The sequence below is a fragment of the Kribbella antibiotica genome (assembly GCF_004349055.1).
Lineage (GTDB): Bacteria > Actinomycetota > Actinomycetes > Propionibacteriales > Kribbellaceae > Kribbella > Kribbella antibiotica.
This window is the reverse complement of the sequence record NZ_SMKX01000064.1, coordinates 1-44,242: the sequence shown is the minus strand read 5'-3', so window position 1 is coordinate 44,242 and position 44,242 is coordinate 1. Positions and strand designations below refer to the sequence as shown.

The following is a 44,242-nucleotide window of genomic DNA, read 5'->3' as shown; positions in this document are numbered from 1 at the left end:
GCCCAACAAGATCTACACTTCTAGCTTCGTCGGCAGCGTCGATTTGTATAAGAGACAGGGCGGGGATCGACGAGCTGAACGTGTATCCGGTGCCGGATGGGGACACGGGGACGAATCTCTACCTGACGTGGGAGGCGGCTTGCGAGGCGCTGCCCAAGGGGGAGTTGACGTTCGCGGAGGCGGTGCAGGCGTTCGGGCGGGGTGCGCTGCTGGGTGCGCGCGGCAACTCGGGCGTGATCACTTCGCAGCTCGTCCGCGCGTGCGGGATGCGGCTGGCGGAGAATCTGCCGCGGGACCGCGACACTGACGGCGTACTGGCTGATCCGCGGATGAGTGAGGCGGCGGCCTTTGCCGACGCGCTCAAGTACGCCGCAGATGCCGCGTACGGCGCGGTCGCGGAACCGGTTGAGGGGACGATGCTCACCGTCGCGCGCCAGGCTGCCAACGGGGCAATGATCGCGGCCAACGACGGAAAGAGCCTGGCGGACGTGTGCCTGGCTGCTGTGGCGTCGGCGCGGCAGGCGCTCACCAAGACGACTGAGCAGCTCGACGTACTGCGGCGGGCCGGGGTGGTCGACGCCGGGGGAGCGGGCTTGGTGGTGATCCTCGGCGCGATGGAGTCCGTGCTCACCGGCCGTACGGTCACTATCGACGTACCAGCGAGGGTCGCGCCGCAAGAGGTGGCTGGGGGAGACCTGAGCCCCGAGGGTCCGGCATACGAGGTGATGTACCTGCTGGACGCCGCTGACGACGCCATAGGCGACTTCCGGCGGCAACTGGCGGACCTGGGTGACTCCGTCGTTGTTGTGGGCGGAGACGGGCTGTGGAACGTCCACGTGCATGCGGACGACGTCGGGGCCGCGATCGAGTACGGAATCGCCATCGGCCGGCCGCACCGGATTCGCGTGACGCACTTCAGTAAAAATCAGCAGAGCGCTGACCAACCGCACCACGAGCCCCCGCTGGGCCGCGCCGTGATCGCGGTCGTCGCCGGTGAAGGGCTGGCCGAACTGTTTGCGGATGCCGGCGCCAAGGTCGTGGTCGGCGGACCAGGCCGACGCTGTTCGACCGGTGAACTGCTGGCCGCGATCGACGAGTCGCAGGCGACCGAGATCGTGCTGCTGCCGAACGACAAGGACTCCATCGCAGTCGCCGAGGCCGCGGCCACCGCGGCTCGGCAGGACGGGATCCGGGTCGCCGTGATCCCGACCCGCGCGCAAGTCCAGGGGCTGGCGGCGATCGCCGTACATGATGCTGCGGCGAGTTTCGACGACGACGTCGTGCATCAATCGGCAGCGGCTGGGCAGACCCGGCATGGTGCTGTGACGATCGCGGTCAAGGACGCCTGGACGATGGCCGGCCGCTGTCGCGTGGGCGATGCGCTGGGCGTGATCGATGGTGATTTCGCCCTCATCACCGAAGACCTGCTCGAGGCAGCGACCGGCGTTGTCGATCGGCTGCTGGGCGGTGGCGGTGAGCTGCTGACCATCGTCACCGGCCGCGATGCGGACCCCGAATTGGCCGCGGCGATCGAGCGCCATGTGCGGAAGCAACGCAAAGATGTCGATGTCGTGGTGTACGACGGTGGGCAGGACAGGTACCCGTTGCTGATCGGGGTCGAATGAAGACTGATATGGATCGCAAGCTCCGCGATTTCGTCGGAGCGAAAACGGCCAAGCAATTCACTGACGTGCTCAACATCGAGACCGTCGGCGACCTGCTGCGCCACTACCCGCGGCGCTACCTGAAGAAGGGCGAGCTCACCCCCTTCAACGAGCTGGAGATCGGTGACCAGGCAACGGTCAACGGCCGGGTCAAGAAGGTCACCGTCCGCTCGCTCGACACCAAGGCCGAGATCCCGCTCGTCGAGGTGTCGAAGTGGAGCCGGCGCAAGACGCTGACCAAGGTCGTGGTCACCGACGGCGAGCACGACCTGGAGCTGGCGTTCTTCAACCAGCCCTGGCTGGCCACCAAACTCACCCCCGGTACGTCGGCTCTGTTCTGGGGCGAGGTGACGATGTTCCGCGACATCATGCAGCTCAAGGGTCCGGGCACCGAGATTCTCGACGACGAGGACCTGACCGAGGCCGAGATCGAGCGCCGGGCGCGGCCGTTCCGCCCGCTCTACTCGGCGACCGCGAAGTTGCCCACCGCAACGATCGAGCGCAGTGTCAAGATCGTTCTGGACAACCTCAGCGAGGAGCTCGAGGACCCGGTGCCGGAGCTGATCCGGCGCAAGGAGAAGCTGCTCGGCCTGGTCGAGGCGCTGCAGAAGGTGCATCTGCCGGACACCGAGAAGGACATCAGCGAGGCACAGAACCGCTTCCGGTTCGAGGAAGCGCTGGTGATGCAGACAATCCTGGCGCAGCGCCGCGCGGTCACCGACGCGCTCAAGGCCGTGCCGCGTCCGCGGACCGCCGGCGGTCTGCTCGACGAGTTCGACAAGCGGCTCCCGTTCTCGCTCACGGCCGGCCAGTCCGAGGTGGGCGACGAGATCTTCGCCGACCTGGAGCGGGCGCATCCGATGCACCGGTTGCTGCAGGGCGAGGTCGGTTCCGGCAAGACGGTGGTGGCGCTGCGGGCGATGTTGTCGGTGGTCGACAACGGCGGCCAGGCGGTCCTGCTGGCGCCGACCGAGGTGCTCGCAACCCAGCACCACAAGACATTGCAGAAGATGCTCGGTGACCTGGCCCTGCAGGGCATGCTCGGTGGCGCGGACCATGCCACGAAGGTCGGGCTGCTGACAGGTTCGCTGAACGCAGCAGGACGCCGTACGGCGATGCTGGACGCGGCAAGTGGAGCCGCCGGGATCGTCGTCGGCACGCACGCGTTGCTTGAGGACAAGGTGCAGTTCGCCGATCTCGGGCTCGTGGTGGTCGACGAGCAGCACCGGTTCGGGGTCGAGCAGCGGGCCGCGCTGAGCGCCAAGTCCGGCGAGAACACCCCGCACGTGCTGGTGATGACGGCGACCCCGATCCCGCGGACGGTCGCGATGACCGTGTTCGGCGATCTGTCGGTGTCGACGCTGACCGAGCTACCGGCCGGGCGTTCGCCGATCCAGTCGTCCGTCGTGCCGGCCAAGCAGAAGCCGGAGTGGCTGGATCGGGCCTGGGCGCGGGTTCGCGAGGAGGTCGGCAAGGGCCATCAGGCGTACGTCGTCTGTCCGCGGATCGGTGACGACGTCAAGAACGCGACCGACGAGGAAGGCGATCTGGCCGCCGGCGACGAGGAAGGCGACGGCAAGAAGCAGGCGCGGCCGCCGATCTCGGTGATGCAGGTGGCCGAGGCGCTCGGCGAAATTCTGTCCGACCTGCGGGTGGAGATCCTGCACGGCCGGTTGCCGGCCGAGGAGAAGGACGCGGTGATGACCCGGTTCGCGGCCGGCGAGGTCGACGTCCTGATCGCGACCACGGTGATCGAGGTCGGCGTCGACGTGCCGAACGCCTCGACGATGGTGATCATGGACGCCGACCGGTTCGGCATCTCGCAGCTGCATCAGCTGCGCGGCCGGGTCGGCCGGGGCAAGGTCCCGGGGCTGTGCCTGCTGGTCACCGACCTGTGGGACGGTTCGAAATCTTACGGCCGGTTGGCCGCGGTGGCGTCCACGACGGATGGGTTCGAGCTGTCCCGGATCGACCTGGAGACCCGCCGCGAAGGTGACGTGCTGGGTGTGGCGCAGTCCGGCAAGCGGAGCAGTCTGAAGCTGCTGAGCGTGCTGCGGGACGAGGAAATCATCTTCACCGCCCGGCACGTGGCACAGTCGCTGATCTCGGTCGACGCCGAACTGGCCGAATACCCGGCGCTGCGCTCGTTCGTGCAGAGCGCGCTGGAATCCGAGCAGACCGAATACCTGGAGAAAACATGACGAGGGTAATCGGGGGAGTGGCCGGTGGGCGGCGGATCGCCGTACCGGCTGGGGACGGGACGCGGCCGACGACGGACCGGACGCGGGAGGCGCTGTTCTCGTCCCTGGAGGCCGAGTTCAGCAGCTTCGACGGCGTCACCGTCCTCGACCTGTACGCCGGTTCTGGCGCGATCGGCCTGGAGGCGTTGTCGCGCGGGGCGGCGAAGGTGGTGCTCGTCGAGTCGGACCGCAAGGCGGCCGAGGTGATCGCGGCGAACGTCAAGGTGGTCGGGCTGCCCGGGGTCACAGTGCTCAACCGGCCGGTCGAGAAGCTCGCCACGGGTGCGGCTCCGGCGGAATTCGACCTGCTGTACGCCGATCCGCCGTACCGGCTGGAGATGGCTGAGTTGCAGGACGTGCTGGTCTCGCTGGCCGCCAACGGCTGGCTGACGGCCGATGCCTTCGTGGTGGTCGAGCGGGGTAAGCGGGAGCCGTGGGAGTGGCCAGAGGGGTTTGTGGCGCTGCGCGACCGCAAGTACGGCGAGGCCCGGCTTTGGTACGGTCACCGGCATGGCTAAGGCGGTGTTCCCCGGCTCGTTCGACCCGCCCACGATCGGGCATCTGGATGTCATCACCCGCGCGGCCGGCGCCTTCGAGGAGCTGATCGTCGCGGCCGGGGTGAACCAGTCGAAGAACCGGCTGTTCAGCGACGACGAGCGGGTCGAGATGCTGACCGAGCTCGCGGAGCCGTTCCCGAACGTCCGGATCGCCACCTTCTCCGGACTGGTCGTCGACTTCTGCACCGCGCAGGGTGCGAGTGTGCTCGTGAAGGGGCTGCGGACCGCGGCCGACTACGACTACGAGCTGCAGATGGCGCACCTGAACCGGCGGATGACCGGGGTCGACACAGTCTTCCTGCCGTCGGCGCCCGAGCACGGGTTCATCTCGTCGAGCTGGGTCAAGGAGATCTCCAAACTCGGCGGCGACGTCTCCACCTTCGTGACGCCGAGTGTTCACACACGGTTACTGGCGAAGTACGAATAGGCCCCGAATTGGGTGTCGGGCCGGGTAGTTGATAATGTGGTCTACCGGTCTCGTTGGGACCGAGAATTATGCCTGCCCACGCCTGAAAGGGATGTCCTGAGCGTCTTGGATCCGCGGTCCCCACTCGTGATCGAAACCCACGAGCTGTCACGCCGTGCCGGGTCCCAGCGCGAAGTCTCCTTCACGGCCGTGGCACCGGCTGATCTCGGTATCGATGTGATCGGCGTCCCCGAGGGCGACCCGATCCAGTTCGATCTACGGCTGGAAGCGGTGGTCGAAGGGGTGCTCGTCACCGGATCGGCCAGCGGCCGGCTGGTCGGGGAGTGCGCACGGTGCCTGGTCGATGTCGAGGACGAGTTCCTCGCCGACGTCCAGGAGCTGTACGTCTACCCGGAGAGTGAAGCCGAGCCTGATGAGGCCAGCCGGATGGAGGGCGATCTGATCGACCTCGAGCCGGCATTGCGGGATCAGGTGGTGCTCGCGCTACCGTTCCAGCCGTTGTGTTCGGACGACTGCCCCGGATTGTGCCCTGAGTGTGGGGTGCGCCTGGTGGAGGAGCCCGGTCACAAGCACGACGACGCGGTCGACGCGCGGTGGTCCGCCCTGGGCGGACTGCTGCAGAACGACTCGCAGGGCAAGAACGACAACTGAACACTGTAGTTAGTTTCAGACACACGCACACCAGCCGGCCGGGTCAACCAGCCCCCGGCCGAACCGAGGAGTCATAACCGTGGCCGTTCCGAAGCGGAAGATGTCGCGCAGCAACACCCGCAACCGCCGGGCTCAGTGGAAGACCACTGTCCCGTCGCTGGTGGTCTGCGTGAACCCCGCCTGCCGCGCCAAGCACCTGCAGCACACCGTTTGCCCCACCTGCGGCCAGTACGGCGCGAAGGGCGAGCGTCGCCAGGTCGTCGAGAGCTAAACGGCACCATCAGTGAATTCATCAGTCGACGCCGGGCCTGACCCGGCGCATGGGGGGCCCTACGCCGAGCTGAACGAACGGCTCGGCGTAGCGCTGGCTGACAATTTGCTGGAGCACGCCTTCACCCATCGTTCGTTTGCGTACGAGAACGGTGGGTTGCCGACCAACGAGCGGCTGGAGTTCCTGGGGGACTCGGTGCTCGGAGTCATCGTCACGGAGTCGCTGTTCCGCAACCATCCGGACCTCTCCGAGGGCCGGCTGGCCAAGCTGCGTGCCGCCGTGGTCAACATGCGCGCCCTCGCGGGTGTCGCCCGTGAACTCAAGCTGGGCAAGTACCTGCGGCTCGGCCGCGGGGAGGAAGCCACCGGCGGCCGTGACAAGTCGTCGATCCTGGCCGACTGCGTCGAGGCGCTGATCGGTGCCGTCTACCTGGACCGTGGGTTCGAGGTGGCCGGCATGGTCGTGCACCGTCTGTTCGACGATCTGATGGAGTCCTCGGCCCGCCTGGGCGCCGGCCTGGACTGGAAGACGTCGCTGCAGGAGCTGGTCGCCCAGCTCGGTGTCGGCGTCCCGGAGTACGTGATCGCCGAGTCCGGTCCCGACCACGCCAAGACGTTCGAGGCGCGGGTGCGGATCGGTGCGGACACTTACGGTCACGGCATCGGCCGCAGCAAGAAAGAAGCCGAGCAGCAGGCTGCCGAGACCGCCTGGAAGGCCCTGCGCGCAGCGCATCCCGACAGCACGGACCCGTCACAGCAGCCCTAAGTGCCCGAGCTTCCCGAGGTTGAGGTGGTCCGCCGAGGTCTGGCGGACTTCACCACCGGCCGCACCATCGACGCGGTCGAGGTCCTGCACCCCCGCCCGGTACGCCGCCATCTCGCCGGACCGGACGATTTCATCGCTCGGCTCAAGGGTCAGGTGTTCACCGCGCCGGCCCGGCGCGGAAAGTACCTCTGGTTGCCACTTGCCTCGGGTGACGCGGTTCTCACCCACCTCGGGATGAGCGGCCAGTTCCGGGTCCAGCCGGTCGGCGCGCCCGACGAGGCCCATCTCCGGGTCCGATTCCGCTTTGCGGACGACCTTGGAGAGGTCCGGTTTGTGGACCAGCGGATGTTCGGTGGTCTGTCCTACTCCGAGGGCGGCGCCGAGCTGCCCGGTGAGATCGCCCACATCGCCCGCGACCCGTTCGATCCGCTGTACGACGCGGAGGCCGCCGCAGCCGCGTTGCGCCGCCGCAAGACCGGTCTCAAGCGAGCGCTGCTTGACCAGACTGTGGTCAGCGGTATCGGGAATATCTATGCCGACGAAGCCTTGTGGCGCGCGAAGATGCACTACGCGAAAGCCACCGATTCGCTGAAACCCTTACAGGCAAGGGAAATTCTCCGGCACGCCCATGAGGTGATGGCCGAGGCGCTGGGGGTCGGCGGGACCAGCTTCGACGCCCTGTACGTCAACGTGAACGGCGAGTCCGGCTACTTCGAACGTGGCCTGAACGTCTATGGGCAAGAGGGTTCACCGTGTCCGCGGGACGGCCGGCCGATCCGCCGCGAGCCGTTCATGAACCGTTCGTCGTTCCGCTGCCCGAGATGTCAGCCGGTTCCGCGGCTCGCCCGCTGGTAGACGAGGTATCGTTAATAAACGTGGCCCAGGTTGACCGTCGGCCATCCCGGTGTCACTCTGAAAGACGGTACACATTTCGGCGCTCCCCACCGTGACTTGAGTCTGTGAGTCGATCGGGCCCCAGGGGCGCGCGCCCGGCGAGAACCCTTCCGGAGGACAGCACAATGGCCAAGGCTCTTTTAGGGCACCTTGGAGGCACTGACCCGCGCATGCTCGAGCAGGTTCGTCTGCTCAACCGGCGTGTCGCCGATCTGGAGGCGCATGTGATGCGCCTGCAGGCAGAGAACGATCATCTCGTCGCAGCGGTCCATGAGGGCCAATTGCTGACCATCGACGAGGCTCTGCGCACTCCTGCTTCGGTCTGAGGACCCTAGCTGCCTGCTTTTCGCAGTAGGTGCACGTTGACGGCGGTGGCCCCCGTCCGGGCCTCCGCCGGTTGTGCGTTGCGTTGTTGATGCTGATGTTGTGCACCGGTATGCCTGCACGGATTCCCGGCCGGCACTTTGTAGACTGTGCGTGGAACTACTTCCCCGGGTAGCGACAGCGTTACGAGTTGCGACGGTTCCTTCGGTATCGTCTGTCCTTTCACGGGTTGGAGAGCATCGCTTTGTATCTGAAGAGCATGACGCTCCGAGGCTTCAAGTCCTTCGCGTCGGCCACGACGATGAACTTCGAACCGGGGATCACCTGCATCGTCGGTCCGAACGGTTCCGGCAAGTCCAATGTCGTGGACGCCCTCGCCTGGGTGATGGGTGAGCAGGGCGCCAAGTCGCTGCGCGGCGGCAAGATGGAGGACGTCATCTTCGCCGGCACCTCCGGCCGCTCCCCGCTGGGCCGCGCCGAGGTCGTCCTCACCATCGACAACGCCGACGGCGCGCTCCCGATCGAGTACGCCGAGGTCACGATCAGCCGGACGATGTTCCGCAACGGCGGGTCCGACTACCAGATCAACGGCCAGAGCTGCCGCCTCCTGGACGTCCAGGAGCTGCTGAGCGACTCCGGTATCGGCCGCGAGATGCACGTCATCGTCGGCCAGGGCCAGCTCGACTCGATCCTGCGCGCGACCCCCGAAGGCCGCCGAGGCTTCGTCGAGGAGGCCGCCGGCGTTCTGAAGCACCGCAAGCGCAAGGAAAAGGCAGTCCGGAAGCTGGAGGCCACTGAAGGCAACCTGCACCGGCTCGGCGACCTGATCGCCGAGATCAGCCGCCAGCTCAAACCGCTCGGGCGCCAGGCGGAGGTGGCGCGCCGGGCCGTGACGATCCAGGCCGAGGTCCGCGACGGCCGCGCCCGGCTGCTCGCCGACGACATCGTCCAGGCCCAGTCCGCGCTCGAGGCGGAGCTGGCCGACGAAGCGCGGATGACAGAGCGCCGTACCGAGATCGAGGCGAAGCTGCGCGAGGCGCGTGACCTGGAGGCCGAGCTCGAGGAGGCGCTCCGCGAGGACGCGCCCGCGCTCCAGGCCGCGCAGGACACCTGGTACCAGCTGTCCGGGTTCGGCGAGAAGATCAAGGGCACCGCCCGGATCGCCGCCGACCGGATCCGCTCGCTGAACGACGAGGCCGACGACGGCCCGCGGTCGGGGCGCGACCCCGACGAGCTGGAGCTCGAGGCGGCCCGGGTCCGCGAGACCGAGGCGCAGATCGAGGCCGAGGTCGAGGCGCACTCCGAGCTGCTCGCCGAGTCCGTCGAGCGCCGGCAGGCGCTGGAGAACCAAGAGGCCGAGGAAGACCGCCGGCTCTCGGCGCTGATCCGGGCGGCCTCCGACCGTCGTGAGGGTCTGGCCCGGCTGACCGGTCAGGTGAACGCGCTGAAGAGCCGCGCGGGCGCTGCCGAGTCCGAGATCGGCCGCTTGGCGACGAACATGAACGAGGCCGAGGCTCGCGCAGCCAAGGCGCAGCACGACTTCACCGCGCTGGAGACCCAGGTCGCCGGGCTGGATGCCGGCGAGCGCGGTCTCGACGATCAGTACGAGGCGGCTCAGTCGGTCCTGGACGAGCTGGATGAGCGGCTGGCCAAGCTGCGGGCCGAGGAGCGCGACGCCGAGCGTGAGCGCACCGGTCTGAGTGCCCGCAAGGAGGCGCTGGAGCTCGGTCTGAACCGCAAGGACGGCGCCGGTGCGCTGCTGGCGGCCTCTGAGCAGATCGCTGGCCTGATGGGTTCGGTCGCGGCGCTGCTGAGCGTGCGGTCCGGCTACGAGACGGCCATCGCGGCCGCTCTCGGTGAGGCCGCTGACGCGGTCGCCGTGACTCACGCCGACGCCGCGCTGGCCGCGGTCGGCCACCTGAAGGAGCATGACCTCGGCCGCGCCGGGATGCTGCTGGGTGACGCCCCGTCCGACGATTACACGGCCTGGCCGAGCCTTCCGTACGGCGCGACGTACGCGGTGGACGTTGTCGAGTGCCCGCAGAATCTGCGCCCGGCGCTCCGGCGGCTCCTGCGCAAGGTCGCGGTGGTGGACGACGTACCGGCTGCCCAGTCGCTGGTCCGCAGCCTCCCCGACATCACCTGCTCGACGCGAGCAGGCGACGTACTGGGTGCACACTTCGCGTACGGCGGCTCTGACGCGGCCCCGAGCCTCATTGAGGTGCAATCGGCGGTCGACGAGGCCGCCGAGAAGCTGATCGAGGCGACGGCGCGCAGTGAGCGGCTGCGGTTCGAGCTGGCCGGGATGGAGGACGAGCGCTCCCGGCAGAAGGAGTCCGTCGAGATCACGCTGGCCCGGCTGCACGAGTCGGACGCCGCGATGGCGGCAGTGGCCGAGCAGCTCGCGCACTTCGGGTCGCTGGCCAAGGCGTCCCGCGGTGAGGCGCAGCGGATGGCCGAGGCGATCGCCGCGGCCGAGGCCGAGCGCGACAAGAACCTGACCGGTCTGGCCGAGCTCGAAGAGCGGCTGACCGACGCCGAGATGTTCGACGAGGACGGCGACGAGCCCGACACGTCCACGCGTGACCAGCTCGCCGAGGCGGCCAAGGCCGGCCGGGCCGCCGAGATGGAGGCGCGGCTCGCGCTGCGCACCACAGAGGAGCGGGCCCGGGCGCTGTCCGGCCGGGCCGACCAGCTGGAGCGTGCGGCGCGCCAGGAGCGCGAGGCGCGTGCCCGTGCGATCGCTCGTGCTGCCCGCCGGGCTCGCCAGTCGGAGGCCGCGCAGGCGGTGCATCTGGCGACCGGCCACGTGCTGGCTCGCCTGGAGACCTCCCTGCAGATGGCGGCCGCCGAGCGCTCGGCGATCCAGGCGCAGCGGTCCGACCGGGAGCAGGCGCTCTCGCAGGCCCGGTCGGCCACCCGCAATCTGAGCTCCGAGCTGGAGCAGCTGACCAACACCGTCCACCGCGACGCGCTGGCCCGGGCCGAGCAGAAGATGCGGCTCGAGCAGCTGTACGAGAAGGCGCTCGGCGAGCTGGGAATCGCAGTCGAGACGCTGGTGACGGAGTACGGGCCGGACAAGCTGGTGCCGCCGCTGCCGAAGGACGGTGACGACCCGGCGGTGGAGCTGCCGGGGGAGCCGTTCGACCGCGCCAAGGTCGAGAAGCGGCTCAAGTCCGCCGAGCGCTCGCTGGGCCAGCTGGGCCGGATCAACCCGCTCGCGCTCGAGGAGTTCGACGCGATGGAGGAGCGGCACCGCTTCCTCGCCGAGCAGCTCGAGGACCTGCGCAAGTCCCGCCGCGACCTGATGGACATCGTCAAGGAGGTCGACGACCGCGTCGAGCAGGTCTTCACCGAGGCCTACCGCGACGTCGAGATCGCCTTCCAGCACGTCTTCACCCGGCTGTTCCCCGGCGGCGAGGGCCGGCTCATCCTCACCGACCCCAACGACATGCTCGCGACCGGCATCGACGTCGAGGCCCGCCCACCCGGCAAGAAGGTCAAGCGGCTGTCGCTGCTGTCCGGTGGCGAGCGCTCCCTGATCGCGGTCGCCTTCCTGGTCGCCCTCTTCAAGGCCCGCCCCTCGCCCTTCTACATCCTGGACGAGGTCGAGGCAGCCCTCGACGACACCAACCTCGGCCGCCTCCTGGAGCTCTACGAAGAGCTCCGCGAGAACAGCCAGCTCCTGGTCATCACCCACCAGAAGCGCACCATGGAGGTCGCCGACGCCCTGTACGGCGTCACCATGCGCGGCGACGGCGTCTCCGCCGTCATCTCCCAACGCATCCGCGAACCCGAACCCGCCTAGCCCATGCCCGACCCGGGCCGGCCCCAGCCGACCACGCAGCAGCTGATCGACGAGATGCGGCGACTGCCGCGCCTCGACGCCGCCGAACTACGTGCCGAAGCCGATGAGTTCTTCGGCGACCGCATCGACGACGACCCCTTCGACCGCACCTGAGCCAACGCCGTACCTCTTGTGCGGACCGCCAGGCCATCACAATCGGCCGGATCGCTTCCGGCCAAGCGTGGGTTCGGCGCGCGCAGCCATATGGCGTGGCCGTCCGGCCCGGTCGGCGTTCCCCATTTGGTGGGCTGACCCATCCCGTTGTGGGTGGCTAGCCGCATGCGGTTGGCCCACCCACAAGCTCGTGGGTCCGCGCATCAGATGGGTTCTGGATCCGCCCTGCCGGTATGGAGCCCGCCAGTTGGTGGGCGGGCCTACGGCGTTGCGGGTGGGCTAACCGCATGCAGTTGGCCCACCCGCAACCGGGTGGGTCAGCCCATCAAATGGGGCGAGCGGGAGCCGGTTTGGCGTCGGCCTTGGGCGAATCTGCGAGATGTTCGGGGTGGGGCTTGCAATTCTTGAGACGACCGGTCATATTGGATCCATGGCCAGGCGGAGTATGCGGGAAGAGATTCTGGGGGCAGGGGTTGAGCTGTTCCTGGAGCGGGGGTTCAATGCGGCGGCGGTGAAGGACATCACCGACCGGGCGGGGGTTCCGAAGGGGTCGTTCTACAACCACTTCGAGAGCAAGGAGGCGCTGGCGGAGGTTGCGCTGGAGCGGTACGGCGAGACTCGGCGGATGTCACAGCTGGGTGATCGGTCGGTGCCGCCGGTGCAGCGGATGCGGCAGCACTTCGAGTTTCTGCGGGACGAGTTGCCGGAGTTCACCAAGGGGTGCATGTTCGGGAACTTCGGGGCCGAGGTCGTTGACCACAGTGAGCCGTTGCGCAAGCGGGTCAAGGGCAACTGGGACTACTGGGCCGGCATTCTGACCGAGGCGATCGCGCAGGGACAGGCTGAGGGAACGATCCGTACGTCGCTCGATCCGCACCAGGCCGCGTACTACCTGACCAGCGCCTGGGAAGGCACGTTGTTGCGGGCTCGGGCGGACAAGTCGCCCGAGGCTTTCGAGGTCTTCTTCGTGGTCACGTTCGACGCGTTGCTGGCCTGATTTTCAGCCGTCCTCGGAGGGGGCGGCTTTTCTTTGAGGATCTTAAGATGACCGACCGTCTTAGAGGAGAACTATGAGTACCTATCGCGCGATCGAGGCTCTGGACGGAGCCTTCACGCAGGTCGAGCGCGAGTTGTCAGCGCCCGGCGCCGGTCAGGTCCGGATCCGGGTGGAGGCCTGCGGCGTCTGCCACAGCGACGTCCTGGGCGTGCACAACCTGAACGGCAGCCGGTCCGCCGGTACGCCGATCGTGCCGGGGCACGAGGTTGTCGGCTGGATCGATGCTGTCGGCGACGGGGCCGGAACGTGGTCTGTCGGCCAGCGGGTCGGCGTCGGCTTCCTCGCCGGGCACTGCGGTGTCTGCGCGAACTGCCGTCAGGGTGAGTTCACCTACTGCACGAATCAGCCCGTCACCGGCGACACCATCGACGGCGGGTACGCCGAGTACCTCACCGCGCCGGTGAGCGGACTGGTCGCCGTACCGGAGGAGTGGGATGCGGCGGAGGCTGCGCCGCTGCTCTGTGCGGGTATCACCGTGTACAACGCGCTTCGCAAGGGCGCGGCCCGGCCGGGTGGCCTGGTTGCGGTCCAGGGCATCGGCGGTCTTGGCCACCTGGCCATCCAGTACGCCGCCAAGCTCGGTCTGCGGGTGGCTGCGATCGCCCGGGGCGAGGACAAGCGTGAGCTGGCTCTGAAGCTCGGTGCGACCGACTACATCGACAGCTCGGTCGTCGACCCGGGCCAGGCGCTGCAGGAGCTCGGTGGCGCTCAGGTGATCGTCGCGACTGCGGCCAACGGTGCCTCGATGACACCGCTGGTCGACGGACTCGGCCTGCGCGGCAAGTTGGTCGTCGTCGGTGCAGCTGCCGACCCGATCGAGGTAACCACCGGCTCGCTGATCTTCGGCGGCCGGTCGATCGAGGGGTCGCTGACCGGCACCTCTAGCGAGAACGAGGAGAACCTCGCGTTCGCCCTCGCCCATGATGTCCGGCCGATGGTCGAGCGGGTCCCGCTCGAGCAGGCCGCCGACGCCTACGACCGGATGATGTCCGGCGCGGCCCGGTTCCGGATGGTTCTTACGACAGGAGCAGCACGATGAAGGTAGTACTGAAGGCACGGGGCGATCTGATCGACAACGCGGTGCTGGAGACGGCTGCCGGCACCCTCGGCCCGGACGAGGTGGTGGTGGCGATCGAGGCGGCCGTCATCAACCCGGTCGACTCCATGCTTGCCTCTGGCAACTATGGCTACCAGATCGAGACCCCGTTCGATCTCGGCACCGAGGGAATCGGCCGGGTGACCCAGGTGGGGAGTGCGGCTGACGCGAGTCTGCAGGGGCGTCGCGTAGTGATCAAGCCGAACTACGAGCAGGGCACCTGGGCCGACGAAGTCGTGGTGAAGGCGGCGAACGTCGTACCGATCACGGATGAGGGCGACCCGCTGCAGCTGGCGATGCTCGGCACGAACCCGCTGACCGCGCACCTGGCACTGACGAAGTTCGTCGACCTGAAGCCGGGGGACTGGGTTGGGCTGAACCTCGGAAATTCCGCAGTGGGTCAGTACGTCACCGCACTGGCGAAGCACGCCGGTTACAAGACACTGAGCGTCGTACGGCGGCCGGAGGCGGCGGAGGGGTTGCAGTCCGACGTCGTACTGGTTGATGGGGATGACCTCTCCGACCGCATCCGGGCCGCACTGGGAACAGACCGCTTCGAGCTGGTCGTGGACGGCGCTGGGGATGCAACGGTCGGCGCACTGGCGCAGTGGGCCACATTCGGCGGCACTGTGGTCAGCTACTCGTCGGTGACTGGCCTGACGCCGGCAGTCGGCCTTGGCGACCACATCTACCGGCAGCTGCAGCTGCGCGGTCTGTGGATCCCGAACTGGCTGGAGCAGGCTCCTGTCAGCGAGATCCAGCAGACGTACGACGCTCTGGCCCAGCTGACCGTGGACCGGGTGCTGCAGACGCGGGTGGAAGCGGTCTACCCGGTGGCTGAGTACGCCAAGGCAGTGGAGCACTCCCAGCAGCCGGGCCGCAACGGCAAGGTCCTGCTCCGGCCGTAATCGTCATCAGGTTGAACCACTCCTCGGATCGCTACGTATGGCAGGTGTTCAACGAACTTTCCGAGGAGGACCTGATGAGGCGTGTAGCCGGTGTTGTGGGAGCGATCGTGCTGGGGCTTGGCGCGTTGACTGCTTGTGGTGACGACAAAGGCGCGGACAGCAACGCCAGTAGCGGTGGTGCATCGCAGTCCGCCGACCAGCTGAAGACGGCGGACACCGGGCTCGGCAAGGTCCTTGTCGACGGCAACGGTCGGACGGTGTACGTGTTCGACAAGGACACTGCCGGCAAGTCCAACTGTGAGGCTGACTGTCTGGCCAAGTGGCCGGCGGTCGCGGCCGGGGACAGCACTCCGAAGCTGGACGGGGTGGAGATCTCCACGATCACCCGGTCCGACGGCAGCAAGCAGCTGGCGGTCGGGGGACTGCCGGTCTACCTGTTTGCTGGTGACTCCAAGGCTGGTGAGACCAAGGGGCAAGCAGTCGGCGGGGTCTGGTGGGTCGTTGGCGCAGATGGCAAGAAGGTCACGACGCAGCCGTCGAGCGATGGCAATTCCGGCTACTGAGTACCTGCCTGGTTGGGCACCCGCTATCGTTCCGTCGGTGGGTGACTACCAGGGTCCGGACGCGGGCGAGACATTCGTCCGCTCCCTGTACGCCGAGCATGGCCGGAGCGTGCTGGCTTATGCGACTCGTCTGACCGGTGACCGGGCAGCGGCGGAGGATGTCGTCCAAGAGACGCTGGTCCGGGCGTGGAAGCACGCAGACGACCTGGACCAGACCAAGGGCTCAGTGCGGGGCTGGCTGCTGACGGTGGCGCGCAACATCGTCACCGACCGGGCCAGAGCGCGCGCCGCACGACCTGTCGAGGTTGCCGAGGTCGTCGACCGGCCACCGATCGCGGGAGACCATTCCGAGTCAGTGGTGAACACCATGGTGGTGCTGGGGGCACTCGACCAGGTCTCACCCGAGCATCGTGAGGTGCTGGTCGAGTTGTACTACCGGGGGCGCTCGGTGGCTGAGGCGGCCAAGGAGCTCGGCGTGCCGCCGGGTACCGTGAAATCGAGAAGTTACTACGCCCTCCGAGCTCTGCGCGCGGTGATGGCAGGACCAGAGGAGGTGGCCAGATGAGCGAGCACGATCACTCGCAGCTGGGCGCCTACGCACTGGGTGCGTTGGACCCTGCGGAGAGCCGTGAGGTGGACGAGCACCTGGCCACCTGTGCCGAGTGCCGGGCTGAGCTGGCCGAGCTCGAAGAGATGAAGGAGTTCCTGGGCGAGGTGCCGCCGGAAGCGTTCCTGGACGGACCGCCGGACGACGGCGACCTGCTGCTCCAGCGCACGCTCCGCGAGGTGCGCCAAACACCTGCTCAAACACAGCCTTCTCCGGTACGACGACGCAAGCCATGGCTGCTGGTGGCAGCTGCCGTGGTCATCGTGGCTGGCGTGCTGGGCGGCGGCGTACTGATCGGTCGGCAGACCGTGGACCAGGCGGATGCGCCCGTACCGGGCTCGAAGCAGGTCACAGCGGTGGATGCGGCGACCGGCACGACCATGACGACCACGGTGGAGCCCCGCGAGGACTGGACCTGGGTGCGCGTACAGATCACCGGTCTGAAACCAGGTGCCGAGTGCGTGATGCTGGTGACGGACAAGGCCGGTAAGACCTGGACTGCGGGCAGCTGGTCGATCTCTGACAAGGCTGCGCGCGAGGGAAGCCGCTTCGGCGGCGGTGTGCTGGTGCGGCCGGACCAGGTGGAGTCGGTCGAGATCAAGACCGTGCAGGGCGAGCACGTCGTCACCACGACGATCTGAAATTAGTGTCCTGAGTCGGAAGTTCGACGGCACTGGAGGCGCCCAGGCACGCACCTCGCTGCGTTGGAGAAGCATCCACGATGAACACCGCATCGAGGACGCTTCTCCGCCTTGCGATGCACGCACCTGGACACCTCCAGCACTCGCCGACCTCCCGACTCAGGACACTAGTTGCGGCCACGGGAGAGGATGGACCCGTGGCTACTTCCGCAGAAGACCTCCGCGCCCGTCGTCAGACTGCAGACAAGAACTGCGACCGCTGGTTCTCCCATGCGTGGGTGCCGGCGCCGGAGCGTTTGCGCCGGCTCGCGGAGTCCGCGACTGAGGAGCAGAGCGACAGCTACGGGCACGGCGGCGACATCGAGGCACTGGAGCGGGAAGTAGCCGAGCTGCTGGGCAAGCCAGCCGCGGTGTTCATGCCGTCCGGCATCATGGCGCAGCAGAGCGTCCTGCGCGTGTACGCCGACCGGGCGGGGACCAAGCGGGTCGCGGTGCATGGACAGTCGCACCTCCTGGTGCACGAGCTGAACACACTGGAAGAGGTGCACCAGCTCCGGATCGAGCGGCTCACCTCCGACTCACGACAACCACGTCCGGACGAGCTGGCCGCGATTCCGGGCAACCTCGCGGCAGTGACGCTGGAGCTGCCGCTGCGCGAGCCCGGCTTCCTGCTGCCGACCTGGGACGAGCTGGTCGTCTTCGCCCAGGCTTGCGCCGACCGCGGCGTACCACTGCACCTGGATGGCGCGCGGTTGTGGGAAAGCACGCCGTACCTGAAGCACAGCCTGGCTGAGATCTCCGCCCTGGCCACCTCGGTCTACCTGTCGTTCTACAAGGGCCTTGGCGGACTGGCCGGTGCGGTCCTGGCCGGACCCGAGGACGTCATCGCCGAGTCCCGGCGCTGGCAGCGGCGACTCGGCGGCAACCTGTTCACCATGCTCCCGTACGCCGTCGCTGCGCGCGAGGGATTGCGCACCGCGCTCCCACTGATGGGCGACCTGCATCAGCGCGCAGTCGAGGTTGCCATGGCACTACAGAACGAGGGCTACCGAGTCGTGCCAGACCCTCCGCACACCAACTCCTTCCAGGTCCACGCACCACGCGATGCCGAGGCGATGGACACCGCTGCGGTCGACCGCATGGAGCGGACGCGCGAGTCGATCTGCTGGTCGTGGCGACCATCCGCCGTACCAGGCTGGTCGTGGACCGAGCTCGTCATCACTCCGCACAGCCTGCAATGGCCTGTGTCCGAGATCGCCAAGGCCTACGGGGAACTTTTACGGACCTGAGAGCGTCCACCCCTTAGATGCTGGGGATCTTGTGGGGAATTCGGGGAGAGAAGTGCTGACGTTCGTTGTAACCATGGTTGTTCTGCTCGTGCTGGCCGGTCTGGTCCTGCTCGCTGTCGCCCGAGGTGAGGGCAAACACTTCGGCTAGCCGATGGTCACGGTGCCCAGGACAGGGAAGTGGTCGGAGGCGTCGCGGGTGTTGTCGTCGATGAGAGTTCGCGTGGTGATTTCGAGCCGCTGACTCGAACCGATGGTGCCGATGTAGTCGAGGACGTTGCAGTAGGCACGGTCGCGGCCGGAGATGACGCGGTTGCGGCTTCCGTCGAAGGTGGCCTCGTGAATGGCTCCGGTGCTGATCGTTCCGCCGAGCGCGGCGTCGGCTTCCGCGGGATCAGGGCCGTGGTACTCGACATTGAGATCGCCGACGACGAGCACCGGTTCGCCGGCGCTCGCCGTACCGGCGACGAACTCACGCAGCTCGGCCAGCTGACGCATCCGTACGGCGTGGTGGGAGCCGCGTTCGTCGGCCTGCAGATGGGTTCCGGCGAGCCAGAGCCGGCCGACCGGGGTTTCGACGGCGACCAGGGCGGCGCCTTTGTTCGACAGAGCGTCTGAGGTCAGCGGCTGGTAGGCGCGGTAGCGGTGCTGATGCTGTTCGAGGATCGGGAGCCGGCTCGCGATGTAGACGCCACCGCCGACGAGCGTGCCCCAGCGTCGATGCTTCCGCCCGACCTCCGGTGTGACGGCGTACCCGCGGCTGCTGAGCTCAGCGACCAGCCGTCGCGCGGGCCGGTTGAAGGCTTCGTTGAGGACGACGATGTCGACGTCGGCCGCTGCGAGAACCTGGGCAGCCAGGCCCGCTCGGCGTGCGGAACCGAGCAGGGGCAGCTGCAGGATGTTGTAGGTGATCAGCGTCAGGCTGAAGCCCTCGGTCATGCCGCCTGGCTCAGCCGCGCATCGCCGACATCAGGATGCCGGGGAGACGCCGCACCTTGCCGTCCACGGCGAACTGGGTCAGCCGCTCCGCCGTCACCAGCGCGGTCTTGTTCGTGACGAACCACGGCGGCCGCGGCGACATCGCCAGCTCGCCCGCGCTGATCGAGCGGGGGAACGGCGTGAACGGCCCGCGGACGACAGTCTTCTGCGGCCGGTCGAAGAGCAATGCGTTGTGCACCACACCGATCCCGCTCTGTACGTCGTCCGGCGTGTGACCGGGGAACGCGCCCCAGGTCGCGCGCGGGCTGAGGTAGCCCACAGCGGTCCAGGCATTGATCGCCACCGTGCCGTACCGCAGTGCGGCCGCCGCGTCGTCCAGCTTCGGGCCGAGCTCGCGGATGGTCCGCGGGTGAACCAGGATGTTGGCGCCGAGCGTGCCGTGCAGTCGCTCGTTGGCAAACGTCACTGCCAGCTCCAGGAACTCCGCAGCTGACTCGGCGGGCAGAGTGGTGGTGGCCAGCACCGGTGCAAAGAACTCGTTCGTGAACGCGTAGGCCTTCGGATCCGTCGCGTCGACCCCCGTCACCAGCGTGCGGTTGCCGGCGAGTGCCTCGGCTTGCGGGTAGGCGTCGGCCGCACCCTGCCGACGGTCGTCGGCGCCGGGGTAGTAAGCAGGCCGCTGCTCGGCTCGATCGAGTGCCGTCCGGACGGCGGCGATCAGCGCCTCGGTGTGCTCCCACCCCTCGGGCAGCACGAGGACCTGGGAGGCGATGCAGTTGAAGCCGCTGTTCTGGAGTTTCTGCGTGGCAATGTGCTCGGCCTGGAACTCGATGTCGGCCTTCGACCACGGACCCGGTACGACGATCGTCGGGCCGACCCCGCCGAGCTCCGCGCTGACCGGCTTGGTGTTGACACGCTCATCGCGCTCGCGACGATCCCCGGCCTCGGGACCGGCGCCGTACACGATGGCGTCGTGGGTGCGCTCGCTGCCGGTCACGTGGATGCTGTCGACACTCGGGTGCGTGCAGAGATACTCGCCGACGTCAGCGCCGCCGTACACGAAGCGCAGGAAGCCGTCCTCGATCAGCGGGGCGAAGATCTCCTCGAAGGTGGGGCCGAGGTAGTCGTTGACCGGGTTCAGCTTGCAGACCACGACCTCGTTGTCGGCGTACAGCTTGTAGAGCAGGTCGAGCGGCGCGATCGAGGAGACGTTTCCCGCGCCGAGCACCAAGGCGACCTGGCCGGTGGATCGCGGGGTGCGATAGGCGCTTCCGATGTGGTCCCGGACGTTCGCGGCGGTGACGCCGGGCTCCATCCAGACCTCGGTGCTGAAGCCGTTGAGCAGCAGCCACTCGTTGAAATCATGCGGCGCGACGCGCACCACGGTCTGACCGTCGGCGCGCTCGCTCACCTTGGATCCGCGCAGTGGGTCGGTGCCGGCGTCGATCGCCTGCAGCGTCTCCGTGATCGCGTTGATCCAGGTCAGTACGGCGTACGGTCCGCCCAGCCATTCCTCGTTGAGCAATGGGGAGTCCTGACGCAGCCCCTTGGCCTTCGCGGCCAAGGCGATCCAGGCCTCCGAGCGCCCGGCGAGGAGGGTGCGGATCCGGCTCAGATAGTCGAGCCGATCGGCGATGGGCAGCCCGGCCCAGCGCTGCTTGGCGGTGCTGAGCTCACTGATCGCCTGGTCGAGCGCTGTGCTGTCCATACCCCATCGTAAGCAGCACGCCACGGAAACTGACAATACTTCAGTTATTCCTTTTGGGGCGGTGATGCCCGACTGTGGTGCCATGACGGATATCGACGTTCCGCGGACCTCTGCGTTGCAGGAGCCGGTCGCCCGGGTTCCGGCGTACTGGGCGCGGTACTGGACGCTGGCGAACTTCGGCATCTTCATGGCTTACTTCGCGACCCAGCAGGTGCTGCTGCCGCGCCATACCAACGAGGTCACCGACAACGTCAGCTCAGCGGCAGTCTCCGCGCAGAGCCTAGCCAACCTGGTCGCGGCGCTCGTCACCGTCGTCGTCTCGATCCTGGCCGGCGCCTTCTCGGACCGGACGCTCAATCGCCGCGGCAGACGACAGCCGTGGGTTCTCTACGGTACGGCGCTCGCCGCGGTGGCCTTCGTGTTCCAGGGACTGCAGGACGGCGTGCTCGGGATCGTCCTCGGGTGGGCGGTCTTCCAGGTCGGGTACGCCGCAGTCAGCGTTGCGCTGCAGACCGCCGTACCGGATGAGGTTCCGGTCAATCAGCGGGCCACCATCTCCGGCTACCAGGGCGTCGCGCAGTCGGTCGGGCCTGTGGCTGGCGTTGTGGTGCTGACCTTGCTGTTGACCGGCATCCTGGATGCGTATGTCGGTCTGGCGGTGCTGATGTTCGTTCTGGTGATCCCGTTTGCCCTGTACACGAGGGGGATCCCGCTTGAGCGCAGCGAGCGGCCGCCGTTGGATCTCAAGGCGATCGTGGTCGGGGTTGTCGCTCCGCTCAAGCACGCGGATTTTGCGTGGGCCTTCGGGCAGCGATTCATGATCCAGCTGTCCAATGCGCTGGCCCAGATCTTCCTGTACCAGTACCTCAAGGACGAAGTGCACACCGATCCCGACAACGGGACGCTGGTGCTGATCCTGATCTATACCGTCGCGGTGGTGGCGATCGCCGTACCGTCGGGCCGCCGTTCGGACAAGTCCGGGAAGCGTAAGCGGATGGTGGTGGTCGCTTCGGTCCTGCAGGCGTCTGCGGCGCTGCTCTTCGCTTTCGTCCCGCAGATGCCGGCGGCGATCGTCGGGGCCGCGATCCTCGGTCTCGGGTACGGCGCTTATCTCTCGGTCGACCAGGCTCTTGTCACCCAGGTGCTGCCGCACGCTGCCGACCGCGGCAAGGATCTCGGCGTGATCCAGATCGCCAACTCGCTGCCTTATGTTTTTGCCGCCGGTGCCGGCGGGTGGCTGATCAACTCGTTCGGCTTCCCGACGCTGTTCCTGGCCTCGTTCTTCGCCGGGCTCGCCGCCGCCTTCCTGGTGATGCCGATCAAGAGCGTTGCCTAGCTCACCGCGTTGACGATGGCCTTCACGATCGGGGCCGCGACAGTGAAGGTCGGTACGACGAGCAGTAGCGCGGCGAAGGTGTACGTGCTCGCGGCGAGCGCCGTACTGCCTGGCTCGGGGTCGGCCAGGCGTTGAACTCTGAGCACAGTGGATGACTTGGCGGCGGCTAGGGCGGCCTCGGGGGCGGGGGAGCCGGCCAGGGCGACCAGTGCGCGCGCCAGCGGACGGGGGCCGCTGCGGCGGCGGGCGTCGTCGTCGGCCAGGAGCTCAACGAGAGTGCGGGCCTGATCGAGGGCTACCTCGCTGCGCACCCAGCGGGGGAAGGCTGCGTGGAGCGCGGTGAACGCCTCCAGGACGAGGTCGTGTCGTGCGCGGAGGTGGGCCTGCTCGTGGGCGAGGACTGCTTTGAGTTCGGTGTCGTCGAGGCGGTCGAGCGCGCCGACGGACACGACCACGCGGTGCCCGCTCAGGGCGGGTAGGCAATAGGCGAGCGGTGTCTCTTCAGCCAGCACGCGCAGGCCAGGGATCAGGCCATCAGGTGTCGCCAGCACGTCGACCAGGTCGCGGTGCCGGCGTCGTCGGGCGCGCGTGCCGACCGCTACCTTGCCGGTTGCCCACAGGAGTCGCAGTACGACCAGTGCGGTCATGGCGAGGATCGCTGCGGCGAGCAGGTCGCGCGGTGACGACGGGTTGAAGCGTGGCTCACCTGGCTGACCCGCGGTGGAGTAGGAGAGCGCAATGCCGGCGCCAATCGCAGCCAGCACGGCGGCAAGCGCGATCGCTTGCCAGAGCGCGACTGCGGCCCGGGGGACTCGGTAGGGCCAGGAGGAACGTGCCAGTAGTGCCGGCGCCGGTCCGGTGAGCACCAGGGCCAATGCGGCGAGCAGGACCGGGGTTATCACCCCTCCCGCTCCTCCAACTTGGCCAGCGCCTCTCGCAGCAGCGCGGCCTCCTCATCACTGACCTGGTCGACGAACCGGACCAGGGCCTCGCGGCGGTCGCCGGCGCGATCCAGCGCATCCCGCATCAGATCGGCGGCCATCTCCTCGCGTGGTGCGGCGGCTCGGTAGCGCCAGGCCTTCCCGTCGCGCTCGCGCTCGGTCAGGTTCTTCTTCTGCAACCGATCGAGCACGGTCATCACGGTCGTATAGGCGAGGTCGCGCGTCGTGGACACCTGCTCGTACACCCGGCGCACGGTGAGTGCGTCGGGCGCCGCCCAGAGCTGCTCCATGACGACCCGCTCAAGGTCGCCGAGCGGCCGCGGGGCCTTCTCCTCACTGGTCACGTGACCAGTGTAACTACACGTTGTAGTAGATCGGATGTAGCATCTACTACGTAACGTCGTAGATGCGTCCTGGAGGGGTCTGATGGACACCCTGGATCTGGCCCGGTGGCAGTTCGCCGTCACCACCGTTTACCACTTCTTCTTCGTGCCGGTGACGATCTCGCTGGTCGCGATCACCGCCGGCCTGCAGACCGCGTGGTACCGGACGGGCAAGGAGAAATACCTGCGGCTGACCAAGTTCTACGGGAAGCTGTTCCTGATCAACATCGCCATGGGCGTGGTCACCGGCCTGGTCCAGGAGTTCCAGTTCGGGATGAACTGGAGCGACTACTCGCGGTTCGTCGGTGACGTCTTCGGCGCTCCGCTCGCGCTAGAGGGGCTGCTCGCATTCTTCCTCGAGTCGACCTTCATCGGGTTGTGGATGTTCGGCTGGGATCGGCTGCCGAAACTCGTGCACCTGGGCTGCATCTGGATGGTTGTCCTCGGCACCCAACTCTCGGCGTACTTCATTCTGGCCGCCAACTCCTGGATGCAGAACCCGGTCGGTTTCCGCTACAACGCCGAGCGCGGCCGGGCCGAGCTGACCGACCTGTGGGCGGTGCTCACCAACAAGGTCGTGCTGGTCACCTACCCGCACACGATCTTCGCCGCGTTCATGGTCGGCGGCGCTTTCGTCGCCGCGGTCGCGCTGTGGCATCTGCTGCGGCGGCCGACGGTGGATCGCGAGGTGTTCCGGACGGCGCTGAAGATCGGTGCGGTGATCGTGCTCGCGGCCAGCGCCGGGGTCGCTATCAGCGGTGACCAGCAGGGCAAGGTGATGACCGAGGTGCAGCCGATGAAGATGGCGGCGGCCGAGGCGCTCTACGAGACCGAGAAGCCGGCCTCGTTCTCGGTCTTCACGATCGGCACCCTCGACGGGTCGAAGGAGATCTTCTCGATCAAGGTGCCGTATCTCCTGTCCTTCCTCGGGACAGGCCACCTCGACGGTGAGGTGAAGGGCATCAACTCGCTGCAACAGGCGTACGAGACGCTCTACGGACCGGGCTCCTACAGTCCGAACGTGCCATTGGCCTACTGGACCTTCCGGCTGATGATCGGGGTCGGGATGGCCTCCGGGGCGATCGCCTTGTGGTTGCTCTGGGCAACGAGGAAGGGCCGGGCGCCGGCCAAGTGGCTGATCTGGGCGGTCGCACCGCTGCCACTGTTGCCGCTGGTGGCGAACTGCTTCGGCTGGATCTTCACCGAGACCGGCCGCCAGCCCTGGCTGGTGTTCGGGTTGCTGCCGACGGCCTCCGGAGTCTCACCAGGCACGACCGCCGGTGAGGTGATCACCTCGCTGGTGGGCTTCACGATCCTGTACGGCGTGCTGGCGGTGGTCGAGGTGAAGTTGATGCTCCGCACGATCCGGGGCGGCCTGGCGGGGACGGATACCCCGGCGCCGGGCTCCGCACCGGATGACTCCGAATCCGCCGAACCGCTGTCGTTCGCGTACTGAAGGGACTGACTGATGGAGCTCACGACTGTCTGGTTCCTCGTGATCGCGGGGATGTGGACCGGCTACTTCGTGCTGGAGGGTTTCGACTTCGGCGTCGGCGCGCTGCTGCGGGTGATCGGCCGCGACGAGCCCGAGCGCCGGGCGACGATCACCACGATCGGTCCGGTCTGGGACGGGAACGAGGTGTGGCTGGTCACGGCCGGCGCGGCCACGTTCGCCGCGTTCCCGGAGTGGTACGCGACGCTGTTCAGCGGGTTCTACCTGCCGCTGTTCGCGATTCTGGTGGCGCTGATCCTGCGCGGTGTCGCCCTGGAGTATCGCGGGAAGCGGGCCGATCTGGAGTGGCGCGGCCGGATGGACACCCTGATCGTCATCGGCTCGATCGTGCCGGCATTCCTCTGGGGCATCATCTTCGCCAACTTGGTCCGGGGCGTGCCGCTGGACAACTCCTACGAGTTTGTCGGCAGTCTCGGCGATCTGTTCGGGCCGTTCGCCCTGCTTGGCGGAGTGACGTTCGTGGCGGTGTTCGTCACACATGGCGCGATCTTCCTGGCGCTGCGGACGGAGGGCGTTCTGCGCGAGCGAGCGAACCGGCTGGCCGGGCGGCTCGGTGCAGTGACGGCAGTGCTGGCCGTCGGCTTCCTCTGGTGGGCGCAGGCGCTGCGCGGCGACACCGGCTCGGCGATCGTGGCAGCTGCTGCGGCCCTGGCCTTGGTCGGCGGTCTCGTGGCCAACCGGTTCGGGCGCGAAGGCTGGGCCTTCACCGGTACGGCGGTCGCTACCGGGCTGGCGGTGGTGTCGCTGTTCGCCGCGCTGTTCCCGGTGGTGATCCCGTCCACGCTCGATCCCCAATCGACGCTGACCGCGGTCGAGGCGGCCTCAACGGCGTACACGTTGAAGATCCTGACGATCATCGCCGCGATCTTCACTCCGCTCGTGTTGCTCTACCAGGGCTGGACGTACTGGGTCTTCCGCAAGCGGGTCGTGGTGGCAGCATGAAGCCCCTGGACCCACGGCTGTTGCGCCGGGCTCGTGCGGCCCGGGCTTTCCTGGTGGCCTCAGTGGTCATCGGTGTCGCTAGTGGCGCCCTGATCGTGGTGCAGGCAGTTTTGCTGGCGCGCGGGATCGCAGGGGTGGTGTTGCACGGCGCTGACGTGACGGGGGTTGTGTGGGCGCTGGCTGCGGTGGTGGCTGGGCGCGCGGCGCTGCTGTGGCTGCAGGAGGTGGTGGCGCAGCGCGCTGCGGCTGCGGTGAAGTCCACGCTGCGGCGGCAGGTGCTGGAGCACGCGCTGAAGCTCGGTCCGGTGTGGCTGAGCGGTGAGCGCAGTAGTGCGCTGACCACGTTGCTGACCAAGGGGCTCGACGACCTGGACCCCTACTTCGCGCGCTACCTGCCCCAATTGGTGCTTGCGGCAACGGTCCCGGCGGGTGTGGTCGGCTGGATGGCGACCGGCGATCTGATCGCGGCGGGGACAGTCCTGGTGACGCTGCCGCTGATTCCGATCTTCATGGCGTTGATCGGCTGGGCGACCCAGGCGCACAGTCGACGGCGGCAGCGGGCGCTGGGCGTGCTGGCGCATCACTTCACTGATGTCGTGACCGGTCTGCCGACACTCAAGCTGTTCGGTCGAGCGAAGGCGCAGGAAGACGCCGTACGGCGGGTGACGGATCGGCATCGCGTTGCGTCGATGAGCAGCCTGCGTGTGGCGTTCCTGTCGTCGTTCGCGCTCGAACTGCTGGCCAGCATCTCGGTGGCGCTGGTGGCTGTTGGGGTTGGGCTGCGCTTGATCAACGGACACCTCGGGCTGGAGACCGCGCTGATGGTGCTGATCCTTGCGCCGGAGGCGTACCTGCCGTTGCGTCAGGTCGGGATGCAGTTCCACGCGAGTGCGGATGGGGTTGCGGCCAGCGAAGAGGTGTTCCGGGTGCTGGAGACGCCACTGCCCGAGCGTGGTGCTCGGATCGACGTACCGGATCTGCGGACGAACACCTTGCAGCTGTATGACGTGACTGTGCGGTATCCGGGTCGTGCGGAGCCGGCGTTGGAGGGGTTTGACCTGGAGGTTAGGCCGGGAGAGGTGGTCGCACTCACCGGAGCTAGTGGTGCGGGGAAGTCGACGGTGCTTTCGGTGTTGCTGGGGTTTGTGGCCCCGGAGCGGGGTGTCGTTGTGGTCGGCGGGAGTGCGGCGGACGAGTTTGAGCCGACGGAGTGGCGGCGGCAGTTCGCCTGGGTTCCGCAGCGTCCGGGCCTGCGGATGGGGACGGTCGCGGACAACGTCCGGCTCGGTCGGCCCGCAGCGTCGGACGACGAGGTGCGGCTGGCGCTGCTGGCAGCCGGAGCCAGTGAGCTGGAGCTCGACAAAGCAGTGGGGGAGCGCGGCCAACTGCTCTCGGGTGGTCAGCAACGGCGGGTGGCGCTGGCCCGGGCGCTGGTGACGGATGCGCCCGTGCTGCTGCTCGACGAACCCACCGCCGGGCTGGACGCGGAGGCCGAAGCGGCCGTCGTTGCCGGCCTTCGAGCAACTGGCCGAACTGTCCTGATGGTCGCCCACCGCCCGGCACTGATCGCAGCCGCCGACCGAGCTGTCGTGGTCGGAAGCCGAGAGCTGGTGAGCGTATGAGGGGCATGAAGGGTTGGGAGCTAGTGCGGCCGGAGGGCCGCGTGTGGTGGCGGCTGGTGCTGGCGCTGGTCGCGGGGGTGGCGGCGTCGGGGTCGGCGGTGGCGCTGCTGGCTACATCGGCTTGGCTGATTACTACCGCTGCGGCTCAGCCGCCAGTGCTGATCCTGCTGGTGCCGATCGTGGCAGTGCGGGCGTTCGGGGTGGGCCGGGGTGTCTTCCGGTACGTCGAGCGGCTGGCCGGCCATGACGCGGCGTACCGGGTGCTGGGGGAGACGCGGGCTCGGATCACCGGGCGGCTGGAGCGGATTGCGCCGGGTGGGTTGAGTGGCCGGCGGCAGGGCGATCTGCTGGCGCGGTTAGTGCTGGACGTGGATGCGGTGCTCGACCTGTGGTTGCGGGTGTTGCTACCGGTTGCCGTGGCGGCGGTGACGGCCTTTGCGACGGTGGTGTTGCTGGTGCTCCTGTTGCCGACGGCTGGGGTAGCGGTCGCCGTGGCGGTCCTGATCGCGTGCACGATCGTTCCGTGGCTAACAGCCTGGACGGCTGCGCGGGCGGAGCGTCGGATTGCGGGGGAGCGGGGTGAGGTGGCGGCGGCGGCCACTGAGACGTTGCTGACCGCAGGCGACATCGTGGCCTTCAACGCGGTGGACGACGTGATGGCCGCCTTCAGTGCACACGACGACCGGCTCGCGGCGGCGGAGCGTCGGTCGGCCTGGAGCGCTGGGCTCGGTGGCGCGCTGCTGGTGCTGTGTGTGGGCGGTGCGAGTATCGCGGGGCTGGTGCTGGGCAGCACGGCGAACATCACCGGCGCGGTGTTCGCCGTGCTTGTCCTTACACCGCTCGCCCTGGCAGATGTCCTCGGTGGAATCCCCGCGGCTGCTCAGCTCGTTATCCGTGTTCGCGCCGCCCTCGGTCGGGTGCAGGAGTTGGTCGACGCGCCGGAGCCGGTGCGGGAGCCCGCGATGCCGGTGGCATTGCCGCAGGGGCGTGGCTTGGAGGTGAAGCAGTTGCGCGTCGGGTACGGCGAGGATGACGTGTTGGCCGGGCTCAGCCTGGACATGCCGGCCGGGAGCCGGGTGGTGATCACCGGAGCGAGTGGTTCAGGGAAGAGCACGCTGGCGTCCGTGCTGCTCCGGTTCCTGGAGCCGCGCAGCGGTGAGGTGCTGCTGGGCGGAGTGGATCTGGCGAGCCTTGAGGGCGATCAGGTGCGCTCGGTGGTCGGGCTGCTGACCCAGGAGAGTCATGTGTTCGACACGACCATCCGGGAGAACCTGCTGCTCGCGAAGCCTGGTGCGAGTGATCTGCGGCTGTGGCGGGCGCTCTACCTCGCTCGGCTGGGTGTGTTCGTCGAGGGCCTGCCGGATGGGTTGGACACGATGGTCGGCGAGCACGGTGCTCGGCTATCGGGTGGTGAGCGACAGCGGCTCGCGTTCGCACGGCTCCTGCTCGCGGATCGCGACGTACTGGTGCTGGATGAGCCGACCGAGCATCTGGATGAGGAGACCGGCCGAGCACTGCTGGCGGACCTGTTCGCGGCCGCTGGTAAACGCACCGTCGTCCTGCTGACGCACCGACCTGACCTGGTGCCTGCTCACGCACGGCGACAGACGATGAACCTGACGTGACAAATGCGGGCGGCGGGCCGAGCGTCTGCCAAGATGAGTAACCGTGTTGACCCCAGAGCTTGTCACCCTGCTGACGGACCCGGTCCTGATCGCGATTCTCGTGGTCGCACTCCTCGTGGTGGGTGGTGCTGCCGGAATCGTCGTGACGCGACGACGCCGTTCCGCGCTGCCGCAGGCCGACCAGCCCGCGCCGCTGGAGACCGCGGAGCCGCAGGTCGGCGATGACGCCGAGACGCCGCGGGACACACCGACGCGGACGGTTGAGGACACCGAGCTGCCCGAGCAGGCGCCGACCGTCGAGAAGCCCGAGTCGGCCCAGGGCCGACTCGTCCGGCTGCGCGCTCGGCTGGCGCGGTCGCAGGGTTCCCTCGGGAAGGGTCTGCTCGCGCTGCTGTCGCGCGACAAGCTCGACGAGGAGGCCTGGGAGGACATCGAGACCACCCTCATCACCGCCGACGTCGGTGTGGCGCCCACGCAGGAGCTGGTGGAGAAGCTGCGGACGCGGATGCGGGTCGAGGGCGTCGGAGCCGCGCAGGCGCGCGACATCCTCCGCGAGGAGCTGATCGCTCTCGTCGACCCGTCGATGGACCGCACGCTCGCCGTGACTCGCAAGGACACGCAGCCGGCCGTCGTGCTGGTCGTTGGCGTCAACGGGACCGGCAAGACCACGACCGTGGGGCGGCTGGCCCGGGTGCTGGTCGCTGAGGACAAGCACGTCGTACTGGGTGCGGCGGATACGTTCCGGGCCGCGGCCGCGGATCAGCTGCAGACCTGGGGCGAGCGCGTGGGCGCTCGGACCGTGCGTGGTCCGGAGGGTGGCGACCCGGCCAGCATCGCGTTCGACGCGGTCAAGCAGGGCATCGCCGAGGAGGCAGACGTCGTCCTGATCGACACTGCCGGGCGGCTGCACACCAAGACCGGCCTGATGGACGAGCTCGGCAAGGTGAAGCGCGTCATCGAGAAGTCGGCCGAGGTCGACGAGGTGCTGCTCGTCATCGACGCCACCACCGGCCAGAACGGCCTCACCCAGGCCCGCGTCTTCGCCGACGTCATCAACGTGACCGGCCTGGTGCTGACCAAGCTCGACGGTACGGCGAAGGGTGGCATCGTGATCGCGGTGCAGCGCGAGCTCGGCGTACCGGTGAAGCTGGTCGGACTGGGTGAGGGCGCCGACGACCTGGCCCCGTTCGACTCGGAGCAGTTCGTCGACGCCCTGCTGGACTAAGCCTGCTGGACTACGACGGCCTCAGGCCGCCGGGACGACGGCCAGCGCGTTGATCAGCGGCTGGTCGGCGCTGCCGCGCAGGAAGTCGATCTTCAGGACACCGTCGGCGTCCGCGGTGACGGTGAAGTACTTCTCGATCCCGAAGGCGGCACCGCCGTCACCGCCGAGGTCGCGGACGGTCTGCAGAATGTCGAAGTTGGTCAGCACCTTGGTTCCGTTCACCGCGACGTCGAAGACGCGCTGACCGGGGACCTTGAAGTACCACTCCATGAAGTAGAGGCGGACCTCGTAGCTCGCGCCGGGGGTGAGCCCGGGGACGGTGTAGGAGTTCTCCAGGTAGCGGGCGTTGGACATGACCGAAGCGGGGACGGGGTGCGTGGTGCGCCAGTTGGCGAGGCCGACCCGGTTGGCCGGCTTGGTGTCGGTCAGGCCGTTGCCGTCGCCGAACCTGTCGGCGACGAAGACGCCTTCACCGACGCCGCCGGTGTCGATGCTGATCGGGGCGTCGGCGTGGGCGACACCGGTGCCGAGCAGGGCCGCAGACAGCACGGCGAGGCTGGCCAGAGCAGTACGAAGGGGAGTGAACATGGACGGGACTCTCCTATGTCGAGTGGGTACTGCGAGTGGGTACTGAGCGTCGGGGACGCTAGCAGGGGGAACGTTCCCCGAGAAGGCGGTTCCGGTTCCGGAACCAGAACCCTGTGGTACCTGTGGCAGCATGTCGAGAACCCGGCACTGGCTTCGTCCTCCGGGAAAAGCACAACCATGGAGGACCCTGAGATGACCAAGTTTCTGTTGCTGATGAACCACGACGGCGGCAAGGCCGAGACGACGATGCACGACTGGGACGAGGCGGACCGGCAGGCCCACCTCGACCACCTGACCGCAAGCCTGGACCGGATGCGTGAGCGTGGCGAGCTGGTTGAGGTGCAGGGGCTGACCTGGCCGAAGCACGCGAAGGTGGTCCGCGCCGCGAGCGTGAGCGCGCCCGTGATCACCGACGGGCCGTATGCCGAGGCCAAGGAGATCCTGGCCGGTTACACGCTGATCGACGTCGAGTCCGAGGAGCGTGCGCTGGAGATCGCAGCCGAGCAGTCCAGTGCGCCTGGGCCCGGTGGCCTTCCCCTCGAGCAGCCGATCGAGGTCCGCCGACTGATGGGTTCGGATGCAGACTTCTGGGACATCTGACCATCGCCTTGAGGACCTGCTGCGTGAGCTGACGCCGCAGGTCCTCGGTGCGGTGGTGCGCCGGTCCGGCGACTTCGCCGCGGCCGAGGACGCCGTACAGGAGGCTTTGCTGGCGGCTGCGACCACGTGGCCGCGGGACGGGTGGCCGGACAGTCCGAAGGCCTGGCTGATCCAGGCCGCGTCGCGGCGGTTCATCGACGAGGTGCGGCAGTCGCAGGCGCGGCGACTCCGTGAGGAGCGCGCTGCGCTGCGCGAGCTGCCGCCGGAAGAGGTCGAGGAGTACGACGACACACTCCGGCTGCTGTTCCTGTGCTGCCACCCGGGGCTCACGCCGGGTTCGGCGATCGCACTGACGTTGCGGGCGGTCGGCGGGCTCACCACGGCCGAGATCGCCACGGCGTACTTGGTGCCAGAGGCAACGATGGCGCAGCGGATCAGCCGAGCCAAGAGCAAGCTCAAGGGTGCGACGTTCGAGCTGACCGCCGATGCGGACCGGCTGCGCAACGTACTGCATGTGCTCTATCTGATGTTCAACGAGGGCTATGCGAGCAGTAGCGGCGCAGAGCTGCAGCGGAGCGACCTGTCGAGTGAGGCGATCCGGCTGACGCGTGCGGTGCATGCCCAGCTAGAGGACGGGCAGGTGACCGGTCTGTTGGCTCTGATGCTGCTGACGGACGCACGCCGGGCAGCACGCACCGGTAGCGCCGGAGAGCTCATCCCGCTGGCCGAACAGGACCGGACGCTCTGGAACGCGGACTACATCGCTGAGGGCGTCGAGCTGGCCGTCAAGGCCTTCCACACGCCGCCGCTCGGCGAGTACCAGCTGCAGGCCGCGATCGCTGCCCTCCATGACGAGGTCCCGCGCGCGGAGGACACCGACTGGCCGCAGATCTTCGCGCTCTACGGCCTGTTGGAGGACCTGTCCGGCAACCCGATGGTGAAGCTGAACCGCGCCATCGCGGCCGCCTTGGTGGACGGCCCCGATGCGGGCCTGAAGCTGCTGGAGCCGCTGGACAAGGAGCTGAGTGGCAACCACCGGTTGGATGCGACCCGCGGGCACCTGTACGAGATGCGCGGCGACTATGACACTGCGGTGGAGCACTTCCGGGAAGCTGCGCGCAGTACGACGAGTCTGCCGGAGCGCGACTACCTGCTGAAGAAAGCTGCGGCCCTCACTGATACTGAGCGAACGCCGCACTGATGTCGTCATCGGTTGCCAGCAGCAACCGAAGGAGCACTCGGGCCTTGTAAGGGTCGAGGAAGCCGCCGTCGATCAGCCCACGCTGCAGCAGGTCGATCTCCGAGCCCGCAGCCCGGTACGTGTTCCGCAGGATCGATCCGCCACCAGTGCGCGACGTCAGTACGACGGGCATCGCCGCTGCGAGCTCACCGAGCACCGGAGTGAGTGCGGCCGGGACATGTCCCGCACCGAACCCGGCCACCACCAGACCCTGGTGAGTGTCGGCCAAGCCCTTCAGCAGCAGCCCATCGTCGTCCATGGTCAGCGTGTAGAGCGCTACCCGGTTGGCGTCCAAGTCGGCTGGCTCCGCACTGCCCTGTACGCCGTCGAGTCGCGTCGGCCGGGCGAGGATGCGGACCTGGTCCTCGACCACATGGCCGATCGGCCCGACGTTCGGTGACGCGAAGGTCGCCGTACTGGTGCTGTGGGTCTTGCGGACCCAGCGGGCGGCGTGGATCTCTTCTTTGAACACCACCAGCGCACCGAGGTCGCGGGCTGCGGGGGAGCAGGCAACGCGGCATGCGGCGAGCAGATTGGCCGGTCCGTCCGGCCCGGCCAGGGTGGGGTTGCGCATCGCGCCGGTGAGCACGAACGGCTGCGAGTGCGGCCACACCTGGTCCACCAGGAACGACGTCTCTTCCAGCGTGTCAGTGCCTTGAGTGACCACGACACCGGTCGCGCCGGCGGCCACTGCCTTCGATGCGGCGTCCACGACCTCGAGCATCTTGGCTGCGGTCAGATTGGCGCTGGGGACCGCTTCGATGTCCTGGATCTCCACCGGCTGGCCCAACTCGGCCAGACCGGGGACAGCCGCGGTCAGAGCCGCTCCGTCCAGCCGGCGATCGCCGGCCATCGCGATGGTGCCGCCCAAGGTGAACAACGCGACGCTCACTACCAGCTCCTCAACAGTGCGGATCGACTGGCGCAGATTAGCGGGTGCGCGCCCGGACGTGCATCCGCTCCCCCTGCGGTCCGTACAGGCACAGCATCTCGGTCGGTCCGGATGCGGCGTTGCCGAACCAGTGCGGCACGCGAGTGTCGAACTCGGCGACCTCTCCGGCCGTCAGGATGAAGTCGTTGTCGCCGAGCACGATCCGGAGCTTCCCGGACAGCACATAGACCCAGTCGTAGCCCTCATGCGTCTTCTGCGAGACCTCTCCGCCCGGCCAGCCCGCCGGCACGATCTGTTTGTACGCCTGCAGTCCGCCGGGCCGTTTGCTGAGCGGAATGATGGTTGCGCCGCCGTGGTGCTTGACCGGTTTGAAGTGGACCCGCGGATCACCTGTGGTCGGAGCGTCCACCAGCTCGTCCAGCTGCACCTGGTGGGCGCGGGCCAACGGCAACAACAGCTCCAGCGTCGGCTTGCGCTGCCCGGACTCCAGCCGCGACAGCGTGCTCACCGAGATCCCGGTCGACTCAGACAACTGTGCCAGCGTCGTTCCGCGCTCGACCCGCAGCGCTTTCAACCGCGGTCCTACTGCTTCCAGGACATCCTCGAAGGCTTCCATATTGCCATTCTGGCAAAGATTGTTGTCGAAAACGAGAAAGCGGACGAAGCTCGAAGTAATCGAGAGGAGCTTCACATGTACGACGTGATTGTGATCGGCGGCGGTGCCGCGGGGCTGAGTGGGGCGTTGGCGCTGGTGCGGTCGCGCCGGTCGGTCCTGGTGATCGACGACGGTCGCCCGCGCAACGCCCCGGCGGATGCGGTGCACAACTTCCTGACCCGGGACGGGACCGCGCCGAGCGAGATCTACGCCCTCGGCCGTGAAGAGGTCACCGGGTACGGCGGTCAGTTCGCCACCGGCACTGTCACCGCGGTCCGGCCGGGTGACCCGTTCACAGTCGAGCTGGCGGACGGTACGACGTACCAGGGGCGGCGGGTGCTGGTGACGAGCGGACTGACCGACGTACTGCCTGATGTGGCCGGACTGGCTGAGCAGTGGGGCAAGGACGTGCTGCACTGCCCGTACTGCCACGGCTGGGAGGTGCAGGACCAGGCGATCGGCGTACTGGCGACCGGTCCGATGGCAGTGCACCAGGCGCAGATGTTCCGGCAGCTGAGTGATGACGTGACGCTCTTCCTGCACACCGGTCCAGACCTGACGGACGAGCAGTGGGAAGAACTCGCTGCGCGCCAGATCGCTGTCGTACAAGGGAAGGTCGAGCAGGTCGAGGTAGCGGACGGAAAGCTCACCGGTGTGCGGCTGGAGGGTGGCAAGGTCATCCCACGCGAGGTACTGACGGTCCAGACCACTCTGCGCGTCAAAGCCGACTTCCTGGTTGATCTGGGGCTCAAGACGACAGTGATGGAGGCTGCCGGCGCTGTCTACGGCGATGCGATCGAGGTGGACGGTAAGGGCGAGACTGCGGTGCCAGGAGTCTTTGCAGCAGGCAACGTCACCGACCCGATGGCACAGGTCCTCCACGCGGCCGGTGCGGGGCTACGGGCCGGCGCTGCGATCAATGGGGATCTGATCGCAGAAGAGACGCGCTTGGCTCTCGCCGTGCGAGGTGGTTGAGAGGTTGAATAGACCCGGGAGGGTGGATGCAACACTCGGTCGACCCGGAGTTCGCATCGTTCGTTGATGCGCGACAGGGTAGATGGTTTCGTACTGCGTACCTTGTGTATGGAGAGCTGGGGAGGGCTGAGCGCGCTCTGTTGCATGCGTTCAGCAGGCTGTCACTGCACTGGCCGAAGGTGGATGATCCGGACGTCTTCGTCCAACGTTTGCTTTACCAGCCGGCTCTGACCCGCTGGAGTCGGCTGCGGCCCTTTCCGGACACTGAAAACCCGCTCGAACAGGCCCTGGCGGACCTCACACCTACTCAGCGGACCGTTCTGGTGCTGTTGCACCTGGAAGAGCTCACCGAGTTCGAAGTGGCCGACATCCTGACCATGTCGCACACCGCCGTCCATGCGCAGGGACTGTCCGCGTTCGAACGGTTTCGCAGCGCTATCGCGGCCGGGGAGAGTCGATGAGACGCGAAGACATCGGACCGCTGCTCGGCCAGGTTTCCGACGACCTGCCGGAGGTGCACCTGGCCGACCGCGCCTGGACGACCGGTGTGATCCTCAAGCGCCGCCGACGCCGTACGACGGTCGTCGGAGTACTGGTGGCGCTTGGGATCGCACTGGTCGTCGCAGTCGCGTTTGCCGCTGGCTGGTTACCCGTCTCAGGCTGACGGCTGTGCCCTCTAGGCTGAGGGCTCCCTGATCACTCGCAACGTGATCTCCACCAGGTGATCGGCGTCCTCGAGCTTCGGCATCGGCTCGTTCAGAACGATCCGCAGCACGAACAGACCGGACAGCCACTGCACCATCATGACCGGATCGGCCGAGCGGCGAATCGGCTCACCTCGGGCCCAGGCGCGTTCCAGGGCAGCCTTTGTGAGCTCGATCCGGCGATCGAGCAACGATCGGTAGATCCCCGCCGACCGCTCGTCGCGGTTGGCCTCGGTGATCCCCAGCCGCATCAGTGCGACTCCGGTCGGGTCGTTCACGAACGTCAGTGCATTGCTGTAGACCTCTAGCAGGTCCCCAGCCAGCGAACCGGTGTCGGCATCGGGAATCTCGATGTCGAACAGACCGGCCATCGCATCGTTGGCGAGCTCCTCTTTGCTCGCCCACCGCCGGTAGATCGTCGCTTTGCCGACTCCTGCGGCCTCGGCGACATCGTCCACCGTCATACCGTCGAAACCACGCTCCAAGAGCAGTTGCACGGCGTACTGGCGGATTCTTGGTTCCGCATCAGGGTCCCGTGGTCTGCCGCGGCGCGGCGTCACCCCGTGATCGATCTCCATTTCGTTCCCTACTTCGGACGGGAGCAGTGGCGCGGCTGCGGCCCCGTGTGGTCCAGGCCAGAGTGCCATACCGAACCCCGCAACAGCCCATGTCACGCCGATGTCACCTGGGCGGCCGCTTTGTCACATGCCGGAAACAAATCCACCGATCGGCTGAAACCCCGTCCCGACACCGTGTGCGAAGTGGCTGGGCGCGGGCTCCCCGGAGTTGTGGAGTTCTCCCGATTGAGGACGCCGGCCGCCAACTGATGAGCATGGAAGGGATGACGTTGATGGAGATCAACGCCGGCGATACTGCCTGGGTCTTGGCTAGCGCCGCCCTGGTGATGCTGATGACACCGGGCCTGGCTTTCTTCTACGGCGGCATGGTGCGCGTAAAGAGCGTGCTGAACATGATGATGATGAGCTTCATCACCATCGCCGTCGTCACCATCTTGTGGGTGGTGGTTGGTTACTCGCTGACGTTCGGCGGTGACAACGGGCACGTGATCGGGAACTTCTCCGAGGTCGGGCTCGGCAAGCTGCTGGCGCCCGAGGCAGTGATCGGGACAACCCCGGCGCTGGCGTACGTCGTCTTCCAGATGATGTTCGCGATCATCACCCCGGCGCTGATCTCGGGTGCCATCGCCGACCGGGTGACGTTCCGCGGCTGGATCGCGTTCGTGGCCGGCTGGACGTGCCTGGTGTACTTCCCGGTCGCGCACTCGGTGTGGTTCCTGGACGACGGCAACGGCGGCTGGATCGGCGACAAGCTGAAGGCGATCGACTTCGCCGGCGGTACGGCGGTCCACGTGAACGCCGGTGCGGCTGCGCTGGCCCTGGCGATCGTGCTGGGCAAGCGGGTCGGCTGGAAGAAGGACCCGATGCGGCCGCACAGCCTGCCGCTGGTCCTGCTCGGTGCCGCGCTGCTGTGGTTCGGCTGGTTCGGCTTCAACGCCGGCTCGGCGCTGAGTGCGGGCAGCACCGCTGCGATCACCTTCGTGAACACCCAGGTCGCCACCGCGGCCGCGGTGATCGGCTGGCTGATCGTCGAGCGGATCGTGCACGGCAAGGCAACGACACTGGGGCTGGCCTCCGGTGCGGTCGCCGGTCTGGTCGCGATCACCCCGGCCTGTGGCGCGGTCAGCCCGATCGGCGCGATCATCCTCGGCATCTTCGCCGGTGCGATCTGCTGCTTCGCGGTCTCGCTGAAGTACAAGCTCGGCTTCGACGACTCGCTCGACGTGGTCGGCGTGCACCTGGTCGGCGGTCTGTTCGGTTCGCTGGCGATCGGCCTGCTCGGCACCGCGGCGGCGCCGTCGGCGGTCGACGGCCTCTTCTACGGCGGCGGTGTCGATCAGCTCGGCCGGCAGGCGCTGGCCAACGTGGCGGTCGGTGTCTACTCCTTCGTGGTCGCCTTCATCCTGGCCAAGATCATCGACAAGACCATCGGCTTCCGGCTCGCCGAAGAGGACGAGGTCACCGGTGTCGACCAGGTCGAGCACGCGGAGACGGCGTACGACTTCCTCAGCGCGAGCGGTGTGCGCGGCGCGCTGTCGGCCCGCCCAGTTGCGGCGACCACCGACAATGGGTCCACCGAGGCTTCCGAGAAGGAAGGTGCCAACGCATGAAGCTGATCACCGCAGTGGTCAAGCCGCACAAGCTGGAAGACGTCCGGGCTGCTCTGGAGACGTTCGGCGTCACCGGCATGACAGTGTCCGAGGCGAGCGGTTACGGCCGGCAGAAGGGCCACACCGAGGTCTACCGGGGCGCCGAGTACGAGGTGGACCTGGTCCCGAAGGTGCGGCTCGAGGTGGTCGTCGAGGACAGTGACGGCGCCGAGGTGGTCGACGTGATCGTGAAGGCCGCGCAGACCGGCAAGATCGGTGACGGCAAGGTCTGGGTGACTCACGTCGAGACCATCGTGCGCGTGCGCACCGGTGAGCTGGACGGAGACGCTCTCTAGATGGTGGACCGAGCAGCACAGCGGCGTGCGCGGGCTGAAGAAGCCGACGCGCTGCTGTACCTGCTCCTCTCCAAGGCTTGTGACGCCCTCGGTGTGCCCACCGAGGGCGTTGCCCTGGTCGCTGTCGGCGGCTACGGCCGGGAGGAGCTCTCGCCGTACAGCGATCTCGACGTGATGCTGTTGCACGTCGACGGGTACCCGCGGCTGGACGAGTTGGCCGCGCAGATCTGGTACCCGTTGTGGGACTCGCGCACCAAGCTCGACCACAGTGTCCGGACAGTCGAACAGGCACGGTCGGCCGCGGCTGACGACGTACGGGTTGCGTTGGGGCTGCTGGACGCGCGGCATGTTGCCGGGGATTCGCATCTGACGCTGGAGCTGCGCTCTGTGCTGATGGCGGACTGGCGTCGTACGGCGAAGACCAGGCTGCCCGAGCTGGCACAGGCGTGCCGCGATCGGGCCTCATCGGTCGGTGAGCTCGCTCATCTGGCCGAACCAGACTTGAAGGAGGCGTACGGCGGTCTGCGGGATGCCGTCGTGCTGCGTGCGTTGGTGGCGTCGTGGTTGATCGACGTACCGCACCCCGTGGTGGAGAAGGTTCGACGAGACCTGCTGGATGTGCGCGACGAGCTGCACACGGTGGCTGGTCGCGCGACGGATCGCCTGGTGGCGGATGTGGCCGGTGAGGTCGCTGCCGGGCTCGGACTGGACGGTCGGGACGAGCTGTTGCGGCACGTGTACGAGACCGGCCGCACGCTTGCCTATGTGAGCGACATGTCGTGGCGGCGGGTGCAGAGCCTGCTGACGCGGCCGCCGCGGACACGGCGGTTCCAACGGACTGGTGGGCCGTTGCTGCTCGCACTGGATGAGGGTGTCGGCCAGCACGAGGGTGAGGCCGTGCTGATGCCGGATGCGCGGCCGGAGCGGGACGCCGTACTGGGTCTGCGCGCTGCGGCCGTCGCTGCGGATCGTGAGCTTGGTCTGTCGCCTGCTGTGTGCACGCGGTTGGCCACCAAGGCGTTGGCGTTGTCTGAGCCCTGGCCTGGTGAGGCGCGACGGTTGCTGTGCGCGCTGCTGGGTGCAGGTGAGGGACTGCTTGAGGTGTGGGAGGCGCTGGACCAGGCCGGCTACATTTCGCGGATCCTGCCCGAGTGGGACACCGTCCGGTTCCGGCCGCCGCAGTCGGCGGTCCACCGCTTCACTGTGGACAGGCATCTGCTGGAGACCTGTGTCGAGGCGTCGAAGATGGTGCGCGACGTACGGCGACCTGACCTGCTGCTGATCGCTGCGCTGGTGCATGACCTCGGTAAGGCGGTCGACGGCGACCACAGTGTCACCGGTGCGGTGATTGCCGCTCGTATCGCGCGGCGAATCGGTTTCAACGAGACGGACTCCGACACCATCACGCTGCTTGTTCGTCAGCACCTGATGCTGGCGCAGGTCGCTACTCGGCGCGATCTGGACGACCCGATGACGGTTGAGTTGGTGTCGGGGATTGTCCGGGACACCGAGACGCTGGACCTGCTGGAAGCTCTCACGTACGCCGATGCCCGTGCAGCCGGCCCTGCGGCCTCATCGCCGTGGAGGATGCGGCTGGTCGGTGAGCTGTGTCGGCGCGTGCGCGGTGAGCTCTCTGGTGGTGGCGAAGGGATGTGGACCGACACCCCACCCATTCCGGTCCCAGCACTGCAGCAGGTCGTCGGCATCGGCCAACTCGGCGTGACGGTGACCGAACACCACGGTGACCTGCGCGTCAACGTCGCCGTACCGGATCAGGTGGGCACACTGTCGACAGTGGCCGCCGTACTGGCTGTTGAGCGGCTCTCTGTGCGCGCTGCGGTCGTGACGTCTTCCGATGGGCTTGGCATCTCGCAGTGGACGGTGGCTGGTTCCGCACCAGACCCAGTGCGCTTGCGAGACCGGCTAGCGGTCGCGCTCCGCGACAACACTGACCTCGTACGACGCCTGGCCGCGCGGGACTCGTCTGCGCCTCGCGTTGCCAGTCGAGTCGACCTGTTGCCAGGGGCATCCGAAACCGCCACTGTCCTGCAGGTGCGGGCGCATGACCGTCCAGGGCTCATGTACGACGTCGCCTCGGCCATCGCGGCCACCGGCGCCGACATCCGCTCTGCCCACGTCAGCACGCTCGGCGCTGAGTGTGTAGACGTCTTCTACCTGACCGATCGCCATGGCTCGCCCCTCGAGGAGGAGGACGCGCGCACCACAGCCAAGACAGTGCTGGACCGCTTGAGCTCGTAGTCTCGGTGCCGTGCTTCTCCTTGGATCTCTCCAGCGTCAGGCCGTCCGGTGCGAGACCCTCGGGTCCCAGATGTACGCCGATCTCTTGCAACGGCTCGTGCATAGCTACGAGATCGGCGGGGTGGCCAGCGTCGTACTGGCGGGATATGAGGACCCGCCGCCCGGATCCGTGATCGGGCTGCGGTTGCTGGGCGCCGTACACGGTCTGGTGTTGGCAGGGGAGGCACCTGAGCTTGCGGCGTTCTACCCGAGTGTTGGTGGGGTGTGGGACCCCGTGCGCGGGTGGGAGGCATTCGAGCAGGTGCTGCAATCCCGGTCCGGTGAGGTGCGAGCGCTGTTGACGCAACCGCCGCAGACCAACGAGGTACGGCGGTCGGCTGCGCTCTATGGCGGTCTGTTGCAGCTTGTGCGGGAAGTGCCGTTGCCGGTGCGGTTGTTTGAGATGGGTGCGAGCGCTGGACTCAACCTGCGGGCCGATCACTTCCGCTATGTCGCGGATGGTGAGTCGTACGGCGCTGCCGACAGTCCGGTGGTCATTGAGGACGCGTGGTCGGGGCGGAAGCTGGAGCCGGGCGCGCTGCGGATCGCTGAGCGCGTCGGGTCCGACATCGCGCCCGTGAACCCGTTGACGGCCGAGGACGTCCGCACCCTCACGTCGTACATCTGGGCGGACATGGCTGAGCGGTTGGCACGGCTGCGGGCAGCTGTGGAAGTCGCGCAGCTCGTGCCGGCCGACGTACGGCGTGAGGACGCGGTCTCCTTCGTGCGCGGACTGGAGCTGTCGCCGGGGCACGTGACGGTGTTGTGGCACTCGATCATGTGGCAGTACCTGACTGACGCGGACCGTGCATCGGTGGACGAGCTCGTGGCTGAGCTGGGGCAGCGGGCGGACGAGTCGACGCCGTTGGCGCGGCTGCGGTTCGAGCCGTCCGAGGCAGGTGACTTCTTGGTCGAGCTAGAGACCTGGCCTGGTGGCGTACGGCGAGTGCTCGGACAGATCGAGGACCACGGCCAAGGCCTGGTCTGGCTCTAACCTCGACGTATGGGTGTCGTTGCTGGTCTCCAACGTCAGGCTGTTGAGTGCGAGGAACTGGGTTCCCCGATGTACGCCGAGCTGCTTCGGCGGATGGTGGACGACTACGAACTTGGTGGTGCGTCTACTGGGGTGCTCGGGAGCTATGAGGGGCATGAGTGGGACGAGGCGATCGCTCTGCCGTTGCTGGGGGCTGTGCATCGGCTGGTGCTGTCGGGGGAGGCGCCGGAGCTCGCGGGCTTCTACCCGAGTGTTGGCGGCGAGTGGGACCCGGTGCTCGGCTGGGAAGCGTTTGAGCAAGTGCTGCAGTCACGGGCTGCTGAACTGCGGGCTGTGCTGCTCCAGCCGCCGCAGACCAACGAGGTCCGCCGCTCGGTCGCCCTGTACGGCGGTCTGCTGCAGCTGGTTGAGCAGATCCCGCTGCCCGTGCGGCTGTGCGAGATCGGTTCGAGTGCCGGGCTGAACCTGCGGGCTGACCACTTCCGCTTCAACCTGGCGGACGGAACGTCGTACGGGCCTGAAGGCAGTCCGGTGGTCATTGAGAACGCCTGGTCGGGGCAGGAGGTGCCGCGGGCGACGCTGCGAATCGCAGAGCGGGTGGGGAGCGACCTGTCGCCGGTGAACCCGCTGACTGAGGAGGGCGCGCGGACACTGACGTCGTACGTGTGGGCGGACCAGCTGGAGCGACTGGCGCGGTTGCGCGGCGCACTGGCGATCGCGCGGGAGGTGCCGGCCGACCTGCGGCGTGAAGACGCGGTGTCGTTCGTACGCGGGCTTGAGCTTTCGGAGGGGCACGTGACTGTGCTCTGGCACTCGATCATGTGGCACTACCTGACTCCGGCGGACCAGGCGGCGGTGGATGCGGCGTTGGCTGAGCTGGGTGCGACGGCGGGGGAGTCGACGCCGTTGGCGCGGCTGCGGCTGGAGTCGCCGAGCGAGTGGGGCGACGAGTTCCTGGTGGAGCTGCAGACCTGGCCGGGCGGAGTGCGGCGGGTGCTCGGACGTGCTGATCCTCACGGGCAAGGGATGGTCTGGGATCTTCCTTTCGAGGTCAGCTGACGACTAATCTAAGTTAGGTAAGGCTTACCTATCTTAAGGGAGTTCCCGCTCAGATGATGCGTCGTATCGTTCTGACTCTCACCGCTGCCGCTGCCCTCACCGTCGGCCTCGTCGCCCCGGCGTCGGCAGCCCCCGGCAACGCCACGAACCTCGGCAAGACCTTGAACGCCTCGAACGCCACCGGCCTGGCCAAGGCCGGCGAGACCATCACCGTCACCGGTAGCGGCTACAACGCGGCCCAGGGCTACTACGTCGCGCTGTGTGCTGTCCCGTCGGACTACAGCTACGGCACCAAGCCCAGCCCGTGCGCCGGTGGCGACGGCCAGGGCGGTACGACGGTCGGCCCGTCCGCCTGGGTCACGAACAACCCGCTCGGTGGCAGCGCGTCGTACCCGATCGCCTCCAATGGCACCTTCACCGCACGGATCCGGATCGCGGAGGTCAACCCCGGTCTCGACTGCAGCGACCCCGACATCACCTGCGCGATCGTCTCCCGCCGCGACCACTTCGCCGCGAGCGACCGCACCGGCGACGTCTACATCCCGGTCTCGTTCAGCTGAGTGCTGCGACCAACGTGTCGGTGAGTTCCGCCGCGTAGATCTGGTCGGGATCGAGATCGGGGTCATAGATGCCGATGTCGATCCCGACGCACTTCTTGCTGGCAAGCAGTGGTCGCAGCAGGCTCTGCAGTTGCGCATGGTCGATCCCGCCCGGGTCCGGGCTGTCCACCGCGGGCATGATCTCCGCGTCCAGGATGTCGACGTCCAGGTGCACCCAGAATCCGTCGAGGCCTTCCAGGTGTCCGAGCACTCCGCTGGCTGCGCCTTCGGCGTCGGCCATGATGTCGAGCGCCGACCAGTGCGGGATGCCTGCCTCTTCGAGGGTCTCTAGATAGGACTCGTCCTCCCGGTAGCCGAGCATCACGGCGTCGGTGTCGCGCACGTACGGCTTGAGGCCCTCCAGGTCGGTCAGATCGTCCTGCCCGCGTCCAGTCACCAGTGCCAACGCCTCGCCACCTGCAGCACCGACGTACTCGTCGTTGTCGACGGTCCGCATGTCCGAATGCCCGTCCAGGTAGACCACGCCGTACCGGCCGCGCCGCCTGAGCGCCAACGCCGGCCCCAGCAGGTTGCTGCACTCCCCGCCCAGCAACACCACGAACTTCCCGTCATCCAGGAGGCCGCCGACCCGGTCAGCCAACCGCACGCTGTACGACGCCATGGCGGTCGCGTTGAACACGCCGTCGCCTGGCTTCCAGTCGCCCCGGTCATATCTCGGTGGGACCACGCATCCCGCGTCGGTAGCGCTGATCCGCTCGACGATCCCCTGATCCCGCAGGGCGCCTGCGAGCTTGTAGCACCCCGGTACGGTCCCTTCCGCTGGCGGTCGTAGCCCTAAGTTCGAAGGCCCGTCTAGTACTGCCCGACTCCGCCCCATGGACTTCTCCCTAACCAGTAATTAATCATCGTCCGGTTAGAGGATCGTAGCCTCGTTTCGGGGCTACTCGCGGCCTCGAGGCCCGGGCGACTTCCCCCGATCTATCCCAGCCACCACCGGCGCCCCTGCCC

44 protein-coding genes are annotated in these 44,242 nt (G+C 67.7%); 35 read left to right on the top strand and 9 right to left on the bottom strand.

From position 1 onward, the window contains the following. Window positions 1-41: 41 nt before the first annotated feature. The 18 genes from E1263_RS21905 to E1263_RS21825 all read left to right on the top strand — a co-directional run bounded on the left by E1263_RS21905 (window position 42) and on the right by E1263_RS21825 (window position 17,915). On the top strand, window positions 42-1,625 hold the full coding sequence (locus tag E1263_RS21905) for a DAK2 domain-containing protein (protein WP_420323388.1): 1,584 nt from the start codon (window positions 42-44) through the stop codon (window positions 1,623-1,625). Continuing rightward, complete coding sequence (gene recG, locus E1263_RS21900) at window positions 1,622-3,865, top strand: ATP-dependent DNA helicase RecG (protein ID WP_132170283.1); 2,244 nt, start codon at window positions 1,622-1,624, stop codon at window positions 3,863-3,865. Before E1263_RS21905 ends, recG begins: the two co-directional genes overlap by 4 nt. Beyond that, window positions 3,862-4,422 carry a 16S rRNA (guanine(966)-N(2))-methyltransferase RsmD gene (gene rsmD, locus E1263_RS21895; protein WP_132170281.1) on the top strand — a complete coding sequence of 187 codons (561 nt, stop codon included), beginning with the start codon at window positions 3,862-3,864 and terminating at the stop codon, window positions 4,420-4,422. The genes recG and rsmD overlap by 4 nt, the downstream gene beginning before the upstream one ends. Next, window positions 4,415-4,888 (top strand): pantetheine-phosphate adenylyltransferase, encoded by a 474-nt coding sequence (gene coaD / locus E1263_RS21890; protein ID WP_132170279.1) that lies wholly within the window; start codon window positions 4,415-4,417, stop codon window positions 4,886-4,888. The genes rsmD and coaD overlap by 8 nt, the downstream gene beginning before the upstream one ends. A gap of 126 nt (window positions 4,889-5,014) precedes the next feature. Next, on the top strand, window positions 5,015-5,539 hold the full coding sequence (locus E1263_RS21885; protein ID WP_202868989.1) for a YceD family protein: 525 nt from the start codon (window positions 5,015-5,017) through the stop codon (window positions 5,537-5,539). A gap of 79 nt (window positions 5,540-5,618) precedes the next feature. Next, on the top strand, window positions 5,619-5,810 hold the full coding sequence (rpmF, locus tag E1263_RS21880; RefSeq protein WP_132170275.1) for a 50S ribosomal protein L32: 192 nt from the start codon (window positions 5,619-5,621) through the stop codon (window positions 5,808-5,810). Window positions 5,811-5,822: 12 nt separating this feature from the next. Next, window positions 5,823-6,575, top strand: a complete 753-nt coding sequence (gene rnc / locus E1263_RS21875) for a ribonuclease III (RefSeq protein WP_238161385.1) — start codon at window positions 5,823-5,825, stop codon at window positions 6,573-6,575. Next, on the top strand, window positions 6,576-7,430 hold the full coding sequence (mutM, locus tag E1263_RS21870; RefSeq protein WP_132170273.1) for a bifunctional DNA-formamidopyrimidine glycosylase/DNA-(apurinic or apyrimidinic site) lyase: 855 nt from the start codon (window positions 6,576-6,578) through the stop codon (window positions 7,428-7,430). It begins immediately after the preceding gene. A gap of 164 nt (window positions 7,431-7,594) precedes the next feature. Then, window positions 7,595-7,795: a hypothetical protein gene (locus E1263_RS21865; RefSeq protein WP_132170271.1), complete on the top strand. Its 201-nt coding sequence runs from the start codon at window positions 7,595-7,597 to the stop codon at window positions 7,793-7,795. Between the two features lie 257 nt (window positions 7,796-8,052). Next, window positions 8,053-11,601, top strand: a complete 3,549-nt coding sequence (smc, locus tag E1263_RS21860; RefSeq protein WP_132170269.1) for a chromosome segregation protein SMC — start codon at window positions 8,053-8,055, stop codon at window positions 11,599-11,601. 3 nt (window positions 11,602-11,604) lie between these two features. Further along, a complete protein-coding gene (locus E1263_RS42815) occupies window positions 11,605-11,754 on the top strand; it encodes a hypothetical protein (RefSeq protein ID WP_165956708.1) in 150 nt (49 codons plus the stop codon). A gap of 430 nt (window positions 11,755-12,184) precedes the next feature. Further along, a complete protein-coding gene (locus E1263_RS21855) occupies window positions 12,185-12,751 on the top strand; it encodes a TetR/AcrR family transcriptional regulator (RefSeq protein ID WP_165956707.1) in 567 nt (188 codons plus the stop codon). A 73-nt stretch (window positions 12,752-12,824) separates the two neighbouring features. Beyond that, entirely contained in the window at window positions 12,825-13,850 is a 1,026-nt protein-coding gene (locus E1263_RS21850; protein WP_132170264.1) for an alcohol dehydrogenase, read from the top strand. Beyond that, window positions 13,847-14,815: a zinc-dependent alcohol dehydrogenase family protein gene (locus tag E1263_RS21845; RefSeq protein ID WP_132170262.1), complete on the top strand. Its 969-nt coding sequence runs from the start codon at window positions 13,847-13,849 to the stop codon at window positions 14,813-14,815. The genes E1263_RS21850 and E1263_RS21845 overlap by 4 nt, the downstream gene beginning before the upstream one ends. Window positions 14,816-14,889: 74 nt before the next feature. Beyond that, on the top strand, window positions 14,890-15,378 hold the full coding sequence (locus E1263_RS21840) for a COG4315 family predicted lipoprotein (protein ID WP_132170260.1): 489 nt from the start codon (window positions 14,890-14,892) through the stop codon (window positions 15,376-15,378). Between the two features lie 37 nt (window positions 15,379-15,415). Continuing rightward, on the top strand, window positions 15,416-15,943 hold the full coding sequence (locus tag E1263_RS21835; RefSeq protein WP_202868988.1) for a sigma-70 family RNA polymerase sigma factor: 528 nt from the start codon (window positions 15,416-15,418) through the stop codon (window positions 15,941-15,943). Beyond that, the gene (locus E1263_RS21830; protein WP_132170258.1) at window positions 15,940-16,626 is read left to right on the top strand and encodes an anti-sigma factor family protein; all 687 of its coding nucleotides are present in this window, start codon (window positions 15,940-15,942) and stop codon (window positions 16,624-16,626) included. Before E1263_RS21835 ends, E1263_RS21830 begins: the two co-directional genes overlap by 4 nt. Before the next feature lie 197 nt (window positions 16,627-16,823). Then, window positions 16,824-17,915: a threonine aldolase family protein gene (locus E1263_RS21825; RefSeq protein ID WP_238161380.1), complete on the top strand. Its 1,092-nt coding sequence runs from the start codon at window positions 16,824-16,826 to the stop codon at window positions 17,913-17,915. Between the two features lie 144 nt (window positions 17,916-18,059). Here E1263_RS21825 and E1263_RS21820 read toward each other — a convergent pair whose 3' ends face one another. Continuing rightward, the gene (locus E1263_RS21820) at window positions 18,060-18,851 is read right to left on the bottom strand and encodes a sphingomyelin phosphodiesterase (RefSeq protein ID WP_132170256.1); all 792 of its coding nucleotides are present in this window, start codon (window positions 18,849-18,851) and stop codon (window positions 18,060-18,062) included. A gap of 10 nt (window positions 18,852-18,861) precedes the next feature. Next, a complete protein-coding gene (locus tag E1263_RS21815) occupies window positions 18,862-20,559 on the bottom strand; it encodes an aldehyde dehydrogenase family protein (RefSeq protein ID WP_132170254.1) in 1,698 nt (565 codons plus the stop codon). On the opposite strand from E1263_RS21815, the gene E1263_RS21810 reads away from it, so the two are divergent. After that, window positions 20,486-21,895, top strand: coding sequence for an MFS transporter (locus tag E1263_RS21810; RefSeq protein ID WP_337590284.1), 1,410 nt, complete (start codon window positions 20,486-20,488; stop codon window positions 21,893-21,895). The two genes, E1263_RS21815 and E1263_RS21810, sit on opposite strands and share 74 nt — an antisense overlap. On the opposite strand, the gene E1263_RS21805 is transcribed toward E1263_RS21810, so the two are convergent. Both E1263_RS21805 and E1263_RS21800 read right to left on the bottom strand, forming a co-directional pair. Beyond that, window positions 21,892-22,797, bottom strand: a complete 906-nt coding sequence (locus E1263_RS21805; protein WP_132170250.1) for a M56 family metallopeptidase — start codon at window positions 22,795-22,797, stop codon at window positions 21,892-21,894. The two genes, E1263_RS21810 and E1263_RS21805, sit on opposite strands and share 4 nt — an antisense overlap. Continuing rightward, window positions 22,794-23,180 (bottom strand): BlaI/MecI/CopY family transcriptional regulator, encoded by a 387-nt coding sequence (locus E1263_RS21800; protein WP_132170248.1) that lies wholly within the window; start codon window positions 23,178-23,180, stop codon window positions 22,794-22,796. The genes E1263_RS21805 and E1263_RS21800 overlap by 4 nt, the downstream gene beginning before the upstream one ends. Window positions 23,181-23,262: 82 nt before the next feature. Between E1263_RS21800 and E1263_RS21795 the strand changes: the two genes are divergently transcribed. The 5 genes from E1263_RS21795 to ftsY are packed head-to-tail and all read left to right on the top strand — an operon-like array spanning window position 23,263 to window position 30,146. Next, entirely contained in the window at window positions 23,263-24,675 is a 1,413-nt protein-coding gene (locus E1263_RS21795; RefSeq protein WP_132170246.1) for a cytochrome ubiquinol oxidase subunit I, read from the top strand. Window positions 24,676-24,687: 12 nt separating this feature from the next. After that, a complete protein-coding gene (gene cydB / locus E1263_RS21790) occupies window positions 24,688-25,674 on the top strand; it encodes a cytochrome d ubiquinol oxidase subunit II (RefSeq protein ID WP_132170244.1) in 987 nt (328 codons plus the stop codon). Then, window positions 25,671-27,296 carry a thiol reductant ABC exporter subunit CydD gene (gene cydD, locus E1263_RS21785; RefSeq protein WP_132170242.1) on the top strand — a complete coding sequence of 542 codons (1,626 nt, stop codon included), beginning with the start codon at window positions 25,671-25,673 and terminating at the stop codon, window positions 27,294-27,296. The genes cydB and cydD overlap by 4 nt, the downstream gene beginning before the upstream one ends. Beyond that, entirely contained in the window at window positions 27,293-28,921 is a 1,629-nt protein-coding gene (gene cydC, locus E1263_RS21780; RefSeq protein ID WP_132170240.1) for a thiol reductant ABC exporter subunit CydC, read from the top strand. Before cydD ends, cydC begins: the two co-directional genes overlap by 4 nt. 43 nt (window positions 28,922-28,964) lie before the next feature. Further along, on the top strand, window positions 28,965-30,146 hold the full coding sequence (ftsY, locus tag E1263_RS21775) for a signal recognition particle-docking protein FtsY (protein ID WP_132170238.1): 1,182 nt from the start codon (window positions 28,965-28,967) through the stop codon (window positions 30,144-30,146). A gap of 21 nt (window positions 30,147-30,167) precedes the next feature. Here ftsY and E1263_RS21770 read toward each other — a convergent pair whose 3' ends face one another. After that, entirely contained in the window at window positions 30,168-30,734 is a 567-nt protein-coding gene (locus E1263_RS21770) for a malectin domain-containing carbohydrate-binding protein (protein ID WP_165956706.1), read from the bottom strand. Between the two features lie 192 nt (window positions 30,735-30,926). Between E1263_RS21770 and E1263_RS21765 the strand changes: the two genes are divergently transcribed. Together E1263_RS21765 and E1263_RS21760 are read left to right on the top strand one after the other, a co-directional pair. Next, window positions 30,927-31,334 (top strand): YciI family protein, encoded by a 408-nt coding sequence (locus E1263_RS21765; RefSeq protein WP_132170234.1) that lies wholly within the window; start codon window positions 30,927-30,929, stop codon window positions 31,332-31,334. After that, entirely contained in the window at window positions 31,312-32,535 is a 1,224-nt protein-coding gene (locus E1263_RS21760) for an RNA polymerase sigma factor (protein WP_132170232.1), read from the top strand. Before E1263_RS21765 ends, E1263_RS21760 begins: the two co-directional genes overlap by 23 nt. Here E1263_RS21760 and E1263_RS21755 read toward each other — a convergent pair. Both E1263_RS21755 and E1263_RS21750 read right to left on the bottom strand, forming a co-directional pair. Next, window positions 32,507-33,466 carry an asparaginase gene (locus E1263_RS21755; RefSeq protein WP_132170230.1) on the bottom strand — a complete coding sequence of 320 codons (960 nt, stop codon included), beginning with the start codon at window positions 33,464-33,466 and terminating at the stop codon, window positions 32,507-32,509. The genes E1263_RS21760 and E1263_RS21755 overlap by 29 nt on opposite strands. A 37-nt stretch (window positions 33,467-33,503) precedes the next feature. Then, window positions 33,504-34,082 (bottom strand): helix-turn-helix domain-containing protein, encoded by a 579-nt coding sequence (locus E1263_RS21750; protein WP_132170228.1) that lies wholly within the window; start codon window positions 34,080-34,082, stop codon window positions 33,504-33,506. Between the two features lie 75 nt (window positions 34,083-34,157). Between E1263_RS21750 and E1263_RS21745 the strand changes: the two genes are divergently transcribed. The 3 genes from E1263_RS21745 (at window position 34,158) to E1263_RS21735 (ending at window position 35,760) form a co-directional block, all read left to right on the top strand. Next, window positions 34,158-35,096 (top strand): NAD(P)/FAD-dependent oxidoreductase, encoded by a 939-nt coding sequence (locus E1263_RS21745; RefSeq protein ID WP_132170226.1) that lies wholly within the window; start codon window positions 34,158-34,160, stop codon window positions 35,094-35,096. 179 nt (window positions 35,097-35,275) lie between these two features. Beyond that, entirely contained in the window at window positions 35,276-35,557 is a 282-nt protein-coding gene (locus E1263_RS43735; RefSeq protein ID WP_238161377.1) for a sigma factor-like helix-turn-helix DNA-binding protein, read from the top strand. Then, the gene (locus tag E1263_RS21735; protein ID WP_132170222.1) at window positions 35,554-35,760 is read left to right on the top strand and encodes a hypothetical protein; all 207 of its coding nucleotides are present in this window, start codon (window positions 35,554-35,556) and stop codon (window positions 35,758-35,760) included. Before E1263_RS43735 ends, E1263_RS21735 begins: the two co-directional genes overlap by 4 nt. A gap of 12 nt (window positions 35,761-35,772) precedes the next feature. On the opposite strand, the gene E1263_RS21730 is transcribed toward E1263_RS21735, so the two are convergent. After that, window positions 35,773-36,378, bottom strand: coding sequence for a TetR/AcrR family transcriptional regulator (locus E1263_RS21730; protein WP_238161375.1), 606 nt, complete (start codon window positions 36,376-36,378; stop codon window positions 35,773-35,775). Between the two features lie 263 nt (window positions 36,379-36,641). Here E1263_RS21730 and E1263_RS21725 point away from each other — a divergent pair, with 263 nt between their 5' ends. The 6 genes from E1263_RS21725 to E1263_RS21700 are packed head-to-tail and all read left to right on the top strand — an operon-like array spanning window position 36,642 to window position 43,234. Continuing rightward, window positions 36,642-37,988 (top strand): ammonium transporter, encoded by a 1,347-nt coding sequence (locus E1263_RS21725; protein ID WP_272949681.1) that lies wholly within the window; start codon window positions 36,642-36,644, stop codon window positions 37,986-37,988. Next, window positions 37,985-38,323, top strand: a complete 339-nt coding sequence (locus tag E1263_RS21720; RefSeq protein ID WP_132170218.1) for a P-II family nitrogen regulator — start codon at window positions 37,985-37,987, stop codon at window positions 38,321-38,323. The genes E1263_RS21725 and E1263_RS21720 overlap by 4 nt, the downstream gene beginning before the upstream one ends. Further along, on the top strand, window positions 38,324-40,582 hold the full coding sequence (locus E1263_RS21715) for a [protein-PII] uridylyltransferase (RefSeq protein ID WP_132170216.1): 2,259 nt from the start codon (window positions 38,324-38,326) through the stop codon (window positions 40,580-40,582). It abuts the gene before it with no gap. 10 nt (window positions 40,583-40,592) lie between these two features. Continuing rightward, entirely contained in the window at window positions 40,593-41,615 is a 1,023-nt protein-coding gene (locus tag E1263_RS21710) for a DUF2332 domain-containing protein (protein WP_132170214.1), read from the top strand. A gap of 9 nt (window positions 41,616-41,624) precedes the next feature. Further along, entirely contained in the window at window positions 41,625-42,674 is a 1,050-nt protein-coding gene (locus tag E1263_RS21705) for a DUF2332 domain-containing protein (RefSeq protein ID WP_132170212.1), read from the top strand. Window positions 42,675-42,727: 53 nt separating this feature from the next. Further along, entirely contained in the window at window positions 42,728-43,234 is a 507-nt protein-coding gene (locus E1263_RS21700; protein WP_132170210.1) for a hypothetical protein, read from the top strand. Here the strand turns inward: E1263_RS21700 and E1263_RS21695 are convergent. Beyond that, window positions 43,227-43,913: an arginase family protein gene (locus E1263_RS21695; RefSeq protein WP_238161374.1), complete on the bottom strand. Its 687-nt coding sequence runs from the start codon at window positions 43,911-43,913 to the stop codon at window positions 43,227-43,229. The two genes, E1263_RS21700 and E1263_RS21695, sit on opposite strands and share 8 nt — an antisense overlap. Window positions 43,914-44,242: the final 329 nt, after the last annotated feature.

Bases quoted from the DNA above. Each gene is read 5' to 3' on its own strand.
- recG (WP_132170283.1), top strand. From the start codon at position 1,622: ATGAAGACTGATATGGATCGCAAGCTCCGCGATTTCGTCGGAGCGAAA.
- cydC (WP_132170240.1), top strand. From the start codon at position 27,293: ATGAGGGGCATGAAGGGTTGGGAGCTAGTGCGGCCGGAGGGCCGCGTG.
- E1263_RS21730 (WP_238161375.1), bottom strand. From the start codon at position 36,378: ATGGAGATCGATCACGGGGTGACGCCGCGCCGCGGCAGACCACGGGAC.
- E1263_RS21745 (WP_132170226.1), top strand. From the start codon at position 34,158: ATGTACGACGTGATTGTGATCGGCGGCGGTGCCGCGGGGCTGAGTGGG.
- E1263_RS21720 (WP_132170218.1), top strand. From the start codon at position 37,985: ATGAAGCTGATCACCGCAGTGGTCAAGCCGCACAAGCTGGAAGACGTC.
- coaD (WP_132170279.1), top strand. From the start codon at position 4,415: ATGGCTAAGGCGGTGTTCCCCGGCTCGTTCGACCCGCCCACGATCGGG.
- E1263_RS21855 (WP_165956707.1), top strand. From the start codon at position 12,185: ATGGCCAGGCGGAGTATGCGGGAAGAGATTCTGGGGGCAGGGGTTGAG.
- E1263_RS21765 (WP_132170234.1), top strand. From the start codon at position 30,927: ATGACCAAGTTTCTGTTGCTGATGAACCACGACGGCGGCAAGGCCGAG.
- E1263_RS21725 (WP_272949681.1), top strand. From the start codon at position 36,642: ATGACGTTGATGGAGATCAACGCCGGCGATACTGCCTGGGTCTTGGCT.
- rsmD (WP_132170281.1), top strand. From the start codon at position 3,862: ATGACGAGGGTAATCGGGGGAGTGGCCGGTGGGCGGCGGATCGCCGTA.
- cydB (WP_132170244.1), top strand. From the start codon at position 24,688: ATGGAGCTCACGACTGTCTGGTTCCTCGTGATCGCGGGGATGTGGACC.
- E1263_RS21795 (WP_132170246.1), top strand. From the start codon at position 23,263: ATGGACACCCTGGATCTGGCCCGGTGGCAGTTCGCCGTCACCACCGTT.
- E1263_RS21815 (WP_132170254.1), bottom strand. From the start codon at position 20,559: ATGGACAGCACAGCGCTCGACCAGGCGATCAGTGAGCTCAGCACCGCC.
- E1263_RS21770 (WP_165956706.1), bottom strand. From the start codon at position 30,734: ATGTTCACTCCCCTTCGTACTGCTCTGGCCAGCCTCGCCGTGCTGTCT.
- cydD (WP_132170242.1), top strand. From the start codon at position 25,671: ATGAAGCCCCTGGACCCACGGCTGTTGCGCCGGGCTCGTGCGGCCCGG.
- E1263_RS21735 (WP_132170222.1), top strand. From the start codon at position 35,554: ATGAGACGCGAAGACATCGGACCGCTGCTCGGCCAGGTTTCCGACGAC.
- E1263_RS21700 (WP_132170210.1), top strand. From the start codon at position 42,728: ATGATGCGTCGTATCGTTCTGACTCTCACCGCTGCCGCTGCCCTCACC.
- E1263_RS21840 (WP_132170260.1), top strand. From the start codon at position 14,890: ATGAGGCGTGTAGCCGGTGTTGTGGGAGCGATCGTGCTGGGGCTTGGC.
- E1263_RS21830 (WP_132170258.1), top strand. From the start codon at position 15,940: ATGAGCGAGCACGATCACTCGCAGCTGGGCGCCTACGCACTGGGTGCG.
- E1263_RS21705 (WP_132170212.1), top strand. From the start codon at position 41,625: ATGGGTGTCGTTGCTGGTCTCCAACGTCAGGCTGTTGAGTGCGAGGAA.
- E1263_RS21850 (WP_132170264.1), top strand. From the start codon at position 12,825: ATGAGTACCTATCGCGCGATCGAGGCTCTGGACGGAGCCTTCACGCAG.
- E1263_RS21715 (WP_132170216.1), top strand. From the start codon at position 38,324: ATGGTGGACCGAGCAGCACAGCGGCGTGCGCGGGCTGAAGAAGCCGAC.
- E1263_RS42815 (WP_165956708.1), top strand. From the start codon at position 11,605: ATGCCCGACCCGGGCCGGCCCCAGCCGACCACGCAGCAGCTGATCGAC.
- E1263_RS21760 (WP_132170232.1), top strand. From the start codon at position 31,312: ATGCAGACTTCTGGGACATCTGACCATCGCCTTGAGGACCTGCTGCGT.
- E1263_RS21820 (WP_132170256.1), bottom strand. From the start codon at position 18,851: ATGACCGAGGGCTTCAGCCTGACGCTGATCACCTACAACATCCTGCAG.
- smc (WP_132170269.1), top strand. From the start codon at position 8,053: ATGACGCTCCGAGGCTTCAAGTCCTTCGCGTCGGCCACGACGATGAAC.
- E1263_RS21810 (WP_337590284.1), top strand. From the start codon at position 20,486: ATGGGCAGCCCGGCCCAGCGCTGCTTGGCGGTGCTGAGCTCACTGATC.
- E1263_RS21750 (WP_132170228.1), bottom strand. From the start codon at position 34,082: ATGGAAGCCTTCGAGGATGTCCTGGAAGCAGTAGGACCGCGGTTGAAA.
- E1263_RS21845 (WP_132170262.1), top strand. From the start codon at position 13,847: ATGAAGGTAGTACTGAAGGCACGGGGCGATCTGATCGACAACGCGGTG.
- E1263_RS21865 (WP_132170271.1), top strand. From the start codon at position 7,595: ATGGCCAAGGCTCTTTTAGGGCACCTTGGAGGCACTGACCCGCGCATG.